Here is a 53774-nt window from a genome sequence, read left to right on the forward strand (position 1 = left end):
CCCCACAGGGCGAGCGCCCAGGCGACGGCCGCGAGCGAATACAGCTTCCTGGCCAGCACCTGAGAGGGAACGACTGTCTGCGACACGCCACACCTACGGCAGCGGTAGCGTCGCACGCGCAGCTCCACGAGGACGGGCGACGCGCCAACCTCCAGTGGCCCGCGTACCTGGCGGCTCCGGCTTCCGTGCCCATGAAGCCCCAGAGGCCCTCCCACAGGGCGGCTCGCCGCGCCGCACGCGGCGCAGCTCGCCGGACGTACCGCCGAGACGGACGGCAGCTGTGCAGCCCAGGACTTGACGCCGACGCGCGTCCGTACGACTTCTTGGGGGCCTCGCTTCTCTCTCACACGTTGAGCGGGGCGCTCGACCTGTGAGCGTGTTGCCGCACGCTCCAGGTCACCTTTCTCTCACGCGAGCTGGCGAACACCGCCGCGCCCCGTCCTCTCTGAGCCCCGTGGATTACCTCACGCAGCGTGGCGCGCCAGAATCCGGCTCGCTGCTGGACTCCGCACGGCCTGCAACATCCCTTCCCGGCAACCAACGCGCTCGTCGCGACCGCGCTCTCCATCAACCACTTCGCTCAGCAACAGCCGAGGAACGGTTGCAGCATGCGCTGGTAGCGAGCCGTGGTGCTGGGCGCGACCCCACGATGCCGCACCATCCAGTCCGCGAACCGCTCCGAGAGCGACGCGAGCTTCGGCGTGGCCGGTGTCGGTTTCGCTGGCGCGAGCACTTCGCACGCGCGCAGGTAGGCCAACAGCAGGCGAACTCCGACCAGGGCATTCTTGAAGATGCCCTGGTTACCCTTGGTGCACTTGCAGCGCGGGAGATGACGACCAAAGCGCACCCCAACATCGTCGTCCCAGGACGTGATGACGACGTCGCGGAGATCGGCCCATCGTCCGAAGTGGTCGGCAGCGCGGAGGTAGCCGCGAATTGTGAAGGGCGAGTAGCCTGCGTCGGTGAGTGCCATCGAGAAGCCGTCGATGTACGGCCCGACGCAGGTGGCGCGCATCCGCGCGAGCCGCCACGGCGCTTCGAAGTAATCGCTGAGCATGAGGTCTCCTTTGCATCCGCCGGAGTGGCGGGTGGCAGCAAAGGAAGCTCACGATTATGCGGAGTTGGCCAAGGGTCTCATGGCCTCGACACGCTAGGTCGGATCGACCGTGGGCGGCGCGGCATACCCCTCAACTCCGCATAACGCCGGACTCGGCATAATTGCGCTTATGCGGTGCGCCGCATAAGCGCAAGTCGATTGACGGCCTCATGGCGCTGGTGAAGTCCGCCTGGGGCGAGGACGTCTACTTCGGCCACCTCTTCGCCTTCGTCTCGAGGCGGGGCGACCGCATCAAGGTGCTGACGTGGAGCCGGGGAGGCTTCGTACTGCTGTACAAACGGCTGGAGACGGGCCGCTTCCGGTTGCCCAAGGTGGACGCCGACGCGAGCGCAGTGCAGTTGGACGCGACGCAGTTGGCGATGCTGCTGGACGGCATGGACGTCGCCGACGTCAAACGCTCGCCCGCCTGGACGCCACCTGGGCGCACGTCCTCGTAGCGTGACGACAGGCCGTGGCGCGGCGAGGTGTTGGCATCAGGTGCCACGCGAGCTGCCCCAAGACCACTTCTGTCCCTGGCGTGAGGAGGCCGAGGAGCTTCGCGAGCGGATGATGTCGCTGGAGGCGAAGATGGCGGCGCTGGAGCGGCGCGTCTTCGGCCGCAAGACGGAGAAGCTGCCTCCGGTGGCCAAGGAGTTGAAGCCGTCGTCCACCAGCCCGGAAGACGAGGCGGCCCGGGCCGCGAGCGCACTGCAGACGCGACGCGAGCGCGCGGCCCGTAAGGCCGCCGGGGCCGTGGAGCGCGAAGTCCTGCACGAGGTGCCCGCCGAGGGGCGGCGCTGCCCGGCGTGTGGCAGCGAGGCCCTCAAGTCCCTGGGAGAGGGGCGCCGGACGGTGGTGTACGAGTACGTGCCGGCCTTCTTCGAGAAGCAGGTGCACGTGCAAGAGGCCTTGGCGTGCGCCTGCGGCCGAGGCGTCGTCACCGCGCCCGCGCCGCCCAAGGTGGTGGACAAGGGCGAGTACGGGCCGGGCCTGCTGGCGCACGTCGTGGTCTCCAAGTGCGCGGACGCCATGCCCTTGCACCGGCTGGCCCAGCGGATGGAGCGCGGCGGCGTCCCCATGAGCCGCAGCACGCTGACGGACCTCTTCCACCAGTCCGCCGAGGTGCTGCTGCCGTTGTCCTCGCACCTGCTGCAGTGCATCGCCTCTGCGGAGGTGGTGTGGGCCGACGAGACGCCACTGCGCGTACTGGACGTGAAGAAGACGCGCCGGGGCTACCTGTGGACATTCCTCACCCAGACGCCCCAGGGCGAGTGGCTCATCGGCTACCGCTTCAGCCTGGGCCGCGCGGGCAAGACGCCCAAGGACGTGCTGGGAGGCACCACGGGCGCGCTCGTGGTGGACGGGTACACCGGCTACAACGCGGTGACGCTGCCGGAGGGCCGCACTCGCGTCGGCTGCTGGGCCCACCTGCGTCGTCGCTTCTTCGAGGCGCTGTCCACCGCGCCTGAGGCCCGGGAGGCGATGGACCTCATCCTCGAGCTCTACCGCATGGAAGCCCAGGCGCGGGACGCAGGCCTCGTGGGCACCGCCGCGCACCGAGCGCTGCGCCAGGAGTCCAGCACTCGCATTCTCGCGCGTCTGTCGACGTGGCTCGCAGTCCAGACGCCGCTCCACCCGCCGAAGAGTCCCATGGGGCAGGCCCTCTCCTACGCAGCGAAGCAATGGGACGCGCTGACGCGCTTCGTCGAGGACGCGCGACTGCCTTTGGACAACAACCGCTCGGAGGCGGCGCTGAGAAAAGCGGCCCTGGGCAGGAAGAACTTTCTCTTCGTCGGGCACGAGGCCGCGGGTGAGAACCTCGCGGGCCTCTACGCCCTGGTGGCCACCTGCGAGGCCAACGGCGTCAACCCCGAGACGTACCTGGCCGACGTCCTGCTCCGCGTCCAGACGCATCCCAACGCGCGCATCGCGGAGCTGTTGCCGCACGAGTGGAAGCGTCGGCAGACCACCGGTCCGCCCGAGTCACATCTCCAACCCTCGCGCTGAACAGCCCTCTGGTCCCGGCATCCGTCGGGCACGGACCTCGTCCATCTTCAACTGCTCACGCCACGTCGCTGACCGGACGGATACCTCTCATCCGCGGTACGACCCGGACACGACGAAGAACGACCTCGCCGTCCTCAAGCTGGAGCACCCCATCCGCATCGGGGGAACGTGTGGCGAGCCCGCCGTGCCCCAGCGTCCCAACCTCTCCGCCGTGGTGTCCCTCTCCGACGCGCTGAGCATCCAGGCCGTGTGTCTTCCGGCCGTGGGCGCGGAGCTCGCGGAGGGCACGATGGCGTCCATCGCGGGCTGGGGCCTGACGCGAGAGGGGGGCTATGACTCTTCCAGCATCCTGCTGCAGGTCGGTGTTCCCATCGTCGGTGACCGAGCCCTGGCGCAGAGCTATCGCACGCAAGGTATCGAGATCGACGGCCCCACGATGTTGGGCGCCGGGTACGCGCAGGGGGGCAAGGACGCGTGCCAGGGAGACAGCGGGGGACCACTGGTCGTGAAGTCCGGGACGAAGTACGTGCTCCACGGCATCACGAGCTTCGGCGTGGGCTGCGCGAGACCAGGGTTTCCTGGGGTCTACACGCAGGTCTCCAGCTTCCTGCCGTGGATCCAGGCGCGCGTCGCCGAGCTCAGCAGCGTCCGGTAGCTGTGCCCCCTTGTTTCGCGAAGATGTTTAGAGGGATGCGGCTTACACCACGTCACTGACCGGACGGATACGCGCGGCTGCGTGGCGCGCCGTCGGTGGTCCCCTCATTGGCCGGTTTGGCTCCCGAGGAGGGCTCGTCGCTCGCGTGGCGCGCCGTCGGTGGTCCCCTCGTTGGCTGGTTTTGTCTTGCCCCACCGGCGCGGCGGACGCACTCCCACTCCCGCGGCCTTCAGGTAGCCGCTGGCCGTCTCACGGCGGACCCCCGTCGCCTCCTCGATTCGTCTCAGGCTCCAGCCCAACCGACCCAGGGCGATGACCTGCTGCTGCTTCTTGTCCCTCAAGACTTGCCCATCCCCCAGGCGGACTCCACGTCCTACCCGGGCGCCAACGTCTCGGCCCTCCGCTTTGGCCGCTTTTCAGGGGACCTTCATTGGCCGGTTTTGGGTGACCACTGAGGTGGCGTACTCGCACGCCGGGCTTGTCGCAGCTTCTCAGGAGGCCTCACATATTTACAGAGAAGCGCATGCCTCGACGAATGCGCCCGACGAGCCCTGGTTTAGACTATGCTGCAGAGCGAAGAGTGGTCCCTGCGAACTTAATAAAGTCCTGGCTCTCGGCCATTGCCAAGTAGATGGCTGCCTTCCAGTAGTTTCGGCCAAAATCTCGGGCGTAGTCGGTCGCCCGTGCACGATACAGCTCCGACAAGTCGGATTCCGATAATGTGCCTCGATTCCCCCCGAGCGCGTCGGAAAATGCTTCAACAGACCGTGCCTTGTAGCGCTCAAGGAGATTTAGCTTGGCGTAGTGGCTGCGAATGAGGTTGAAGACATCTGGATTGAGCACGAGTGGGAGTTTGAGTGTGAATTCGACAGTGGGTTCGTTTTGTTGAAGGTCGACCTTGGCGAATAGCCATTTGGATTGATAGGGTAGATCATCAAAATAGTAGTGAATTATTTCGCGGCCGGTGGCATTCTTCCAAGTTGTGCCTTTTTGGGAGTTGCACTCTCCGCAAGCAGGGACGAGGTTGTACTGGCATACCGAGAATTCAGGGTGGTCTACTTGTGGTAGATAGTGCTCGAAAGTATTGGGGGAGTTAATTCCGCAATATGGACAAAATGCGCGTTGCAGTGCTGGTTGTGCGGACTTGATGTTTGTTTTGAGTCTATTGAGGCTTTGAGTGGGCACATCGTAGCAATGCAGTAAGTCCTGGGTATTCTCTGCGGAAGCCTGAATGGGTGTCAATGTATGGAAGTGCGGTGCTGCAGACATGTAGGCCGTGTAGCACCCGTCTATAATTGTGCGAAGGATTCGAAGTCGCCCTTTGCGGGGTTCATGTTTGTCGCTTGTTATTGAGTCGTAATTGCCAATGGCTGTGCTTGAGCAGATGTTGAGCTTGAGCATGGTGGTGATGGGTTAGGCGTTTTTCAGAAACATCCTGGCGTTAAGGCTGAGTCTCCCATCGAAGAGTTCGAGTATTTCCTCGTAGCTGTGTTGTGACTTTAGGTCGCGAAGGATGTTTTTGTAATTCTTGTCGTCTTCATTCATTGCGAAGACGACGTCGACTAGGTCGGTCAGGTTCTCCCCGAGTGATTCAATGGGCAATTGGGTTTGGAGTGGGTGCATGCCTTCGCGAGTAAAGACGCGGACAGAGCGGGCTGGGATCTCTTGGATTACAATTGGTGAATGTGTGGCGATGATTGCGTATGAGTCATGCTCGTCAAGTAGTGAGTGAAGAAGCCGGAGTAGAGTGGAAAGAAGTGTCGGGTGAAGATAGATTTCGGGCTCGTCAAGAAGGACGAGAGATTGCTTGGTAATATGCTCGAGCAGATCGGAGAGAATCGAGACCACAATGCGCTGGCCTGAACTGAGATATGTTAGCGCGGTTGTGATTTCGCTCAGGAGTGGGCTAGTGTTTTCGCCGAGACTGAAGGGCAGGTTTCCTGCGAAAATGTCCTCAAGTTGCATTAGATTTAGCCATTGCAGGCTTCTTCCTTGGGACCAGATGATCTGAATGGACTCCAGGGTTCTCATATTGAGACTGTTTGTATTTATTTGCCCGTGTCGATCCTTTAGGCCACAGTAACGATAGCTTGTGGAATTTTCCGTGGGGACGTCGAATGGCTGGAAAACACTGTAGGACAGACAGATGGTTCTGCTGAATTGTGGCCTTCCAGGAGTGAAACTTCCTGCATCTCGCTGTAGACCACTTAGCGCCCCGGCAAGTCGAGATAGTACTCCGCTTTTCCCTGTCCCATTTTTCCCGACGAACGCCGTAAGGCGGTGCGGATGCGCGTCCTTCTTGGTAAAGTCAAAAAGAATCTCGTGATCGGCGGTGAATCCATCCAGACGGCAGCGAAATGAGAAATCAAAACCCGAGTCCGTGAGTGGGATTCGTCCAAAATGTATGCCGGCTTCGCGGTATGCCTTGGCTGCCTCAGAAAATCTTAGCAGAGAGCTTTGAAAGCCCTCTCTGTGTTCATGTAGTTGTCCTATTTCGGGGTGTGCGACGACATCTCGAAGAGCACTGAGTGCCTGGGTTGCAGTCTCTATTCCTAGTGCGAACCAGTTCTCGTAGTACTCGAGTGATTGTCCGAGCGAGCAGTAGTGTTCAGGTAGGTTGTTGAAGGTTTCAGGGAGGACAGTATTGTTTTGGCCTGTAGTGTCGAGGATCTTGGTTGTTCCTAGATCGTAGCGCCTCCCGTGTGCGTCGAAGAAGTATGTGATGAATGATGTGGTGTAGTTGTAGTCATCCCAGCGATCCTTGAGCAAGTAGATGCAGGGGACTTGGCTGGGGGTGCCTGGGGTGTCGTATCGTCCATTCTGCGGCCTGACTCTGAAGTGCATTGGTGTGCTTTGGGGAAGGAGTGTTAGGGCTTGAACGGTATGCGCTGGTTCTGTCTTGGCGCAAGGCCGCCTTGAAGAATGGAGATTCCGAGTGGGTTGGTTGGGACTCGGGTGGGATGGCCTGAACCCAGTTGCGTTGTTGGGTAGAACGACTGGTGTGGTATTCGATATTTATGGGGGGCTGCGGTTGGCAATGACGAGCGTATGTTTCTGGTAGGCCTCCTGTGGTGTAGTGGCGGCTCCGATTGCACATGTCCCGGAGTGGAGTCGCTGGCGACGCCACCACCAGTCCGTAACTGTCCGACGAGCGATGTGCTGGGAGGCATTGCCGGGGAAGCCGTCGTGGTGGACCCTGGCCGGAATGTCGAAACAGGTTGAGAAGCAGGAGTGGCTCCAGGTCGCCGAAGCGTTCGATGCGAGCGGCCTGACGCAGAAGGAATTCTCCACGCAGCGAGGATTGAGGCTGAGCACGCTGCAGTCGTGGGTGTGCCGGCGCCGACGCCAGCGCGCCCAGTGGACCCCGGCAGTTCGCCTGCTGCCGGTGGAGGTCTCGGCCATCGCACCGCCGAGTCCGCGCTGCTCGAGGTGGTGCTGGCCAGCGGAGCACGGCTGCGGCTCCCTGCGGGCGCCGACGTCGCCTACGTGGCTCGACTCGTCGCCGCGCTGGGCAGGTGAGGCGTGTTCACGCTTCCCTCGTCGGTGCGCACCTCCTCGTGCGAGAGCGCGGCAAACTCGGTATCGTCCACTTCAGGGGACTCCTCGGCTCCCCTGCCAGGGGGAGACCGTCTCGGTTGGTTTCACCGAGGAGCTTCCCTCTTTCCCGCTCGTCCCTGCTCGCCGACTACACACTTATAGGGACACGACCCCGTCCCTCCATGGGGAGCGTCAGCGACGCGTGCGACACCGCGCTGTGCGAATCCCTCTTCGCGAGCCTTGAGTGCGAACTGCTCGACCGACGGACCTTCCGCACTCACTCAGAGGCCAGGATGGCCGTCTTCCAGTACATCGAGGGCTGGTACAACCTGCGCCGGAGGAATTCCGCCCTCGGCTACCAGTCTCCTGCCAACTATGAGGAGGTACCGAACTGCGGCTTGACCCACCAAGTCGCCAGGACTCAACAAGACCGGTGTAACTCCAACTCCAGTGCGGGACCTGACGCACTGCTACCCCATAGCATGGAAGAATCATCTCGTGCTGGACAACCTCACCAGCCTGTTACCGAGCGCGCTTGTTGATGGGCGGGTGCGCCGACTAGCTGATGGACGCCGGAATCCCGAGTCGGTTCAAAGCCCTACGGCCGCCTGGCGGCGGTGCCCTCCGGGCAGCCTTGAGCCGCCTCGTGCTCCGGCTCAGGCTGCAACCGTCGATTCCCTCAGGGGAATCGCCTCAAGACGCGCTCATCATCGGCGGTGACACCCGGTCGCGCACGCTCGTGATGGACTCCAGTGGTTCCGTACGCTTGCTGAAGGTGCCCATCAACGAGCCGGTCCGTGGAACGCCGTGAACCATCAAATAGCGTGCGCATTAACACCAGCCACACGCACTTCTCGCTGACACGTCGCTTCGAGTGAAAGAAGGGCTTGCGCCTTTGGAACCGCTTCTGCGTCCACTACACACCGGTGCACGGCAGCTGGCTCAACCAGGCTGAAATCGAGGTGAGCCTCGTCTTGCGTCAGCGCCTGGGACACTTGCGGGTCGCTTGAGTCGAAGCCTTGCGCCACAGGACTCGCGCCTGGGAACGCGATGCCAACCGCCACCGCGTTCCCATTCGCTGGGCCTTCACTACGGCCAGGGCTCGGCACACGTTCCACTACCAGCCGGAGGTCTTCATCCGGGATGCGAATCAGCTCACGGGAATCGACTGGGCGTGATGGAAGTAGTTGGTCGGGTCCCAGCGGCGCTTCACCTTGACCAGGTTGCGCGGCGCCTGGCGGAAGTTCTGGAGGAAGTACAGCCACAGGGCCTGGTCCACGTTGCCCTGGGCATGGGTGCCCAGCACCTCATCCGGGTAGTTGTAGTAGCAGCCGTCCACCGTGCCCGTGGAGTCCCGCGTGGGATTGGGTGTCCCGCCGTACGCCGCGTACACGTCCTTGTAGAAGCCGTTGATCCACCCCACATGGGCCTCGGCCTGCTCCCGGAAGGGCGACATCAGGCCCTCGCCGGGCTTGGAGGCGTTGTTCCAGTACGTCTGGTACTGGAGCTTCATCAGCGAGCTGCGCTGGGGCACCGGCGTCGAGTCCGCCGGGTAGCGGTTGATGGCCCCGCCATAACTGTCCACCTGCAGCAGGCTCTGAGCCATCTCCGCCTGGGGAATCCCCGTGGGGTAGCGGTGGAGCCACTCGTAGATGACCGTCACCTGCTCGGCCGGGAACGCCTTCTTCATGTACGCGGACTTGTACTTGCCGAACTGGTTGGGTCCGGAGCCGTTCAGCGTCTGGAGCGCCTCCAGGTAGGTGATGTGCTGTGCCTCATCGCTGGCCAGCAGGTGCGTCATCATCCCCGGGTGGCCTCCCAGCGGCCTCACCAGCGGTCTGGACCGGGCGACCTTCGCGAAGCGCTTCTGGACGCGCGCCACGCTGTCCTCCGCGTGCCTGCGGTGCTGGTCATGCTTCGTCCCGGCCGGGGACGTCACCTGCAACACCATGCCCACCTGGCTCGCCGCGACGTGGTTCAACTTGAGCAACGTGAAGTTGCTGTCGGGCAGCGTCGTCACCAGGTCCGCGTACTCCGCGAGCAGGTTCGTGAAGGCCGTCAGGTCCAGGCTGGACCAGTCCCACGCCAGCGTCCACAGCGTGGCGTGGTCCGGTGCGTCCGGGAGCTGCTGGAAGTAGTACCGCGCGATGACGCCGAAGTTGCCGCCGCCCGCGCCGCGCAGCGCCCAGAACAGGTCCTTCTCGTCCGGGTCCGCGCTGGACGCGGAGACATGGCTCAGCTTCCCCCGGCCCGCGGCCGCGTCCCAGGTGACGATGTCCACCGCGCTCAGGTGGTCCACCGTCAGGCCGTGCAGCCGGGACAGCAGCCCGTAGCCCCCACCGGTGATGTGCCCGCCCGCGCCCACCGAGTAGCAGGAGCCCGCGGGCAGCGTCTTCCCGAACGTGTTGAGCAGCGTGCGGTAGACGGTCCAGTTCTCACAGCCCGCGTCGACGAAGTACGCCTGCCTCGCGTTGTCGAAGCCGACCTGGTTCAGCGCGGACATGTCGATGACCGCGGCCGTCTCATCGTTGTAGACGAAGTTCTCGTAGCAATGGCGGCCAGAGGTGATCTTCACGTTGCGCCCATGGGTCGACAGCGCCTCGTTGACGATGGCGAGCACCTGTTCCGGGTGCGTGGGGACGTAGACAGCCTTCAGGTTCGGCGCGAACCAGCGGCGGTCGAAGCCCTGGCGGTCGCTGAGGATCAGCGGGCGCGTCGGACCTCGGCTCGCCAATGAGAGGTTTTCGACGACGGGGGCAGTGGTCATGGTCCATCCTCCGGGGTGGAGACAGCGTCAACGGCTTGCGACACGGGCCTGGTGCGAGGCGTTCCCAGCAGCTCCGGCGAGCAGACGCGCCATGTTGTCGTGGAGGACCAGGCGGGCCTCCAGCTCGGTGATGAGTGACAGCGGGCCCTCCTCGGCGGTGAGGACGTCCACGAAGGCACGCTGGTCCCCCTGCATGCGGAACACGGGCCAGTCCGTGCCGAAGAGGACCTTGTGGTTGATGCCGCGAGCCACCACGCGCCGCAGGGCCTCGTCCGACGAGGTCCTCAACTGGCTCTGATAGCCGCTGACATCCAGGTACACGTTGGGCCGGTACGCGCACAGCATGGCGCACTCGTCGGGGTAGCTCACCGAGCCGTGCGCGAGGATGAAGTTGACGGTGGGGAACGAGCGCGCCGCCAGGTCCAGCATCAGCGGCGTCGACGTGTCGAACGCCAGCACCGGTGACGTGGGCCCGATGTGCACCACCACCGGCACGCGGTGGTGCGCGCACAGCTCGTAGTAGGGGAACAGCTCCGGCGCGCTGGGGCTCATCCCGCACGGAGGATAGACCTTGAACCCGCTGAAGCCCCACTCCACCAGCGAGCGCTCGAACAGGTTCACTCCGTCCTTCCCCCACCGGGGGTCCACGCCGCCGAACACCACGAGCTTCCCGGGGTGGCGCTTCAGCACCTCGGCGTGCGCCAGGAGGGTCTCCTCGACGGTGAGCGGACAGTCCGTGAGCGCGTAGCTGTAGTCGGCCGCGAGCAGCACCGCGCGCTCGATGCCCGCGGCCTCCATCTCCGCCACCAACTGGTCGCAGAGCGGGTCCTGGAGCTTCTGGAGGTAGGCGTTCGCCAGCTTCTGGGGCGTGGCGCGCACGCCCTGCGCGGTGAGGGCCGCGACGCCGTTGGCCACGACGCCGTCGATGAAGGAGCGGGGGATGAACCGCTCCGAGGCGATGTGGCAGTGCGCGTCGATGATGCGCGGTGGAGGGCCTTGCGTCATGCCGACTCCGCCCGGCGGCCAGCCGCGCGAGCCTGTTCGACCAGACGCCGGCTCATGTCGATGGCATCCCGCACGGTGTGGAGCCGGCCCAGGTCCACGTCCGAGGCGAGCTCGTCCAGGGCCACGCCGAAGGTCTCCTCCAGCCGGAACAGCAGGCTCGCCACACCGAGCGAGTCGATGCCCAGGTCCTTGCGCAGGCTCAGCTCCGGTGTGATCGCCGCCTTGCGGAACCGGCGCGGCACGGCCTGCGCAATCATCGCGATGACCTTCTCCTCGAACGTCGGGTCGCCCGTCATGGTGCTCCTCGAAGTCCTGCGGGGTGCTCAGCTCGCGGCGCGGTCGAGCTGGGTCTGGAAGACGTCGCCGATGCGCTTGCGGTCCAACTTCAGATTCGGGCGCAGAAGCCCGTTCTCCCGCGTGAAGGCCTCCTGCGCGAACACCACGCGCCCCACGCGCAGCGACTGCCGCTGTCCTCCCACTTCCTCCACGTGGCGCTCGATGCGGCGCTTCGCCTCCACGTCGTCGGGGTTCTTGGGGAGCACCACCGCGACCAGGCACGTCAGGGTGCCGCCGCCGAACACCACGGACTTGGCCACCTCCGGGCAGCGGTCGATCTCCGCCTCCACCAGCTCCGGATGCACCTTCTCCCCGCCCGAGGTGATGATGATCTCCTTCTTGCGGCCCACCAGGTACAGGTAGCCCTCCGAGTCGAAGCGCCCCACGTCACCGGTGGCCACGCGGTTGCCGCCGATGAAGGTCTTCTCGTTCTCGCCCTCCGCGCACTCGAAGTAGCCGGTCGCGTACATGTGCTCGCGGTGGACGATGATCTCCCCATCCGGCGCCAGCTCCACCTTGGGACCTGGGAGCAGCCGGCCCACGCTCCCCAGCCGGTGGGCCTCGGCGGTGTTGAGGGAGACCGAGCCGCACTCGGTGACGCCGTAGGTCTCGAAGACCGGCAGGCGCATCAGCTCGAGCAGCTCCAGCGTGGAGCGCTTGGTGGGGGCCATCCCCGTCACCATGAAGCGCATGCGTCCACCGAGCGTCTCGTGGACCTCGCGGAAGATCCTCCGGGCCATGGCGTCGCGCGCGGACCGGGAGGGCAGACGCCGGGCGATTCCTCCGAGGACCCGGGCCAGCAGCTGCTTCGAGCGGGGCAGGTTGCCGAAGCGGGTCTCGATCGCTTCGTAGAGCGTGGGCGGGGCCACCAGCGCGGTGGGCCGCAGCTCCTTCATCGCGCGGAACAGGTGGACGGGCTCCGTGACGATGAGGTCGAACCCGTACCAGAACGCCGCATAGTACATCAGCCGCTGCTGGAAGTTGGAGATGGGCAGGAACAACAGCATCGAGTCATCGGAGCGGGTCCTCGCCGCGCGGACGAAGGCGTCCAGGCTCTCCTCGACCCCCCGCCGGTTGAGGACGAGCCCCTTCAGCCACCCCGAGGAGCCCGACGAGAAGACGAGCCAGGGCTGGTCGAAGCTCTCCGGGGGTGGCTCGGTGCCTCGCTCGATGGCGCGCACGCCGTCGTTGGGGCCATCGAGCGCGGCGAGGGCGGCGTTCGTGTGTCCCTCCCGTTGCCTTCCAGGGACCAGGAGCAAGGAGAGCTGGTAGCGCTCGAGCAGCTCGTCGGGAGGTCTCGCGGCGAAGTCGTCGGGGAACGCGACGGTGACGGCGCGAAGCTCGAGCAGCGCCAGGTCGTGGACCAGCCACTCGTAGCAGTTCGGTGCCCGGAGGCCCACGCGCATGCCCGGGCGGATGCCCCAGCGCTCCAGCGCGGCCCTCGTCGTCACGACGTCCTCGTGCACCTGCGCGTGGCTTCGGCGGACGACCTTGCCCTTCTCGAAGGTGATGACCTCGCGCGAGGGATGCTCCAGCAGGCGGGGCAGCATCCGCCGCACGTCGATGGGAGCCATCGGCGTCTCCTCGTTCCGGACCTGGCTCATGGGCCTTCCTCCTGGAGTGCCGCCCACTGTCGTTGGGCCTCCTCGGCGGGGAGCGCCTCCAGCTCCGCGAGCAGCAGGGCCACCTCGTCCTCACTCGCTGCATCCGCACGGGTCTGGACGATGACCACCGCGAGCCGCTCGACGGTGGGCGCCTCGAACACGCGTCGCAGGGGCAGCTCCGTCCCCAGCTCACCGCGGATGCGGGACACCAGTCGGGTCGCGAGCAGCGAGTGGCCTCCCAGCTCGAAGAAGTCGTCGTGGACGCCCACGCGCGCGACTCGCAGCAGCTCCGTCCAGAGCTTCGCCAGGGCTTCCTCCACGGGCGTCCTTGGCGCGACGAAGCGGTCCGCGGTCGCGGGCAGGACCTCGTCGGAGTCGGGCAGGGCGCGCCGGTTGAGTTTGCCGGTGGGCGTGAGGGGCAGGGTATCCATCCGCACGAACGCCGACGGCACCATGTGCTCGGGCAGCGAGGCCCCGAGCCATGTGCGCAGCTCGTTCGCCGCGAGGTCGCGAGCGTCCACCGTCTGGAAGAAGGCCACCAGCCTGGGGCGTCCTTCTCCGTCGGGCCGGGTCGTCACCGCGGCCTCCTTCACCGCCGGGTGTTGCCGCAGCCGTGCCTCGACCTCGCCGGGCTCGACCCGATGGCCGCGAATCTTCACCTGCTCGTCCACGCGCCCCAGGAACTGGACGGTGCCGTCGCGCAGATAGCGCGCTCGGTCGCCTGTACGGTACAGGCGCTCGCCGGGCCAGGATGGGTCGGGCGGGCCGGGGATGAACTTCTCCGCCGTCGCGTCGGGACGGCCCAGGTAGCCGCGCGCCAGCATCATCCCGCCGAGATGGAGCTCACCTGGGACTCCCACGGGGAGCTGTTGTCCCCAGCGGTCCAGGACGTGGAGCGTGGCGTTGGGGATGGGGCGACCGATGGCGGGGAGCGCGGGCCACGACGCGGGAGGCCCTTCCAGCGTCAGCTCGCTCACCACGTGGGTCTCCGATGGACCGTATTGGTTGTGCAGCGTGGCCTGGAGGCGCGAGAACAGGTGGGCGATGGACGGAGTGATCTGGAGCTGCTCTCCCGCGGTGATGACCTCGCGCAGGCTGGCGGGGGTGCCACCCAGCTCCCGGGCCCGGTCCGCGAGCTGCTGGAGCGCGACGTAGGGGAGGAAGACGCGGTGGATGTCCTCGGTCGCGAGCAGGCGCCACAGCACCCCCGGGTCCCTGCGCTGCTCCTCCGTGACGAGGACCAGCGTGCCGCCCGCGCACCACGTGGAGAACAGCTCCTGGAAGGACACGTCGAAGCTCAAGGACGCGAACTGCAAGGTCCTCGCGCCAAGGGGGAGCTGGGAGCGGGCCATCTGCCAGTGGAGCAGATTGACCAGCGGGCGGTGCGGCATCGCCACGCCCTTGGGGGTGCCCGTGGAGCCGGAGGTGAAGATGACGTACGCCAGCGTGTCCGGTGACGGGGGTGGCTGGGGCGCGATGGGGCGGAGCGGTGAGCTGTCCTCCTCTTCGCAGTCGACGAGCCGGGCGAGGTCGACGGGGAGCCGCTCGCGTGTGCCCCGGTGGGTGAGCACCACGGGCACCTTCGCGTCGGTGAGCATGAAGGCGAGTCGCTCCTTCGGGAACCGGGGGTCCAGCGGCAGGTACGCGGCCCCGGAGCGCAGGACGGCGAGCACCGCCACCACCATCTCCAGCGAGCGCTCCAGGCAGATTCCGACGACGACCCCAGGCCCGGCGCCGAGTCCACGCAGGCGTGTGGCCAGGGCCTCCGAGCGCTCATCGAGCTCGCGGTAGGTCAGGGCGCGGGGTCCGAAGAGGACGGCTCGCAGGTCTGGCGTGCGCTCGGCCTGCCGCGCGAACAGCTCGTGCACGCACAGGTCCGGCGCGGGCGTACGGGGCGGATTCCAGCGCGCCAGCGCGTCCTGTTCCGCCGGGTCCAGCATGGGGAGCCGCGCGACGGGGAGGTCCGGTGTGGCGAGCGCGGAGGCGAGGAGGTTGCGCAGGTGGGACGCCATCCCGGAGATGGTCTCCGGGTCGAACAGGTCCGAGTTGTACTCGAGGCTCGCCTGGAGGGACTCCGAGGTCTCCGCGACGAACAAGATGAGGTCGAACTTGGCGGTGCCCGTGCCCATCGCGGGAGCACCGGAGGCCAGTCTCGCGCCCTCCGCGGACAAGGGTCGCCCCGTGTTCTGCAGGGCGAGCATCACCTGGAACAGCGGGTTGTACGCGAGGTTGCGTCCGGGGTTCAGCTCCTCGACCAGCTTCTCGAAGGGCAGGTGCTGGTGCGCGTAGGCGCCGAGCGACACCTCGCGGACGCGTGCGAGCAGTTGCCGGAAGCTCTCCTCTCCGGTGACGCGGGTGCGCATGGGGAGCGTGTTGGCGAAGAAGCCGATCATCCCCTCCAGCTCGGGACGCACCCGGTTCGCGATGGGGGAGCCGACCACCAGGTCGTCCTGCCCCGAGTAGCGGTGGAGCAGCAGGTTGAACGCCGCGAGCAGCCCCATGAACAACGTGCAGCCCTCCGCCTGGCAGAAGCGCAGCAGGGCCGCGGAGGGCAGGGTGAAGGGATGGAGGCCGCCTCGGAAGACCTGGACGGGAGGACGCGCCCTGTCCGTGGGCAGCGACAACACGGGCGGCGCGCCGCGCAGGTGCTCCTTCCAATAGGCGAGCTGACGTTCGAGCACGGAGCCCGTCAGCCACTGCCGCTGCCAGGCCGCGAAGTCCGCGTACTGGAGCTCCAGCGGAGGCAGCGATGCGGGTGTGCCCGTCCGGCCCGCTTCGTAGAGGACGCTCAGCTCACGGAAGAGCACGTCGGCCGACCAGGCATCGGCCACGATGTGGTGCACGGTGAGGAGCAGGACGTAGTCGTTGTCCGCGAGGTGCAGGAGCCGGGCGCGCAGCAGCGGGCCGCGTGAGAGGTCGAAGGGATGCTGCGCTTCGAGGGCGGCGAGTCGTTGGGCCTCGTGTTCTCGCGTGGCCTCGGGCCAGGCGCGCAGGTCGACGACTGGCAGGGCGACACTGCCTGGGGGCGCGATGACCTGGACCGGTTGTTGGTCCATCACGGTGAACGTGGTGCGGAGCGACTCGTGCCGGAGCACGAGGGCGTTCAGGCTCCCCTGGAGCGCGGCCACGTCGAGGGGGGCCCGAATCCGGAAGGAGGTGGGGATGTTGTAGAAGGCGCTGTTGGGTTCGAACTGGTCGAGGAACCAGAGGCGCTGCTGCGCGAAGGAGAGCGGGAGCGGGCGGTCCCTGGGCGCGGGGCGGATGGGGGGAGGACGGCCGGAGTCGTGGCCGAGTCGCTCGATGGTTCGCGCGAGCTGCGCGATGGTGGGCGCCTCGAAGAGCTGACGCAGGGGCAGGTCCACGCCGAACGCATCGCATGCGCGCGCCACGACCTGGGTCGCGAGCAGGGAGTGTCCACCCAGGCGGAAGAAGTCGTCGTGGATGCCCACGCGCTCCAGGTTGAAGGCCTGGGCCCAGATGCGGGCGAGGGCCTCCTCCACGGGGTCTCGCGGTGCCGTGTAGGGGGCTGCCGCGGCACCGGCGTTGTCTCGACGTTCGAGCTCGGTCAGCAGGGCTCGGCGTGCGTGCTCCTCTGTGGGGGCACGTGGCAGTGCGTCCAGGAAGAGGAAGGAGTCGGGCAGGGCGGAGTCGGGGAGTCGGTCCTCGAGGTGTTGTCGGAGGGCTTCGCGTTCGGAGGACGGGGCGACCACGGCGGCCACCAACCGCGAGCCCGGCTGGATGACGACCGTGGCTTCCGTCACCTGGGGATGTGCACGCAGGGCCTGTTCGACTTCGCCCAGTTCGAGGCGTGTTCCGCGATGCAGGTGTCGCCCATCGCGTCGACCCACCCACTCGAGCCCTCCGTCGGGCAAGCGACGCGCGAGGTCTCCCGTTCGCACCAGGTTGTCGCTGTGGAAGGTGCGCTCGGGTGAGGAGAGATATCCGGAGGCGAGCTGCTCCCCGGAGACGTACAGGTCCCCGACGAAGCCCGAGGGAACGGGGGACAGGGCTTCGTCGAGCAGGTGCAGGGTGGTGCCCGCCACGGGTGTACCGATTCGGGTGACGGGGCGCTCGGAAGGAGAGGGCGCCGCCACGGGACGGAGCGCGGCGATTCCGCCGGCTTCTGTCCATCCGTACACGTGGAGGACGCGACTGAGGACGTCGGGAGGAAGCGAGCTCGTCAGCAGGGCCTCCTCGTCGGGGCCGCCGGTCCACAACACGAGTCGGAGGGAGCGGAGGGACCAGGGGAACTCACGGCCCAGCTTCACGAGCATGGGCGTGGTCAACGCGATGACGGAGACCGAGTGCTCGCGCAGATGCATGGCCAGCTTGCGCGGAGTCAGGCTTCGCCCGCCTGACAGAGTCGCGAGCCGGGCACCGGCGGCGAGCGCGCCCAACAGCAAGAAGGGCGCGGCTTCGTCCCACGCCCCTTCAGGGAAGGAGAGGCAATCGTCGGGGCTCAGCCTCAGGTCAGGCAGTCGACACGCCGCCGCGAGGGCCGCGTGGCTCATCACCACGCCCAGCGGCCGGCCCTCGGGACCTGGACGAGGCAGGACGCAGGCAAGCCCATCGAGTGTTGCCGCCGGTGGGGCCGCGGGGCCTGGACGTGGCAGGGAGCGAGCGAACCCGTCGCGAATCGCAGGGATGGGATCGTCTTCTTTCGCTGGTGCGAATCCAGCGGAGCGCGTCCCAGCCGCGAGAGGTGCCATGTCACCGGCGGGGGGCGCATCAGCGCTCAGGCAATGCTCCAGGAGGATGTGCTGTCCAGGGAGCCCCTGCAGCCGTGTGGCCTGATGTTGCTGGCAGAGGATGTGCGACGGGCGCAGCGCCTCCACGGTGGCGGCCAGTCGAGACGCGGGCTCGCTCGTGTCGAGCGGGATGAACGCTCCTCCTGTGCACAGCACACCGAGCTGGGCCACCACCAGCTCCGGCGATGGCTCCACGAAGAGCCCCACCAACATTCCCGGCGAGACTCCCTGCGTCCGCAGTGCTCGGGCCACCAGGTCCGCGCGGTGGACCAGCTCGCCATAGCTCAGCGCGTCCTCACCGGTCTGGACCGCGACGGCCTCCGGATGGCTCATCGCTCTCGCGGACACCTGCTCGTGCACACGTTCGACGATCGACCTGACCGGCACCTCCGGCAACGGCTGCGCTGCCTCGACTCGTCGCCGCGCCTCGGCGTCCAGCAGCGGCAGCGACGTCGTCGTCCTGTCGGGTTCCTCCGCGATGCCCCACAGCAGCGCGTGGAAGCAGCTCGCGAGGCGGGCGATCATCTCGCCCTCGAACAGGTCCAGGTTGTACTCGAAGAACGCGTGAGCCCCGGCCTCCGCCTCCTTCACACAGAGGGTCAGGTCGAACTTGGCCGTGCCGCTCGAATACAGCGCCGGCGTGTCGGACGCCGGTGCACGGCTCGCATCACGAGGCCCCGTGTTCTGCAAGACGAACATCACCTGGAACAACGGGTTGTGACCCAGGTTGCGCTCAGGGCGGAGCTCCTCGACGAGCTTCTCGAAGGGCAGGTCCTGATGCGCGAACGCTCCCAGCGTCATCTCCCGGACCCGCCCCAGGAGCTGCCGGAAGCTCGGCGTACCCGAGAGGTCGGCGCGCAGCACCAGCGTGTTGGCGAAGAAGCCGACCAGTCCCTCCAGCTCCGGACGCATCCGGTTCGCGATGGGCGTGCCGATGCACACGTCCGTCTCGCCACTGAGCCGATGGAGGAGGGTGGCGAAAGCGGACAGCAGCACCATGAAGCTCGTCGCCCCCTCCCTCCGACCCAGTCCCCCCAAACGCTCCATCAGCGCGGGCTCGAGCGAGAAGACGTGATGACCACCCCGCTGCCCCACCACCCGGGGGCGTGGCCCATGGGTGGGCAGCGCCAACAGACCAGGCACCGACGCGAGCTGCTTCCGCCAGTACGCCAGGTGTCCCTCCAGCACCTCTCCGCGCAGCGTCTTCCGCTGCCACGCCGCGAAGTCCACGTACTGGAGCGGCAGCGCCGGGAGCGGCGAGGGACGTCCCGCCGAGAAGGCCTCGTACAGCCGCGCCAGCTCGTCGAACAACACCCGCATCGACCAGCCATCCGCGATGATGTGATGCAGCACCAGCACGAGCAGGTGCTCGGTGTCGCTCGACGAATAGAGCGTCATCCGGAGCAGCGGCCCGCGCTCCAGGTCGAACGGTCGCCGACATTCCTCCATCGCCAGTCGCCGCGCCTCCGCCGCGCGCGTGGCCTCGTCCTCGCCAGAAGGGCGCACCGCGGACAGCTTCAGCTCAAGCGAAGTCAGGACCCGCTGCACCGGCTCGCCCCGCACCAGGGCGAAGAGGGTGCGCAGGGATTCATGGCGCTGCACGAGTGCATCCAGGCAGCGTTGCAACACCGCCAGGTCGATGGGCCCCGTCAGCCGGGTCACCGCCGGAAGGTTGTACGTCGGGTTCCCAGGCTGGAAACGATCCAGGAACCACAGCCGCGCCTGTGCATAGGAGAGCGGAGGCTCGGGGCGCGTGCCCTTGTCCCGCAGGGTCCGCGCCAACAGGGCTCTGCGCTCATCCGGCGAGAGCTGGGCGAGGGCGGGAGCGCTCATTTCGCCAGCTCCCCGCGCGCGGCCAGCTCCTCCAACATCGCCGACACCTCCGCGTCCGAGAGGTGGGCGACGTCCGCCAGCTCCGTGTCCCGCTCCAGCTTGGGAATGGCCGAGGCCACCGGCGTCGCCCCCTGTTCCTCCACCACCTTCGCGAGCGCCTCCACGGTGGGCGTCTCGAAGAGCCGGCGCAGCGGCACCTCCACCCCGTAGGCGTCATGGATGCGCGACACCACGCGCGTCGCCAGGAGGGAGTGTCCCCCCAGCTCGAAGAAGTTGTCATGGACCCCGACGCGCGCGCGGCCGAGCAGCTCCGCGAACACGTGCGCCAGCTTCTCCTCCACCGCGCCACGCGGCGCCACATAGGCCGTCCTCGTCGCTGTATCGAGCTCTCCAGGGAGCGGCAGCGCGCGTCGGTCCAGCTTGCCGTTGGGCAGCAGCGGCAAGGCCTCCAGCGCCACGAAGGCGGCGGGCACCATGTGCTCGGGCAAGGTGCGCGACAGGTGGCATCGCAGCTCGCCGAGCAGGTCCTCCCCGGGGTTGCCCACCACATAGGCCACCAGCCGCTTGTCGCCCGGCGTCACCTCGCGAGCCATCACCACCGCGTGGCGCACGCGCGGATGCGAGCGCAGCGCCGCCTCCACCTCGCCCAGCTCGATGCGGAACCCTCGAATCTTCTCCTGGTCATCCAGTCGCCCCAGGAAGTCGATGTTCCCATCCGCCCGGAAGCGCGCGCGGTCACCGGTGCGATACAGCCGCTGTCCGGGCTCGGTGCTGAACGGGTCCGGGATGAAGCGCTCCGCGGTCAGCTCGGGGTGCCCGAGGTAGCCGCGTCCCACGCCGATTCCGCCGATGAACAGCTCCCCCGGGAGACCGATGGGAACGGGCTCCAGCGTCGCGTCCAGGATGAACAACCGGGTGTTGTGGATGGGCTTGCCGATGGGCACCCGACCACCACTGCCACCCGGGGGGCACGTCCACGCGGACACCTCCACCGCCGCTTCGGTGGGGCCGTAGAGGTTGTGCAGCTCCGCCCGGAAGCGTGCGTGGAAGCGCGCCTCCAGGTCGGGCGTGACGGCCTCTCCGCTGATGATGACCTGTCGCAGGGCTTCGCAGCGCTCGACTCCCCGGTGCTCCAGCAGCACGCGCAGCATCGATGGGACGAAGTGCGCGGCGGTCACCCGTTCGGTGGCCATCAGGTCGATGAGGTAGCCCGGGTCGCGGTGCCCTCCGGGCTTCGCGATGACCACGGTGGCGCCCGTCATCAGCGGCCAGAACAGCTCGGTGATCGACACGTCGAAGCTGGTCGGCGTCTTGTGGAGCATCCTGTCGCGCGCGTCCAACCGGTACGCCTGCCGCATCCAGGCCAGGCGGTTGGCGATGCCCGCATGGCTGTTCATCGCGCCCTTGGGACGCCCGGTGGAGCCGGAGGTGTAGATGACATACGCGAGCTGCGCGGGGTGCACGGGCAGCGCCGGGTCGCTGTCCTGCTCGCGAGCCACCTCCGCCCACTCCGTGTCCAGGCGGAGCACGCGGGCACGCGTCCCGGGCAGCGTCGACGCGAGGCTCGCCTGGGTGATGAGCACCGCGGGCGCGGAGTCCTCCAGCATGAAGGCCAGTCGTTCCGAGGGATACTCCGGGTCCAGCGGCACATACGCGCCACCTGCCTGCAGGATGCCCAGCAGCGCGACGAGCAGCTCCGGCGAACGCTCCATGCACACGCCCACCCGGACCTCCGGCCCCACTCCGTGACGCCCGAGGAAGCGCGCGAGCTGGTTCGCGCGGGACACGAGCTCCCGGTACGTCACCCGCTCCAGCCCGGCCATGAGCGCCACCGCCTCCGGTGTCCGCGCGGCCTGCGCCACGATGACGCGGTGGAGGAACCCCGGCTCCTCCCGGGACACGGTGGTGTCGTTCCACTCCACCAACAGCCGCCGCCGCTCCTCGTCGCCCAGGAGTGGAAGCCTCGAGATGGGTTGCGCCGGCGCAAGGACGATGGCGTGGAGCAGGGCGAGGAAGTGCGAGCCCATCCGCGTCACCGTCTCCGGCTCGAACAGCTCCGTGTCGTACTCGAACAGCGCGAACGCCCCCCCGCGCGGCGCCTCCGCCACCGACAGCGTCAGGTCGAACTTGGAGGTCGTGGTCGGTACCCGAGGTGCTTCCGGTCCACCGGGAGATGCGCTGCCCTGGGGACGCTCCGCGCTCTGGAACGAGAACATCACCTGGAACAGCGGGTTGCTGCCCAGGTTGCGCTCGGGTTGCAGCTCCTCGACCAGCTTCTCGAAGGGAATGTCCTGGTGGGCGTAGGCGCCCAGCGTCACCTCGCGGACGCGCGCCAGGACGTCCTGGAAGCCGAGCGCGCCCGAGAGCTGGGTCCGCAGCACCAGCGTGTTGACGAAGAAGCCGATCAACCCGTCCAGCTCGGGTCGTCCCCGATTGGCGATGGGCGTGCCGACGACCAGGTCCTCCTGTCCGGTGGCGCGGTACAGGAGGACATCGAAGGCCGCGAGCATCACCATGAACGGCGTGGCCCCGGCGCGCTGGCCCAGGGCCCGGAGCCCGTCATGGAGGTCCGCGTCCAGCGTCACCAGGTGCCCCGCGCCGCGGTGGGCCTGCATCAACGGACGCACCCTGTCCGTCGGAAGCTCCAGCCGAGGCGGCGCCCCCGCGAGCTGCGTCCTCCAATACTCGAGGTGCCGGGTGTAGACGTCGCCGCGGAGCAGCTCCCGCTGCCAATGGGAGTAGTCCGCATACTGGAGCCGCGGCTCCGGCAGGGGCGAGGGCCAGCCCGCGCTGAACGCGTTGTAGAGCGCCCCCAGCTCCCGCAGGAAGACGCCCATGGACCAGCCGTCCGAGACGATGTGGTGCATCGTCACGAGCAGCACGTGGTCTGCCTCCGCCAGCGTCACCAGCGAGACGCGCAGCAGCGGACCCTCGGCGAGGGAGAACGGGCGCAGGGCATCGAGCGCCGCCAGGCGTTGCGCCTCCGCTTCGCGCTGCGCGGCGGGCATCGAGCGCAAGTCGGTGAGGTCCAGCGTCACCTGTCGCGAGGGCGCCACCACCTGCATGGGCTCGCCGTCGACGGCCGTGAAGGTGGTCCGCAGCGATTCGTGGCGGCGGACCAGCTCGTCGAGGCTCTTGCGCAAGGCCTCCACGTTCAGCGCGAAGCCCAGTCGGAGGGGCGAGGGGATGTTGTAGACGGGGCTCGCGGACTCGAACTGGTGGAGGAACCACAGGCGGCGCTGGGCGTATGAGGCGGGGAAGACGAAGGCCTCGCGAAACTCGGGGACCGCGGGTGATGATGAGGCCATGGGGGGGCGTCACGCGGCTCGTGGGTGCTCATACCCCCGAGGTGGGCGCGTCCTTTCCGACGACGGGGATGGGGATGCGTCGTGCCTGCCTGTCGAGCGGCAGGAGGGCCGGCTCGGTGGACTTCGCGCCGCTGTCTCGCGAGGTGTCGAGCGCCTGCGCCAGCGCGGCCACCGTGGGCCGCTCGAAGAGGGTGCGCAGCGGGAGCTCCACCCCGGCCGCGGCGGACAGTCGGGACACGATGCGGGTGGCCAGCAACGAGTGGCCCCCCAGGTCGAAGAAGTCATCGAGCACGCCGACGCGCTGAAGCTCCAGGACCTCGCCCCACACGCGCGCCACCAGGGCCTCGGTGGCGGTGCGGGGCGCGACCGGCTCCGCGCGTGCCCGGGCGAGCGCATCCCGACTCACTGCGGGAAGCGCTCGGCGGTCCAGCTTCCCGTGAGAGGTCCTGGGCAGTGACTCCAGCGGAATGAACGCGGCGGGGACCATGTACTCCGGCAGCGCTCGCCGGAGCGCTCCCCGCAGGTTCGCCGGGTCGACCGACTGCCCCTCCTTGGGGACGACATATGCGAGCAGGCGCGCGCCATCGGTGCCGGTGCGCTCGGCCACCACCGCGGCGGCCTGCACCTCGGGTCGGCTCAACAGGGCCGCTTCGACCTCCGCGGGCTCAATCCGGTAGCCGCGGACCTTCACCATCTCGTCCGCGCGTCCCACGAAGCACAGGTCGCCCTCGCGCTGACGGCGCACCACGTCGCCGGTGCGGTACATGCGCGCGCCGGGCTCGGTGGAGAAGGGGTCCGGCAGGAAGCGCTCCCCCGTGAGGTCCGGCCGTCGGTGATAGCCGCGCGAGACACACGCGCCCCCCAGATACAGCTCACCCGGAACCCCGGGCGGGACGGGCTCCAGGTTCGTGTCCAGGACATACGTGCGGACCCGAGGCAGTGACCTGCCGATGGGCGGTGTGACCTGGAGGTCCTCGGGGCACAGCGTGCAGGTGCTCCAGATGGAGCCCTCGGTGGGACCGTAGACGTTGAACAGTCGCCGTCCGCGTCCCCAGCGCGTCACCAGCTCCAGCGGACAGGCCTCTCCGCCCACCACCATCACCCGCAGCTCGGGAAGCTCCGCCCAGGGCAGCGCGGCCAGCGAGGAAGGGGGCAGCGTGACGGCGTGGATGCGCTGCTCCTTCAGCAGCTCCAACAGCGGGGCTCCAGGCAGCAGCGCCTTCGTCGGCGCCAGATAGAGCGTCCCACCCGAGCGCAGCGCCATCAGCAGCTCGAACAGCGAGACATCGAAGGTCCACGCGGAGAACTGGAGGATGCGGGCCGAGGGTGGCAGGTCGAAGAGGCGCTGCTCGGCCTCGGCCGCGTTGCACACGGTGCGGTGGGCCACCGCCACGCCCTTGGGGCGCCCCGTGGAGCCGGAGGTGTAGATGACATACGCCAGGTTGTCCGGTGTGGCCTGGGGACGCAGGTCGCTCGGGTCCTCCTCCTCCAGCGCGCCCCAGAGCGAGTCCACCGTGAGCCGTGTTCCCGAGAAGGGCGGCAACCGCTCGCATAGCGCCTCCTCCGTCACGAGGAGCCGCGCTCCCGAGTCCTCCAGCACATACGCCATGCGGTCCTGGGGATGCGCCGGGTCCATCGGGACGTAGACGCCCCCGGCCTTCCAGAGGGCCAGCACGACGACGACCAGGTACGGTGAGCGCTCCAGGCACACGCTGACAGGAACCTCCGGGCCGACGCCCAGAGCGCGCAGTCGTCGCGCCAGCTGGTTCGACCGGGCATTGAGCTGGCCATAGGTGAGCGTGCGTCCGGGTGACTCCAGCGCGAGCGCCTCCGGGCGGAGCCTCGCCTGTCGCTCACAGAGCTGATGGAGCAGGTCGAAGTCCGGCGCATCATCATCGACAGGCGGGACGTCGGGCGCCTCGACACGAGGGCTCATCGAGAGCCGCGAGATGCGCCGCTCCGGATGAGACGCCGCGCTCGCCAGGAGGGCCTGGAGGTTCTCCGCGAGGCTCACCACGGTGGGCGCGTCGAACAGGCTGGTGTTGTACTCCAGGGCCATGAGCAGCCCGCCGTCCGTCGTCTCCATGGCGCACACGGTGAGGTCGAACTTCGACGTCCCGGCGCTGAACTGCGGCGCGGCGAAGCGGGTGCTCATCTCCAGGTTCGCCTGCGCGTTCTGCAGGATGAACATCACCTGGAAGAGCGGGTTGTGGGACAGGTTGCGCTCGGGCTGGAGCTCCTCCACCAGACGGTCGAAGGGGAGCTCCTGGTGCGCGAAGGCCTCCAGCGTCACGTCCCTCACGCGGGCCACCAGCTCACGGAAGGTCGGGTCCCCGGACAGGTCCACGCGCAGGACCAGCGTGTTGACGAAGAAGCCGATCAACCCCTCCGTCTCCACCCGGGTCCGATTGGCGATGGGCGCGCCCACCACCACGTTCGTCTGTCGGCTGTAGCGCTGGAGCAGCACCTCCACCGCCGCCAGCAGCGACATGAAGAGCGTGGCGTTGAGCTCGCGGCCCACGGCGCGCAGCCCCTCCACCGTGGAGGCCTGAATCGGGAGGGTGTACGTGGCGCCTCGGAACACCTGCACCGGGGGGCGCGGCCGGTCCGTGGGCAGGTCCAGCAGCGTGGGCATCCCCGCCAGCCGCTGCTTCCAGTAGGAGAGGTGCCGTCGCAGCACGTCGCCGCGCAGCCAGTCGCGCTGCCACACCGCGAAGTCCGCGTACTGGATGGGCAGCTCCGGGAGCGGTGAGGGCTGGCCGGCGCTGAACGCGGCATACAGCGCGGAGACCTCGCGCGCGAGCACGCCCATCGACCAGCCATCCGAGACGATGTGGTGCATGCCCAGCACCAGCACGTGGTCGTCCTCGGCCAGTCGGAAGAGGGTGGCGCGCAGCGGCGGCTCCTCGGTGAGGCGGAACGGGCGGTGGGCCTCGAGGGCGGTGCGTCGCGCGGCCTCCGCTTCTCGTTGCTCGGGGGGAAGCTCGCTCAGGTCGACCACCGGCAACGTGAGCGCGCGGTGCGCCGCCACGTGCTGGGTCGGCTCTCCGTCCTGGAGGACGAACGTGGTCCGGAGCACCTCGTGACGGCGCACCACCTCGTTCAGCGCCTCCTCCAACCTGGAGGGCCAGAGCAGGCCCCGGAAGCGCGTGGCGAGCGGCAGGTTGTAGAACGGATTGCCCGGCTCCAACTGCTCCAGGAACCACAGTCGCTGCTGCGCGAAGGACAGCGGCGGTGGACCGGAGTCCGCGGGACGCCTCGGGATGCGGTCTGGCGCGGCGGTGGGCTTGAGCAGGCGACGCTCCAGCAGGGCGCGCTTCTCGGGTGAGAGGTTGGCGATGCGCTCGCCGACGCGCTGGCTCATGTCACGCGCTCCACTTCTCCGGACAGGCCATCCACCTGGCGCGGGTCCGCGAAGAACCGCTCCATCACCTCGGCGACGAGCGCGGGGCAGTCATAGAGGCAGTAGTGCGTGCCCGCGTGGACCTCCAGGTAGCGTCCGTCGGCGAAGCGCCGAGCCACGTCACGGGCCGCCGCGGACGAGGCCACCCGGTCCAGCGCTCCTCCCAACAGCAGCACGGGCACGCGGACCTCCCGGGCCCGGGCCCGGACGTCATAGGCCCAGAAGTCGATGAGCTGCCGGGCGTAGTCGAGCGTCGACGCCTCCGTCCGGAACGGCGCCAGCACCTCCGTCTCGAGATCCCGGTTCATCAGGGTGAGGACCTCGGTGGACTCGGGCGGGGGCGCGCTCGCGCGGGTCCGCAGGGAGTTCATCACCGAGGACACCATCGCGGGGCGCCGGTCGAGCATCCGGAACAGCGGCTCCAGCGTCTCCTCGTAGTCGGTGTCCAGCTCCTTCGGGCCGCCGTCGCACTTGAACGACGGGTTGAGGAACACCGACGAGACGACGGCGTCCGGGTGCCGGAGGCTGAACTCCACCGCCACCGAGGCGCCGGTGCACCAGCCCACCAGGTGGCAGCGCGAGACACCCTCCGCGTCGAGCACCGCCTCCAGGTCCTTCACCTGGTCCTCGAGGAGCAGAGGGCGCGCCGCTTCCCGTGGCTCCCAGAGCAGGACGCGGCGTCCCGTGGAGAGCAGTCGCTCCACCAGCCGCGCCCAGTAGCGCAGGCCCTGTCCCAACGCATTGAGGATGACCACCGGGGGCTCACCCGTGCCTCCGGAGAGGCACGTCAGCTCCGAGTCGCCACCGACGGCCACGGTCGAGCGTCGCAGCGAGGACCAGAGCGTGTCGACCCGCCGCCGCCGCTCCGCGTGGGCCGCGTCCTGGGCCGTCCTCACGGCGCGGAACATCGACCGCCAGGCCCTGGACTCCATCGTCAGCGCTCGCGGCTCCAAGCCCGGGAAGGCGTGGAGCGGCTCGGAGCCCCGAGGTGGTGACACGTGCAGGTGTCGCTCGAAGTCCCGGAGCCGCAGCTGGAACAGCCGGTCCACGGGCGCCAGGGATTCGTGCTGACCGACGGCGAGCAGGCTCAGCCCATACTCCAGGCCCAGGTGCTCGCAGAGCTCCGCGAAGGGAAGGGGCACGGGCGCGACGAGGTCGAGGACTCGGCCTCGGGTGTCGGGACGGCTCGCCAGTCCGCGCGACAGCTTCACGGCGTGGTGGACCGGCAGGATGCTCAGTTGCGCGTCGATGGGGGCGCGCACCCGCAGCGCGTGGTGGTCGAAGTACTCGGGGGCACGCTCCTCGACCTCGTGCTTCAGCGTGTGCAGGACCGAGAGCAGCGGCAGCAGTCCTTCACTCCAGCCCGTGCCTTCCTCGGAGGGCACGCCCAGCAGGAGCCCCGGGCGGAACAGCCGCCAGGGGATGTCCCGTGCCCCGCATGGTCCCGCGAGCTGGCGCTCCAGCTCCACCGTCGACACGGAGGGTTGGCTCACCAGGTTCAGCTCGCCGATGCGCGAGCGAGGCAACGCCTCCAGGGCCGCCGAAGACAGACACCACAGCTCGTCCACCGGCGCGTCCCACTCCCCTGGAACGACCCAGCGCAGGCGCGTGGCCAGCAGCTCCTCGCGGACGCCCTCCGACATCGTCGGCGCGAGGTGTCTCGCGGCGTGACGGATGGCCTCCAGGGGCCCCGTGCGGGCTCCCGGGAGCGGCGGGCTCGACACCCCACAATGGATGAGCTCTCCCGGCTCCCGGGGCGACAACAACGCGTCCGCCACCAGGTGGCTGCCCAGGAGGCTCTCCACTCCGAACATCAGCACCGTGCGGCTCACGGAGCGCGCTCGGGCTACTTCGGGGGAGCGGCGGGCGGCGTGGGCTTCCTGCTGGGATCCGGCTCGATGCGCTCAGCACCTCCCGAGGGAGTGTCGCCCTTCCCCAGCACCCCCGGGTCGTTCAGCCAATAGCCATACATGGCGATGTGATGAAAGGTCTGTGACCAGGCCATCAGCGCAATCGAGTCCAGGGCATGGACATCCGTGTTGGCCATGACCTTCTCGACCGCGGACTTGTAATCCTTCAATGCATTCAGATAACGCTGGGTGAGGTCGACGTCCTTCCAGGCGTCGTCGATCCGCTGGCGATGCTCCGCGTGGGCCGTGGCGTAATCCTTGCCACCGTCCCAGGGTTGCTGCGCCGCCATGAAGACCCGCCGCTGGGCCTCGTTCGAGGACCCTCCCAGTTCGAGCATGAATGCGTTGTAGGCGGACTCCAATTGCTTGTAGACGGAGTCCGCGGAAGCCCCAGGCCGCCCATTCGCCATGAGTCCCTCCCGGAAAGTTGGAGGATGCTATTGTAAAGGATTGTCACGGTCAATGCGTCGCCCGGGGCGGAGTGTCTTCTTTTGGAGAGAGCAGCCATGGAGTCATTGATTGCTCGGTTGCGGCAGTCCATCGGACCGGAGTCTGTCTTGACGGGGGGGGATGCCACCCGGCGGATGGCGCCGGGGAGCCGGTCATCCGTGCTGTTGCTGCCCCGTGACACCGAGGACGTGAGCCGGGTGCTCGCGCTGTGTCATCAGGCCCGTCGGCCCGTGGTCGCGCAGGGGGGGCTGACGGGGCTGGTGCACGGCGCCGTGTGCGGGGTGGACGAGGTGGCGCTCGCGTTCGACCGGATGCGGCGCATCGAGGAGGTGGATGTCCTCAATCGCTGCCTGACGGCGCAGGCCGGAGTGCCGTTGCAGGCGGCGCAGGAGGCGGCGGAGGAGGTGGGGTTGATGGTGCCCGTGGACCTGGGGGCTCGCGGCAGCGCCACCGTGGGAGGCACCGTGGCCACGAACGCGGGCGGCACGCGCGTCCTGCGCTTCGGGATGATGCGGGAGGCGGTGCTGGGCCTGGAGGCGGTGCTGGCCGACGGCACCGTGGTGGACTCGCGCGGGAAGATGCTCAAGAACAACGCGGGCTATGACCTGAAGCACCTGTTCATCGGCTCGGAGGGCACGCTGGGCCTGGTGACGCGGGTGGTGCTGCGGCTGCGGCCGCTGCCCCGGGGGCACCACACGGCGCTGGTGGCGGTGGACGGCTTCGAGCGCCTGGCCCGCTTCCTCGGGGTGATGGAGGCGAGCCTCCAGGGCGAGCTCACCTCGTTCGAGGTGATGTGGCGCTCGTTCTACGACTTGATGACCACGCCTCCCTCGCGTGGCCGGCCCATCCTCCCCGCGGGGTGTGAGTACTACGTGCTGGTGGAGACCATGGGGCCCCGGGCGGAGGAGGGCGGCGAGACGCTGCTGTCGGCCCTGGCCCAGGCACAGGCGCAGGGGCTCCTCGCCCACTCGGCGGTGGCCACCAGCGCCGCGCAGCGCCGCGAGATGTGGAGCCTGCGCGAGGAGCTGGACCCGCTCAAGCGCACCGGCCCCGTCTTCTCCTACGACGTCAGCCTGCCCCTCGACGCGATGGAGGACTATGTCGCGCGGGTGAAGGCGCGGCTCGCGGAGCGCTTCGGCGCCGCGCACCACTGCCATGTCTTCGGACACCTCGCGGATGGGAACCTGCACCTGTCCATCGGCGCGGGAGGCTCGGACGCGCACGGCGACGTCGACGACATCGTCTATGGGACGCTGGAGCGGCAGACGAGCTCGGTCTCCGCGGAGCACGGAATCGGGCTGCTCAAGAAGGGGCACCTGTGGCGCTCGCGGAGCGAGGCCGAGCTGGCCGTGATGCGCGTGCTCAAGCACGCCCTGGACCCGCATGGCATCCTCAATCCGGGCAAGGTGTTCGAGCTCCACCGCCCGGAGTGAGCGGGCGCGTCAGGGATTCGGGACGGAGGCGAGCGCCTCCGCCAGCAGCTCGCGGGCCGCCAGCGGCCCCACGGTGATTCGCACGAGCTGACCGAAGGGCTCCGAGGGATGGCGCACGAGGATGTCCTTCTCGTCCAGCCAGCGCGCGACCGCTCGGGCCCGCGTGGTTCCGCCGAAGTCGAAGCTCACGAAGTTGGCGGAGCTGGGGAGCGCCGTCGCGCCCACGCGCCGGGCCAGCTCGGCGTAGTGCTCCCGTCCCTCGCGCGTCGCGCCAATCACCTGGCCCAGGAAGTCGACGTCCCGCCAGGCCGCCAGCGCCAGCTCCTGGGAGAGCTGACTCACCGCGAAGTGCTGACGGATGCGGTCCAGCGTCGACACCTGCTCGGGGGACGCGAGCGCATAGCCCACGCGCGCGGCCGCCAGGCCATGGGCCTTGGAGAACGTGCGCAGCCGCACCAGGTTGGGGCGGCTGCGCGTGAAGGGGAGCACGCTGCCCGGGTCCGCGAACTCGACGTAGGCCTCGTCGAGCAGCAGCAGGCACTCCTCGGGGAGCTGGTCCAGCAGCCGCTCCAGCTCCGCGGGGCCATGGTGCGTGCCCGTGGGGTTGTCCGGATTGGCCAGATACAGCAGCTTCGCGCGCTGTCGTCGCGCGGCGTCGACCAGCGCGTCCAGGTCGTTCCATCCGGCGCGCGTGTACGGCACGTGGACCAGCCGCCCGCCACAGCCGCGCACGTAGTAGTCGAAGCTGGGGTAGCCGCCGAGCGAGGTCACCGCGGTGTCGCCCTGGTCCAGGTAGGCCCGCGAGAAGAGGCCGAGCAGCCCTTCGATTCCCTCCGCCACCACCACGTGCTCGTGCGTCAGGCCCCGGCCCTGGGCAATCGCCGTCCGCAGCTCGAGCTGCGCGGGGTCCGAGTAGTAGGGCAGCTCGCCGCCGCGCGTGGCCAGCACCCGCGAGACGGCGGGGGACACGCCGAACAGACACTCGTTGGCGCCCAGCCGGACCCGGTAGGGGCGCCCGCGCTTGCGCTCCAGCTCCCGCCGCCCCGGGAAGGGCTGCGACAGGTTCAGCGAGGCCACCAGATGGGAGAAGGAGGGAGGCATCGTCAGTCCTTGATCATCCCGACGAGGATGCGGCGCTGCCCCCGGTACTGGCGGCGGCCGTGCATGGCCAGGACGTTGTCGAGCAGCAGCACGTCACCGCGCTCCCAACGCAGGGGGACCTCCGACTGCTCGAGCACGTCCCAGACGTGCTCCGCGTCCTCGGCGGACACGCGGGTGCCGTCGCGGTGGAAGCAGTGGTCCATCAGCTCCGGCGTCTCGGCCATCTGTCGCCGCAGGTCCGCCGCGTCCGCGGAGCGGCCATCGCGCAGCGCCCAGCGCACCATGCACTCCGGCATGTGGTAGTGGACCTGGTTCGCCCAGACGCGCTCCCCGGTGCGCGGGTGGGCCTTGAAGGCGGGGAGCACCTGCTGCCACAGCAGCATGGACTCGTCCGGGCGCCACTCCACCTTCCATTCCTTCTCGCGCGCGATGCGCTCCACCTCGTCCCGGTCCGTGGTGAGGAACACCTGGTTCCAGGGACGGGGGATGCTGTTCTCCTCGCCGGTGGACGGGCTGCGCAGGGCGCGCCGCACGCCGACCCCCTGGGCGTCGAACCGCGCGCGCACGCCCGCGTCCAGCCGCTCGGTCACCTTCCGCGCGTCGGCCAGCGGCGTCTCGCCCATCTCGTCGGGGGGCACCTCGCAGAACAGCGCCAGCGCGTCGGGGCGGCTGGCCTGGTAGGCCATCTCCTGATGCAGCGCGAGCGAGTGCGTCCCCGGCAGTCCGGACGCCGTGGTGACGCGGCCGTGGACGACCTTGCGCGGCGCCGTGCCGCCCACGTACTCCATCAAGTCATTGGCGATGGCGCCCAGCACGTCCGCGAAGGCCGGCGCGGAGTCCAGCGCCTGGAAGCCGCGCACCAGCACCGCGCCATGTCTGTCCCGGGCGGCGTTGAGCGCGCCCTTGTGCTCGCGCAGCCAGTCCACCATCTGCTCGCGCGAGGCGTCCTGTCCCTGGGTGATGCGCCAGACCCGGGGCAGCGGCTCGTCACCCACGAAGGTCTCCTCGAAACGAATCACCGTGCGCCTCCTCGACTCGATGGAACCTTCTCCAGCAGGTGACGCAGCGCGGGCGGGTCCTCCTCCAGGAGGTCCTTCTGGATCCACGCCACGTTCTCGAAGTGGTCGCCGAAGGTCGCCACGCCCGGCAGCAGGGCCATGGGCCGGAAGCCCGCCTGCAGACAGCCGGAGATGCTGACCACGTTCTTCTCGAACGCCAGCGACACCAGCGAGCGCAGCCCGCGCTTGCGGGCCTCGGACACCAGGCACGCCAGGAGCAGGCCGCCGATGCCGCTCGCGCGATGCGTCTCGTCCACGTACGCGGAGATCTCCGCGATGCCCGGGTAGGACGGCCGGACGGCGAAGGGGATGAGCGAGCACCAGCCCTGCACGTCACCGGACGGTGTCTCGTAGACCCACGCGCCGAAGGGCGCCTGGAAGCGCTTGAGCCACGCGACGCGGTCCTCGGCGGTGACGGGCTTGTTCACCGGGACGGCGTAGATGCCCGGCTTCATCGCCTGATTGTAGATGCGCGCCAGCGCGGGCGCGTCTCGCTCCTCGGCGGGCCTCATCATGTCAGCGTCCTCTGGAAGACGAGGGTGTCACGCCACTCGGCGCCCACGGGCACCACGCCCTTGAGCCAGCCCACGTTGCGGAAGCCCTGGCGCACACACCACGCGATGAGGAACGCGGGCGTGGGCTGCGCGAGCACCACCAGCGCCCGCAGCTCCAGCGCGCGTGCCCGGGCCAGCGCGTGCTGCGCCAGCTCCCGGCCGATGCCATGGCGGCGCTTGGGCTCATCGACGAAGAGCGCCACCTCCGCGATGGTGTCGTAGATGTCGCGTTGCGTGTGGCTGGTCAGCGCGCCCCAGCCCGCCAGCTCGCCCGGCGTGTCCTCCCACACCCAGGACTCCAGCGGCCGGGGCCCGCCGGAGAGCCGCGCCCCCAGCTGGTCGGCGGTCAGCTCCACCGGTCCCCAGGTGGAGCCCCCTCGCGCAATCTCCGCGTTGCAGATGCGGACCGCGGCGGGCAGGTCGGTGGGCTCCAGTCGTCGAATCGCTCCCATGCCATCCTCCTCCCGCTAGCTCTGACCGACGAGGGGCAGCTGCTCCTTCTGCCAGAGCTCACGGGTGGCCTTGCGTCGTATCTTCCCGCTGGTGGTGCGCGGTATTGCCCCGGAGGTCGTGAGCAGCACTTTGTAGGTGGTGAGCTCATGCTCGTGGACCACCGCGCGTCGCACCGCGCCGACGACGTCCGCCACGTCCAGGCCGGCGATCTGGTCCTCGCGCACCTCACACGCGATGACCAGCTGCTCCTGCTCCTGGGAGCCCTCCAGCGTGAAGGCGGCCGAGTGTCCGCGGCGGATCGCGGGGTGGCTCTTCTCCGCCGTCAGCTCCAGGTCCTGCGGGTAGAAGTTGGAGCCCCGGATGATGAGGATGTCCTTGAGACGACCGGTGATGAACAGCTCGCCGGTGTCGTCCATGCAACCCAGGTCCCCGGTGCGCAGCCACGTGGCGCCGTCCTCGCCGACGATGCGGGCCTCGAAGATCTCCCGCGTGGCGTCCGCTTTCTGCCAGTACCCGTGCGCGACGTTGGGGCCGTGCACCCAGATCTCCCCCACGTGCCCGGGGGGAAGCCGCTGGTGCGAGTCGGGCGCGACGATGGCCAGCTTCTCGCCGGTGAGGGCCCTGCCGCAGCCGACCAGGTCCTGCGAGCGCTCACCGGGCGCGGGCGCCAGCGCGCGATCCTTCTGCAGTGACTCGCGCCCCACGTTCCACAGCCGGGGCGGACTGCCGCGCTTGCCCACGGAGATTTGAAGGGTGGCCTCTGCCATGCCGTAGGTGGGGCGCGGCGAGAAGCGGGGGAGGCCGTGGGCGGCGAAGACCTCCGCGAAGCGGGTGATGGTGCTGGCGCGCACGGGCTCGGCGCCGTTGAGCGCCAGCTCCCAGCACGACAGGTCCGTGCCCTTCATCCGCTCCGCGTCGTACTTCTCCAGGCACAGGTCGTAGGCGAAGTTCGGCGCGATGGCCATCTCCGCCCGGTACGTGCTGATGGCGCGAGGCCACGACAGCGGATGCGCGACGAAGGCCTGGGGCGACATCAGCACGCACTGCGCGCCGACGTACGCGCCCTGGAGGGCGTTAAAGATGAGCCCCATGTCGTGGTACATCGGAATCCACCCGACGCGCGTCGCGTGGCGCCACAGGTCGCCGCCCTGGCTGATCATCTCCACGTTCGCGCACAGGTTGCCGTGGCTGACCATCACCCCCTTGGGCGCCGACGTGGACCCGGACGTGTATTGCAGGAGTGTGATGGCGTTCGGGTCCGGCTCCCTCACCGCGAGCGGCGGCCCGCTGTCGTCGGTGGCGTTCGCCTCCACGCCCAGCCACTCCATGCTCCGGGCGGCGGGCACCTGCGCGTAGGCGGCGCTCACGGCCTCGCGGGCCGCGGCGGTGGTGAGGCCGAGCCTGGGCGCGCAGTCCTCGACGATGGAGATGCTGGAGTCGCGCAGGCGCATCTGGCGCGGGAGGATGGTGGGCACCGCCACGATGCCCGCGTACTGGCAGGCGAAGAAGGCGACGAGGAACTCCAGGCCCGGAGGGAAGGCCAGGAGCGCGCGCTCACCGGGGCCCGCCTTCGTGGCCATCACCCTGGCGAGCGCGGTGGCGCGTCGGTCCAGCTCCGCGTACGTCAGGACGGCGGCCTCCTCCCCGCGCTCGCCGAGGAAGACGTAGGCGCGGTCCTCGGGGTGGTCGGAGGCATGGGTGCGCAGCGCGGTGACGAGGGAGGGGTAGCGGGTCTGCATGGAAGCCTCGCGCAAGCAAAGCGTGGGGAAGAGGGGACTCAGCCCGGCATCCGGGCGCCAGCGGTGGGCTCGGCGGCGGGCTCGTCGAGCGCCTCCAGGCGCTGGATGCGGCCGGCGATGCGCTCGGCGTCCGGACGCTTCACGTCCCAGACGAGCCCCACCGCCTCCATGACGCGGATGATCCAATAGCCCGGGTCCAGCTGGTACCAGCGGAACCCGAAGTTGGCCGAGTCCGGGAACGCGTGGTGGTTGTTGTGCCAGCCCTCGCCCCAGGTGATGAGGCCGAAGAGCGCGTTGTTGTGGCTGTGGTTGTCCTTCATCTTGAACATCCGCGTGCCGAACATGTGCGTCAGCGAGTTGAGCGCGGACACCTGCTGGGCCACCACGAACTGGCGCACCACGCCGCCCCACAAGAAGCCGGTGAGCGCACCCAGCCAGCTCTGCGTCAGCGCGCCGGCGATGACGCCGGGCAGGACGAGCCCCAGCACCGCCCAGCGCAGGTAGCCCCGGTCCGCCTTCATGATGGCCTTGTCGGCCAGCAGGTCCGGCACGTAGTGCACCACGTTGGGGTACTCGTGCTTGAGCATCCAGCTGAAGTGCGAGTACCAGAGGCCCTTGAGGCGCAGGCGCCACGTCTGGCCGAACAGGTTGGGCGAGTGCACGTCGCCCTCGTGGTCCGCCAGCTCGTGGTGGCGCCGGTGCTGCGACGTCCAGGTGATCATGGAGCTGCGCGCCGCCATGCAGCCGAAGACGGTGAGCAGCACGCGCACGGGCGTGCTCGTCTTGAAGGCGCGATGGGTGAACAGCCGGTGGAAGCCGATGCTGACCGAGAAGCCCGTCAGCGCCCACATCACCGCGAACAGGGTGAGGTCCAGAGCCGTGGGCGGCCGGACGGTGAAGGCCAGCCACAGCGCGCCCACGGTGCCCAGCGTGGGGAGGATGTCGAAGAGGATGAAGTGGCGGCGCTGCAGCTTGTGCAGATACGGGCTGCTCACCGCCTTCTTGTCCCGCTTGCCTGCGACCTGCTCGACGTGGGCCATGGGGCTCCTCCGCGTGCTACGTCATCCTCAACACCAGGCGTCCCTGGACCTGCCGCTGGCGCAGCGCGGTGATGGCGCCGTTGACGTCGTCCAGCGTCCTGCTCTCCACCAGCGGCCGCACCTTGCCGGCGGCCACCAGCGCCAGCGCCTCGCGCACGTCCTGCCGGGTGCCGATGAGCGTCCCGCGCACCGACAGGCCCTTGATGACCAGGTCGAACACGGACAGGGGCAGGGGCTCCGGCGCCACGCCGACCACCATCAGCGTCCCGGCCCGCCGGAGCATCCGCGCGCCTTGCTCCATCGCCTTCGCCGCGCCCGTGGTGACCACCACGCCATGCGCGCCGCCCCCGGTGCGGTGGACGATGCGGTTGACGGGGAACTCCTTCTCCGCGTTGACGGTGAAGCTCGCCCCGAGCGACTCGGCCAGCGCCGCCTTCTCCGCGCTCACGTCCACGGCGGCGACCTTCAACCCCAGCGCCGTCGCGTACTGGATGGCCAGGTGCCCCGCGCCGCCCACGCCGGAGACGACGACCCACGAGTCCGGCCGCGCGCCGAGCGTCTTCAGCGCCTTGTAGCTCGTCACGCCCGCGCACAGGATGGGCGCCAGCTCCTCCAGGGAGGGCCCGTCCGGCAGCGGCACGGCGAAGGACTCGGACACCACGCAGTAGTCCGCGTAGGTGCCGTTCACGTTGTAGCCGGTGCCCACCTGGCGCACGCACAAGGGCTCGTGGTCGGTGGCGCAGTCCTCGCACGCGCCGCAGGCGGAGTTCAGCCAGAACACGCCGACGCGGTCTCCCTCCTTGTGCGAGCGCACGCCCTCGCCCAGGCCCGCGACGTAGCCGGTGGCCTCGTGGCCCAGCACCACCGGGAAGCGGGGCTTCTTCATCGGCCACTCGCCGTCGAGGATGCTCACGTCCGTGTGGCACACGCCGCTGGCGGCGACTCGCACCAGCACCTCGCCGGGGCCGGGCTCGGGGATGGGGACCTCGCGCAGCTTCAGGGGCTCGCCGATGGCCTCCGCGAAGGCGGCGCGCATGAGCTTCATGATGCGGACCTCAGAGGCGTGGGAGTGGACGCGGACAGCGTCGCGCGGACGCCCTCCACGATGGAGGTGATGAGCACGGCCTGGCCCTCCTTGCCGAAGAAGTGGCCGCCCGGGAGCACCCGCCGGGTGAAGGTGCCGCCCGCCAGCTCGGACCAGGCCTCCCAGTCCTCGCGGACCACCAGGTTGTCGTGCTCGCCGATGAACGTGTGCAGCGGGAACGGCAACGGAGGCTCGCGCCGGTACGCGTACTCGTCCGACAGGGCGAGGTCCGCGCGGATGGTGGGCAGGTAGTACTCGCGGCGCTTCGCGGTGCCGAGCAGCCCCGGGGGGATGCCGCCCAGCGCGTGGAGCCGGTCCACCAGCGCCAGCTCCGGCAGCGTGTGCAGCTCGTGCGCGGGCCGCAGGGGCTTGTGCGGCGCGCGGCGGCCGGAGATGAAGAGCGCCAGCGGCGGGGGCTCCTGCTGGCGACGCAGCTCGCTCGCCAGCTCGAAGGCGATGAGCGCGCCCATGCTGTGCCCGTAGATGACCAGGGGCAGGTCCAGCAGCGCGCGCACCTGGGCGAACAACGGAGGCAGGACCTCTTCCACCCGCTCACACGGCGGCGTGTCCCTGCGGTCCTCGCGGCCTGGGAGCTGGACCTTCACCAGCTCCAGCCAGTCGGGCAGGACGGCGCGCCAGCCATTGAAGCTGGAGGCGCCGCCGCCCGCGTGGCCCAGGCACAGCAGGCGCGCCGAGGGCGGAGCCGTGCCCTCCGCGTGGCGCAGCCAGGGTGAGTGGATGGACATGGCTCAGGCGCCCCGGGGTCCCCAGTGGTCGGTGCCGTTGACGGACCAGTGGGGCGAGATGGGCCGCAGCATGAAGCGCAGCAGGTGCTGCTTGCCCAGGCGGAAGCCCATGGAGGTGAGCTTGAAGTAGCGCTCCGTGCGCGCCACCGTCTCCTCGCCGACGAGCTTCACCGCCTCCGCGCGGTGGCGGCGCAGGTTGGTGGCCCACCGATCATACGTGCGCGCGTAGTGGAGCCGGTCGTTGCGGAAGGCGACGATCTCGAACAGCCCCTCGGCCGCGGCGACAATCTCTCCGAGGAAGGGCAGGTCCGAGTCCGGGAAGATCTCCCGGTTCATGAAGTCGCTGGCGTCCTCGCGCCGCATGTCCCCGAAGGCGATGGTCTGCAGGGACAGGCGCCCGGACGGCGTGAGCCACTTGTGGCAGCGCGCGAAGAAGTCCGCGTAGACGGCGACCTTCTCCTCGGGCGTCTCCTCGCGCTTGGCGAAGTGCTCCAGCGCGCCCACGGAGATGATGGAGTCGTAGGGGCGGGCGGGCTCGTGCGTGGCCCAGTTCTCCACCCGGACCTCCACCCGGGGCAGGTTCAGCGAGCGCAGGTAGTCGGCCTGCAGCGGGCTGAGCGTGAGGCCCACCGTGCGCTCCACGGAGGGACGCGCGGAGGTGTGCCGCAGCACCGAGCCCCAGCCGCACCCCACGTCGAGCACCGTGCGCGCGTTGGCCACGTTGGCGCTCGCCAGGTGCCAGTCGATCTTCCGGATCTGCGCCCGCTCCAGCGGCTCGTCCGGGTCCTCGAAGAGCGCGCAGGAGTAGGTCATCGTCGGACCGAGGACCAGCTCCCAGAAGCGCGCGTCGTGGTCGTAGTGCGCCTGGATGCCCTCCTGTGAGCCGCCGTACTTGTCGCCCTCGCGCTCCCGGAGCGCCGCGGCGGTGCCGGTGGGCGCCTCGTCCACCCGAGCCGGGCTGCCCATCACGCGCCTCCCGCCGCCGAGGGCAGCTTCGTGGCCAGGTGCTTGGAGATGGACGCGAGGGTGGGGTACTCGAAGAGCAGCTCCGGCATCAGCTCGATGCCCAGGTGCTCCTCCAGGGACATGATCAACGCCACGGCCGTGGACGAGTCCAGGCCCAGCCGCTCCACCTCCACGTTGGGGTCGATGCGGGATGGAGGCGTGTCGAGGATCCTCGCCACGTAGTTGATGCACCACGACTGAATCGACGCCGCGTCATGAGCCTTGGCTTCCATGGGTCGCTTCGTTCCTCTGTAGGTGGGCGTTGCTGTCCTTGATGGCCGCGCGGGCGCGGCGTGCTTCCTTCTGCTCCGGCGTGGGGACGATGACGTGCGTGGCCAGCCCGAGCTTCTCGAGCAGGCGGATGAACCAGTAGGAGAGGTCCACCCGGTACCAGGCGAGGGCGAACGAGGCGGACCGGGGGAAGGCGTGGTGGTTGTGGTGCCAGCCCTCGCCCCAGATGAGCATCCCCAACAACGGGTTGTTGCGGCTGTTGTCCTTCAGCTGGAAGGGCCGGGAGCCCAGCGTGTGGAGAATGGAGTTCAGCGCGGAGATGGACTGCGCCACCACGAACATCCGCACCACGCCACCCCACAGGAAGCCCGCGAGCGCGCCCTCCCAGGTCCGCGTCACCAGGGCGCCGATGGCCGTCGGCACGACGAGCCCCAGCACCACCCACGTCTGGTAGTGGCGCGAGGCGCGGACGATGGCCCGGTCCTCCAGGAGGTCGGGCACGTAGTGCACGATGTTCGGATACTCGTGCTGGAGCATCCACGTGAAGTGCGCGTGGACCAGCCCGCGCACCCGGCCCCCGAAGTCCGCGCCGTGCAGGTTGGGCGAGTGCATGTCCCCCGGGCGGTCCGCCAGCCGGTGGTGACGCCGGTGCATGGCCGCCCAGGAGATGACGGGCCCCAGCGCCGCCATGCTCCCCATGATGGCGAGCGCCACGCGAACGGGCGTGGGCGCCTTGAAGGAGCGGTGCGTGAAGAAGCGGTGGTAGCCCGCCGACACACCCAGCCCGGTGATGAGCCACATCACCCCGAACAACCCCAGCTCCAGCGCGCCGATGGGCCGCACGAAGGCCCAGCCCACCGCCGCGAGCGTCCCGAGCAACGGGCCCACGTTGAACAGGAAGAAGTGTCTGCGCTGCATCCGACGGAGGAAGGGGCTCTCAATCGCCAGGCGTCTGGCTTTGCCCTCCCGAGCGTCGCCCTCCAGGCCGTCCACGTCGAGTGCGTTGGACATAGCGGAACGAAGCCCCTTTCCGAAAGCCGGTATATAAAGACAACCGCGTTATTGGTCAAGGAGCCAAGAGAGACATGTCGAAGCTCATCGTCGGCCTCATCCAGGTGAATGCGCGCAATGAAATGGCGCCAAATATTTCGTTCATCGAGGAGCAGGCGCGCAAGGTATTGGCGGCCGGCGCGAACTTTGTGATGACGCCGGAGAACTCCACGCTCCTAGGGGCAAACCACGAGGATACATTGTCGAAGGTGGTGGCAGAGGAGCACCACCCCGGGCTGATGTCGGCGAAGGGCCTGGCGCGGGAACACGGTGTCTGGTTTTTGATTGGCTCCCTCCACGTCAAGGTGGAGGGCGAGCGGTGCGCCAACCGCTCCTATGTCATCGACCCGGAGGGCCGGGTGGTGGCCTGGTATGACAAGATTCACATGTTCGACGCGGAGTTACCCAACGGTGAGCGCTACCGCGAGTCCTCTGTCTTCAGGCCGGGCGAGCGCGCGGTGGTGGCCCGCACGCCCTGGGGTGGGCTGGGAATGGGCATCTGCTACGACATGCGCTTCGGACACCTGCAGCGCGCGCTGGCGCGTGCGGGCGCGACGCTGTTGACGCTGCCGTCCTCCTTCACCGTGCCCACGGGCCGCGCGCACTGGCACGTGCTGCTGCGGGCTCGCGCCATCGAGACCGGCTGCTTCGTGTTCGCGCCCGCGCAGGTGGGGCTCCACGCGGGAGGTCGGCGCACGTACGGGCACTCGCTGGTGGTGAGCCCCTGGGGCGAGGTGCTGGCGGACGCGGGCGGGGACTCGGCGGGCTTCGTGACGGCGGAGATCGACCTGGCGCGCGTGGAGGAGGCGCGCCGGGCGCTCCCGTCGCTGGGGCATGACCGGGACTTCCGGGGGCCGGAGGTCCTGGAGTCATAGCGTGCGTCGGCTTCAGGGCCGGGGGGGCTGCGCGCGGAACACGCGAGGGCCGGGGCGCCTTCCCAGCAGGAAGGTGACGGCCACGTACTTGGTGCCGGAGGTGACGTCCGCCGGGTAATGACAGTAGTGCGAGGGGAAGACGGCGACCTTCCCCGCGCGCGGCTCGATGCGCAGGGCGAGGTCCGGGAACACGGTGGCGCCGCCCTGGTAGTCGTCGTTGAGGTACCCGATGACGGTGAAGAAGCGCTCCGGGGTGCCCAGGTGGTCGAAGTGTGGCGGGTACATCTGCCCGGGCTCGTAGCGGACCAGGTGCGCCTGGGGCAGGTGCTCGCGCAACGACAGACTCCAGCGCGCGTTCGCCGCGTCGAGCAGCGCGCCCTCCACCAGCGCGCGGAAGGGCGCGAGCGCCGGGAGCGTCATCTCCAGGGTGCGCATGTTCGCGTGCTTGTCCGTGACGGACGCGTTCGCCGTGGGCTGCCAGCCGTCGGGCTCGCGCGCCAGCTCCAGCAGGGCCTTCGTGTCCGTCAGCGCGTCAGGGAACTCGAGGATGCCGCCCGCACCCTCCACGGGGGTGAGCGCGCCCATCAGCGTCCCGGGGTCAGGTAGTAGGAGGCGTAGGGATAGGCGTACCAGGTCGGCATCCAGCCCCAATAGGACGGGTACGCGCCGGCGTAGGCGTTCATCGCGTAGGGCGCGGCATGGGGCTGGGCGCTCGGGGTGGGGGAGGCCGCCGCCAGCGAGCGCGCCATCAGCTCCTCCTCGGTGGCCAGCGTGGCGGAGTCGAGGAGCCGCTCGTCGAGCGGGACCCCCTGCTCCTTGAAGAACCGTGACAGGGCGGCGTGGAACTCCAGCCGCATCCGGCCATTCAAGGCCAGATGGGTCCGCAACGAGTGGATGTCATTCATGACCGGAAAGCCTCGCGGACAGCCGGCATGGATTGCACACGACCCCGGCGTCACTCAGGGGCCGACTGTCAATGATCGAGCAATCCACGCAGGGGGCCGCGTCGGGAATGGTGGGGAAGCAGGCAGGCTGTCGGCTCCCGTGAGCCCGGCCCATGCCTCCTGGGTTGGGCGGCGCCGAGGCATACTCTGCGTATGTGTTCTTACGGGAAATTTCCTTCCCAACCTCGTTGATCTCTGCGATGGGTCGGATCCGCTCCGAGTCTGGGGCGGGGTGAACCCAGATCGCCTGATTTCCGCGAAAAATGCAGTCGGGTTGCGATATTGCGGGGAGGCTGGATATAGTTGCCCGCAGAGCGACGAATATGCAGAGCAGTACACTTGGTGCGTCCCGGACCCACTCCATGGAACCAGCATCCCGAACGGTGACCCAGGTTTCACGTCCTGTGCTGCGCACCGTGCTTCATGAGGCCCTGGAGAGCCACCAGGGAGGTGAGGTGGTGGTGAAGTCCGCCAGCATCTCCGGGCGGATCTTCATCGTCGGACAGAAGGTGGCCTGGGCGGTCCTGAACGGGCCCGGGGTGCAGAACTTCTCGTCCGTGTTGATCCACCAGCAGCTCGTCACGCGCGACGACGTCGAGCAGGTCATGGCGGAGTGTCGCAAGAGTGGCGGCAACTTCTGCGAGGTGTTGGTGTCGTGGGGGCTGGTACCGCGCGAGACGTTGCGCGACCTGCTGCGCGAGCACATGGCCGGTCACGTCCAGGCGCTGCTGGCGGTGCCGGATGCGCAGGCGCTCTTCGTTCCCCAACCTCGCACCTACTCCAGCCAGCTGACGTTCACGCTGGAGGAGCTGGTGCACCCTGTCGAGCAGCACCCCACCCACCCCCCAGTCGAAAGAGAAGTCATGGCGAACGTGAAGCAGACCCTGGAAGAGACACTGAAGATCGAAGGCGCGTTCGCTGCGTGCCTGGTGGATGCGAAGAGCGGCATGTGTCTGGGTTCCCAGGGCGGCACCGCGGCCTTCAACATCGAGACGGCGGCCGCGGCGAACACCGAGGTGGTGCGCGCCAAGATGAAGGCGATGAGCGTCATCGGCATCAAGGACAAGATCGAGGACATCCTCATCACGCTCGGCGAGCAGTACCACATCATCCGGCCGCTCTCGACGCGTGACGGTCTGTTCTTCTACCTCGCGCTGAACCGCGCCAACGCGAACCTGGCGATGGCGCGCTTCAAGCTGGCGGACATCGAGAAGAGCCTGGCGCTCTGACTCACCACGCGTCGGCGCCCGGCTCCTCCACGAGCGGGCGCCGACCGGGTCCCCGGGCGCGCGAGCGCCGCCTAGCGCTTGATGAGCACGACACCGTCCTGGTGTGCGCCGTGGACCTTCTGGAGCAGCTCGCGGACGTCGAAGAAGCGCGCCCACTTCGTCCGGATGTAGTCCGACTTGTAGAAGGTGTGGATGTTGTGGAAGGGCGAGGGCATGTAGCGCAGCACCACCCGCTCGGACGGCATCTGCTGGTCGAACCACGCCGAGGGCACGGGCTGGGTGTCCGACTCCAGGCTCCGATACGGGTGGTCGAGGAGGTGCCGGCGGATGGGGTGCTCCGCGTCCCGGGCCATGGCGTCCCAGGTGCGCTCCGTGTGCAGGGAGATGAACGCGACGCCGCCCGGCCTGAGGACGCGGCGGAACTCCATCAGCCACGACTCCTCGAACTCATCCATGTGCGTGAAGACCGAGCCACAGAAGATGAGGTCGATGGACGCGTCGGGGATGGGCAGCGTCGGGACGATGGCGGTCTGGAAGAAGAAGCCCCTGGGTGACAGGTACCGGTTCATCCACCGGATGGCGTTCGAGTAGATGTCCGAACCGTAGATCTCCGCCTTCGGGGCGTGCGCGAGGAAGTGGCGCAGCACGCGGCCCGACGAGCAGGCGAAGTCGAGGAAGCGGAAGTGTCCGTCCGGGTCGATGCCCGCGGACTTCAGCAGGCCCTTCAGGAACAGGTAGTCGCTCAGGCCGTTGAGCCAGTAGCTGACGTGCTGCTCGCCGAAGTAGTGGGCGCGCTCCTGCATGGGAGGAAGCGGGGAGGTGTCCGCCGCGACGTAGGCCTGGAGCTGCTCCTCGGAGAGCGCCTGGAGCAGGCCGGTCTGGACGGTGCCGTCGTCGCCGAAGAGGCCCTTGGCGACCAGGGTGAGCGGCTCGCCACCGTGCTTCTCGCGGAGCAGCTCCGCGATGGGCGGGAGCGACACCGTCAGGGGCCTGTCCGGCAGCGTCCAGACGGCGCTGGTGAGGTCGGGAGCAGGGGCGGGAGCGGCTTGCACCGCCGCCGCGGCAGGCGGCGGCCCCAGCCAGGGCTCCAGGCGATGGATGAAGTTGCGGGCCGCGGACTTCACCAGGGGCTTGAGCTGCTGTGCCAGTGCTTTGTGGGTCTGATTGAACATGTCGGTTGCCGTCCGGCCCCTGGTTGGAAAGCGGCGCAGTTGACCGCCGGGCCTCGCAAAAAGCAACCGGGTCCACCCCACCGCGTGGGTCATCTCGGTGGGGCGGAGGGAAGGGGATTACGGCTGCAGCGCGAGGCGGTAGTTCTGTCCGTACAGGGAGTCCCAGCGGCGGCAGTAGCCGCGGTCCCAGTTCTCGAACCACAGCGTCACGGCGCGGGCGCCCGCGGGCGGGGTGAGCGTCACCGGGACGCCGTAGCGCGAGTAGCCGCTGACCTGCGTGACGCTCTGGCTCCCGGTGACGCCGTTGTCGAAGCGGTAGTGCACCCAGACCTCCCACGTGGGCGCGCCGTTGTAGAGCAGGCGGCACTCGGGCAGCCGGTCGATGTCGTAGTCCACCAGGAAGGGCTGTCCCGCCTTCACGGTGCCCACCGTGTACTCGAGCCAGCCCTCCTGGAACACCCACGTCGGCGTCGGCGCGGTGCCCGCCGCGCGCACGGCGAACTGGAAGTTGGAGCCGAAGTGGGAGTCGTAGTGCTCGCAGCCGGGGCTCGAGACGCGGAACCACAGCGCCAGCGAGCCCTCCGCGGGCAGCGACACCACGGGCGGGGCGCCGGCGGTGGGCTGGCCCGCGACGTCGAAGCTGCCCTCGGGGCCGCCGTTGACGCGGTAGTGGCCGGTGAGGCTCCAGCCCGGCGTGCCATCCGGAAGCGTGAGCCGGCACTGCGGCAGCCGGCTCGTGTCGTACGTCACCTGGACCGCGTCGCCCGCGACCAGCGTGCGGGACTGGGTGAGCGTCCAGTCGGCGTGGAAGGAGATGACCGGCGCGCCCTGGGCCGCGGCGGCGCTGGCGATGAACAGCAGGGGCAGGGTGAACAGGGGCAGGATGTGCTTCAAGGGTGTGGCTCCTGGGTGAATGGCGGGTCCGCGCCGGCGTCCACGCCGGCGACAAGCCCCCCTCCGTGGGGAGGCGCGCGCATCATGGCCCCTGGGGCCCACGCCCGGGGCGCCTCGTTGTCCCCCGTCATTTCGGGTAGGCTCGCTGGCGAACACCCTGGAGCGAGCACCGAATGACCCTGTTCAGGAGGCCGTCCCCCCCGACGGCGGGTGAGTCGAGCGACGATTCGAGTCGCAGCGCCACCCCCACGGAGACGCCCGCGCAGTCCGACATCCCCAGCCCGGTCCTCAGCTCACCCCCGCGCGCCCGAAGCCCGTTGGCCGGCGCGTCCCCCGGGCTCGGCGAGCGCAGGCCCGGTGCTCCCATGCGGCCCCAGCCGCCTCCCTCGGATGATCCGGAGTTCCCCACCGAGCGGCGCACCGCGCAGCCGGGCCAGGTCGTCGAGCGCCGTCCTCCCCCGCAGGCCGGCGCGCTGCCGTCCGTCATCGTGTCCAGCCAGGAGGGCGCCGTCCGCCGTCCTCCCTCGGCCGCCCCGGGGGCTCCGGAGCGCCGTCCCCAGGCCGCGACTCCGGGCGGTGGAGGAGCCTTCGGGGGCGCCGAGCGCAGGACGTTGCCTCCTCCGGCCTATTCAGGCCCAGAGCGCCGGTCCGCCGTCACCGGCTCCCGTCGCGCGCTCGAGTCGGGTGGCCCCGGGGCTCCGGACCGCTTCTGGCCCACCCAGCCCCGCGACCTGTCCGAGACGGGGCTCACGGCCACGTTCGTCGAGGAGCTGGTGCTCAAGGCGCTGTTCTTCGCCGGCGAGATGCGCGGCATGGACCTGGCCAGCCGGCTGCAATTGCCCACGTCCATCGTCGACGACATCATCGAGGGCCTGCGCCGCCAGAAGTACGTGGACATCCGCGGCGGCGGCGCGTCCGGCGTGGGCAAGTCGACGATGATCTACCAGCTCACGCCCTTCGTGACGGACGTGCTCCGGCAGATCACGGACCGCAATCGCTACAACGGCCCGGCGCCCGTGCCCTTCCAGGAGTACGTGGCGGCGGTGAAGAAGCAGACGGTGCGCGGCAATCGCATCACCCGCGCGCGGATGCAGGACAAGTTCGGCGACCTCATCATCCGCGACTACATCTACGACGGCATCGGTCCGGCGATGAACTCCGGGCGCGCCATCTTCTTCTACGGGCCGCCGGGCAATGGCAAGACAGCCATCTGCCAGGGCATGGTGAACTGCTTCGACGGGGACATCTTCATCCCCCACGCCATCCTCATCGACGACTTCGTGGTGCGCGTCTTCGACAGCAACCTCCACAAGCCCGTGGAGGAGGAGGGGGCCCCCTCGTACGACAGGCGCTGGGTGCGCTGCCGCCGGCCGCTCGTCGTCGTGGGCGGTGAGCTGACGCTGGAGATGCTCGACCTCGTGTACTCGCCGGAGGTGAAGTACTACGAGGCTCCGTTCCAGATGAAGGCCAGCAACGGGATGCTCCTCATCGACGACTTCGGCCGGCAGAAGGTTTCCCCCAAGGACCTGCTCAACCGGTGGATCGTCCCGCTGGAGAGCGACATCGACATGCTCACCCTGCACACCGGCAAGAAGCTGCAGGTGCCCTTCGATGTGTTCGCCGCCTTCTCCACCAACCTGGACCCCAGCGCGCTCGTGGACGACGCCTTCCTGCGCCGCGTCCGCTACAAACTGGAGGTGCAGCGCCCGGACGAGGAGCAGTTCCATCAGATCTTCGAGGTGATGTGTCGCAAGCGCGGCGTGGCCTACAACGCCAACGCGGTCGACTACCTCATCGAGCAGCACTACCGGCCCACCCAGCGGCCCTTCGCGGCCTGCCAGCCGCGCGACCTGCTGGACCAGGTCATCGACATGTCCCATTACATGGGGCAGGAGCCTCGCCTGGACCCGGCGCTGCTGGACGCCGCCGTGCGCAGCTACTTCGTGCGCTTCGACAAGCCCGCGGAGACCACCGCGGCCTCCGCGGGCTGAAGGCCCTTCAGCGCTCCTTAGGGGGGCGCCGGCGCGAAGGGGCCCCACGGCGAGGGCTCCAACCACCGGCGCACCTCGTCCACGGGGACGTTGGACAGCACGTCCACGATGGACATCCCCTGCACGAACCTCCCGTCGCGCCCCTGCTCGTAGGGCGGGTGGCGGAAGCGCTGCCACAGCACGCGCACGTCCGCGCTCCGGAACAGCCCCACCTGGAGGTACAGCGACGAGCCCAGCCCCGAGTAGTACGTGTGGGCCTTCAGCTGTCGGCAGTACTCCACCAGCCGCGCCGACTTCTCGTCGCCCTGCTTCTGCAGCGTGGAGGCCAGCAGGATGCGCGGCGACAGCCCCAGCGGCGCGTGGAAGAGGGCGGTGCTCGCGAGCAACACCCGCAGGAGCGAGCCGGGGCCCGCCTCCGTCGCGACGCCGTCATAGAAGGGCTCCAGCAGCGGAAGCACCTGGGTGGCGAAATGGGGCCGCCGCCGGTACAGCGTCACCAGCGTGTCCAGGTGCTTGCGCGCCCAGCGCTGACGCGAGTCCACCGCCAGGTCGGCGATGAGTGTGTCGCGATGTGGGTCCTCCAGCGGAATGGACAGCCATTGGAAGCCGGGCTCGGTGGGCGGAGGTGTGGGCACGTTGGCGGGCAGCGCCACGCGCGTCCTGCGCTGCCAGCCACGCCGGAGCCACTGCACGTTGTCGAGCACCAGCAACGTGTCCGCGCGCGCCGTCTGCTCGTAGAAGTCCACCCAGGGCAGGTAGTGGGGTTGCTCGGCGACGACGACTCCTGGACTGCCCGGCACGCACGGCCTCTTTTCCGCGGAGGGTTGCTGGGGTGGCGCGGCCCCTCACTGTCGGACCGGACGCGGTGGATTGCTCCTGCTGCTAGATTGTAACATTCCAAAGCCGGTCAGGGACCTTCGCCGAGGTGGAAACGAACGGATGAGGTACCTGTGCATCAGCGCGGATCCGCAGCATCCCGTCGCGGAGGAGCTCCGACGTCAGGGGCAGGACGTGCTCATCCGGGGCGAGGCGGCGGAGGCGGACGCGGAGCTGGTGCACGGCCACGTGGACGTGCTCATCGTGGAGGCCGCGTCGCTCGCGCCGGATGCCCGGTGGCTGGATGCGCTGCGTGGGCGCGCCAGGCCCGAGGATCCGCTGGTGCTGGGGCTGGCGGACGAGGCGACGGACGAGGCGCTCGCGCCGCTGTTGTCGGCGGGCGTGGAGGAGTTCCTCGTGGCGCCCTTCCACGCGGTGGAGGTGCGCGCGCGCCGGCTGCTGCTGGAGCGCCGGGCGGCGCGGCGTCGGCAGATGCAGAGCACCCAGGCCGCGGCGCGTGGGGAGATGGAGCGGCTGGCCGCCATCATCCAGACGCAGGCGGACGTGGCGCTGGCGGGGCTGGACCTGTCGGGGGTGATGAGCCTGTTGTGCGAGCGCGCGCGGGTGTTGTGCGGCGCGGACGGCGCGGCGGTGGCGCTGCTGGAGGATGGCTACGTGGAGTACCGGGTGGCCACCGGCAGCCTGCGGCGGCACATGGGCTTCCGGCTGAAGGTGGAGGGCAGCCTCACCGGCACCAGCCTCTTGCGCGGCGAGGTGATGCGCACCGACGACACCGAGGACGACGTGCGCGTCAACGTGGCGGCCACGCGGCAGGTGGGCGCGCGCTCCATGGTCTGCGTCCCGCTGTGGCGCGAGGCGCGGCCCGTGGGGGCGCTGAACCTGACCTCGCACCTGCCCAACGCGTTCGATGACCGGGACGTGCGCACGCTGGAGCTGATGGCGGGCCTGTTGGGCGCGGCCATGGGGAACGCGGCGGAGGCGGCGGCGAGGCAGGCGTTGATGGAGGAGCGCGCGGCGGCGCTCGCGGCGCTGCAGGAGTCCCAGGCGCTGTTCGCGGCCTTCATGAACCACAGCCCCGCGGTGGCGTACATGAAGGACTCGCAGGGGCGCCGTGTCTGGGTGAACGAACCCTATCGTCGCTTCTTCGGCCTGGCCGATGGCGCGGACGTGGAGGGGATGGACGACGCGCGGCTGATGCCCGCGGCCTCCGCGGAGCACGTGCGGCGCGAGGACCAGGCGGTGCTCGCGTCGGGGGAGCCCAGCGCGACGGAGGGCATGATTCCCGCGCCGGACGGCTCGGAGCGGCACTGGCTCACCTACCGCTTCATCGTGCGCGACCGCTCGGGGCGGAGGCTCCTGGGGGGCGTGTCGCTGGACGTCACGGACCGCAAGGCGATGCAGGCGCAGCTCGTCGTGTCGGACCGGCTGGCCGCGGTGGGCACGCTGGCGGCGGGCGTGGCGCATGAAATCAACAACCCGCTGGCCTTCGTGCTCTCCAACCTGTCGTTCCTCTCCGTGGAGCTGCGGAACGTGACGCGCGAGCTGCCCCCGGGGCGCACGTCCGAGATGGAGGAGGTGCTGCGCGAGGCGGTGGATGGCGCGCACCGGGTGCGGCAGATCGTCCGGGACCTGAGGACCTTCTCGCGCGGGGACGACGAGGTGGCCACCGCCGTCAACCTGCAGGCGGTGCTCGAGTCCGCCATCACCATGGCGCGCGGAGAGCTGAAGATGCGCGCGCAGATCATCCGCGAGTTCGGGGACGTGCCTCCGGTGGAGGGCAGCGAGGGGCGCTTCGGGCAGGTGTTCCTCAACCTGCTCATCAACGCCGCGCATGCGATTCCAGAGGGCAGGCCGGAGCACAACGAGGTGCGCGTGGTGCTGCGCGCCTCGGGGGACCGGGTCATCGTGGAGGTGAGCGACACCGGCGTGGGCATGACGCCGGAGGTGTGCGCGCGCATCTTCGACCCGTTCTTCACCACCAAGCCCGTGGGGGAGGGGACGGGCCTGGGCCTGTCCATCTGCCATGGCATCGTCACCGGCTTCGGCGGGGACATCTCCGTGGAGAGCGAGGTGGGGCTGGGCAGCACCTTCCGCGTCTCCCTGCCGGTGGGGCACCGCGCGCGCGCGCTGGGACGTCCCCCGCCGTTGCACCTGGTGGGCTGAAGGCCGCTTCAGTCGCGTCCGTGGCGGAACAGCGGATGGAACACGCGGGGCGCCTTCTTCTTGCGCACGCAGCGGGTGTCCGCGCTCATGTAGCAGGCGGAGAACGCGCGGCGCCTCAGGCCGGGGCGGCCTCGGCCGGAGCGGTGCCACAGGTGGTTGTGCACCAGGATGACCTCGCCCGCGAGCGCGGGGAGGGGCACCGCCCGGCGCTCCGCGTCCTCGGCGGCCACCTGGTCCGGAGGGATGACGCCGCCCAGCTCCGTCACCAGTCCTCGCCGGTGACTGCCGGGCACCACCTCCAGGCAGCCGCCGTCCTCGGGGGCGTCATCCAGCGCGGTCCACAGCTGGAGCTCCGGCTCCCGGGTGAGTCCCCAGAGCCGACCTCCGTCCTGGTGCCAGGGCAGGTTGCTGCCGCCGGCCTGGCCCTTGTGGAAGAGGATGGCGCGGTACAGGACGACGTCGCCGGGGATGCGCGCGCGGACGATGCGCTCGAACAGCGGATTCTCCAGCCACGCGAGGAAGCGCGCGTCCTTCTCCAGCTTCTCCAGCTTGCGGTAGTCCAGCGAGGGCCCCTGCCAGCCGAGGCCCAGGGGGGCGTCCTCGTAGCGTCCGGTGGTGGCGTCCGGCTGGAAGAACATGCCGGGGTAGACCACGCGGCCGAGCATCAGGTCGTCCGCCCGCTCGCGCAGGGCCACGAGGCCCTCCTCGTCCAGGACCCTGCCCAGCCGGGCATAGCCATGCTCGGCGTAGTGCGCGAGCACCGGGGTGAGGTCGAGCGCCTGCGCGTCTTCACGAAGCATGCGCCCTCATACCTCGGACGCCCGCGGTGGAGGAGTGTGACGACAAGGGCCTGGGGCACGCACGGCTTGCGCGCTCGCCGTCCTCGCTCCATGGTGAGGGCGGCATGCCCTACCGTCGCACCACGCGCTTCGTCGTCGCTCCGGATGGAACCCGGGTGGCCTGGCATACGCACCTGGGGGAGCTGCTCGAGGAGTCCTCGGACGAGGCGCTCAGGCCGCGCGCCACCGTGCTCCTGAGCAATGGCATCGGCTCCTCGGAGAACTTCTGGCGCCACGTCGTCGCCAGCCTGGAGCAGGACCACCGGGTGGTGCACTGGAACTATCGGGGCCACGGCGGCAGCGAGGAGTCGCGCGGAGGCGACTACGACTTCTCCGTGCACGTGGGGGACCTGGAGCGCGTCACGGAGGAGGTGATGGCGCTCGGCGACGGACGGCCCCCGCACCAGGTGGCCTACTCCATGGGCGTGCGCGTCCTCTTGGAGCTGTATCGCCGCCGTCCGGACCTGGTGCCGGCGATGACGCTCATCGCTGGGAGTCCGGGCGCGGCGGGCTCGGGGGACGCGGGGCTGGCGGCGAGGGCGCTGCTGGGCACGGCGCGCGAGGCCCTCCGCCTGGCGACGCCCGCGGTGCCTCTGGCGACACCCGTGGTGCGCGCATTCCTGGGCAGCCGGCTGGCGTATCCGCTGGCCCGCGCGGTGGGGGCGCTGAGACCCCGGGCTCCGCGTGACGACATCGACGAGTTCCTGCGCGCGCTGCGCACGATGAGCCCCCAGGCCTACTGGCACACGCTGCGTGGGTTCGCGGAGGGGCACGCCTGGGACGTGCTGCCCCAGGTGAAGGTGCCCACGCAGATCATCGCCGCGCGTCATGACACCCTCGTCCCGCTGCGGGAGATGGTGCGCATGCGTGACGCGCTGCCACATGCCCACTGGATGCTGGTGGAGGACGCCGGGCACGCGGGATTGCTGGAGGCCGGGGCGGAGATCGCCGACGCCGTGCGGGGTTTCCTCGTCGACCACGGGCTGCGGCCGGCTCAGGTCCCCCCGTCTTCGTCGTGACGGGAACGACGCTGGTCCGTTCCCTCGGAGCGTGAAAAGCTCTGGTGTGCGGGGGACGTGCACATGCGACTGTTGCTCGTCGAAGACGAAGTGAAGATGGTGGTGTTGCTCCAGCGGGGGCTGGAGGAGGAAGGCCACAGCCTGGCGGTCTGTACCAGCGGACGTGAGGCGCTGGAGCGGGGCCGGGAGGAGGGCTTCGACGTCATCGTCCTCGACTGGGCGCTGCCCGAGGTCGACGGTGTCACCTTGCTCAAGCACTGGCGCGGCGCGGGGGTGCGCACGCCGGTGCTGATGCTCACCGCGCGCGGCACCACGCCGGAGAAGGTCACCGGGCTGCGCTCGGGCGCGGACGACTACCTGGTGAAGCCCTTCGATTTCGAGGAGCTGCTGGCCCGGCTGGAGGCGCTGGCCCGCCGTGGGGAGTCCGAGGATGGACCGGTGCGGCTGGGCTCGGTGGTGTTGGATCCACGTCGGCGGGTGCTGGGGCGCTCCGGTCGCGAGGAGCCGCTGACGGCCCGTGAGTTCGCGCTGTTCTCCGCGCTGGCGAGGCACCCCGGAGAGGCGCAGGTGCGCGCGCGGCTGCTGGCGCAGGCGTGGGGGCGGGACTTCGAGGGCCATGGCAACGTGCTCGATGTGTATGTCGGCTACCTGCGCGCGAAGCTGGAGCGGCTCTCGGCCACGGATGTCGCCATCCGCGCGGTGCGGGGCGTGGGCTACAAGCTGACGGTGTCGGAGACCGTGCCCCCGTGACGCTGACCCGGCGGCTGTGGCTGCTGGGCGCGCTCGTTCCCGCGTTGGCGATGGTGGTCGCGCTGGGCAGCGCGGCGCGGCTGTTCCGCTACGACCTGGAGCGCTCGTTGGACAGAGCGCTGCTGGCGCAGGCGGCGGTGGAGAGCGCCAGCCTCTTCGACGGGCCCGAGCGCAAGGCCCACCTCCACATGACGGTGTCCCCGTTGCTGGAGCAGGTACGCCCCTTCGCGCCGCACGGCTATCTCCATGGTCCGGATGGAGCCCTGGTGGCGCGCTATCCGCCCGGGCTCCAGGTGGAGGAGTCCGGGTCGAGACGGGTTCCTGGTACGCCCGGTGCGCCGCCCCAACTGGTCACGCGAATCGGAACGGATGGGGTGCGCTGGCGCGAGGTGCAGGTGGATGTCCGCTCTCCGCAGGGCGCGCCGTACGCGCTGCGACTGTCGGCGTCCCTGGGGCAGGTGGATGGCTCGGTGGGGACGTACCACCGGCTGGCGCTCTTCCTCGCGGTGTCGTTGGGGCTGGCCTTGCTGGTGGTGCAGACCTGGCAGGCGCGCAAGCTGGCGCGGAGGCTGGTGGCCATCACCCAGCACCTGCGGCGTCTGCGGGAAGGGGACTTCTCCCATGCCCCGGTGGAGGACCCGGCGCGTGATGAAATCGGACAGCTGCGCGCCGTGCTGGCGGAGGCGACGGAGCGTCTTCGGGGCGCGCGTGAGGCGCAGGAGCGGCTCATCGCGGGCGCGGCCCATGAGCTGCGGACACCCCTGACGCTGATGCGCACGAGCATGGACCTGGCGCTGCGACGGGAGCGGTCGCGTGAGGAGCTGCGGGTGGGGCTGGAAGAGGCGCGGCGCGAGGTGGACCGGCTGGCGGTGCTCGCGGGGAATCTGCTCGACCTCGCGGTGGCGGGG

The 53774-nt window shown here is 69.2% G+C and carries 41 protein-coding genes and 1 pseudogene; 12 read left to right on the plus strand and 30 right to left on the minus strand.

What is annotated here, in order from left to right:
• Both FL311_RS46245 and FL311_RS05795 read right to left on the minus strand, forming a co-directional pair.
• On the minus strand, positions 1-347 hold a 347-nt coding region (locus FL311_RS46245; RefSeq protein WP_194869071.1), incomplete at its 3' end, for a transposase family protein.
• Positions 348-580: 233 nt separating this feature from the next.
• Positions 581-1057 carry a hypothetical protein gene (locus tag FL311_RS05795; RefSeq protein ID WP_141323937.1) on the minus strand — a complete coding sequence of 159 codons (477 nt, stop codon included), beginning with the start codon at positions 1055-1057 and terminating at the stop codon, positions 581-583.
• 161 nt (positions 1058-1218) lie between these two features.
• On the opposite strand from FL311_RS05795, the gene tnpB reads away from it, so the two are divergent.
• From tnpB to FL311_RS05810, 3 genes are all read left to right on the plus strand, one after another.
• Entirely contained in the window at positions 1219-1554 is a 336-nt protein-coding gene (gene tnpB, locus FL311_RS05800; protein ID WP_228556690.1) for an IS66 family insertion sequence element accessory protein TnpB, read from the plus strand.
• 109 nt (positions 1555-1663) lie between these two features.
• Complete coding sequence (locus tag FL311_RS05805; RefSeq protein ID WP_141323972.1) at positions 1664-3103, plus strand: IS66 family transposase; 1440 nt, start codon at positions 1664-1666, stop codon at positions 3101-3103.
• Positions 3104-3146: 43 nt separating this feature from the next.
• Positions 3147-3758 carry a serine protease gene (locus tag FL311_RS05810; protein ID WP_228556694.1) on the plus strand — a complete coding sequence of 204 codons (612 nt, stop codon included), beginning with the start codon at positions 3147-3149 and terminating at the stop codon, positions 3756-3758.
• 561 nt (positions 3759-4319) lie between these two features.
• On the opposite strand, the gene FL311_RS05815 is transcribed toward FL311_RS05810, so the two are convergent.
• Together FL311_RS05815 and FL311_RS05820 are read right to left on the minus strand one after the other, a co-directional pair.
• Positions 4320-5027 (minus strand): HNH endonuclease, encoded by a 708-nt coding sequence (locus FL311_RS05815; protein ID WP_141323939.1) that lies wholly within the window; start codon positions 5025-5027, stop codon positions 4320-4322.
• Positions 5028-5171: 144 nt separating this feature from the next.
• Positions 5172-6527, minus strand: a complete 1356-nt coding sequence (locus FL311_RS05820; RefSeq protein WP_194869072.1) for an AAA family ATPase — start codon at positions 6525-6527, stop codon at positions 5172-5174.
• A 941-nt stretch (positions 6528-7468) separates the two neighbouring features.
• On the opposite strand from FL311_RS05820, the pseudogene FL311_RS05830 reads away from it, so the two are divergent.
• Positions 7469-7678, plus strand: a pseudogene (locus FL311_RS05830) (IS3 family transposase); the annotation flags it as partial.
• Positions 7679-8445: 767 nt separating this feature from the next.
• On the opposite strand, the gene FL311_RS05835 reads toward FL311_RS05830, so the two are convergent.
• The 9 genes from FL311_RS05835 to FL311_RS05875 are packed head-to-tail and all read right to left on the minus strand — an operon-like array spanning position 8446 to position 28619.
• On the minus strand, positions 8446-10062 hold the full coding sequence (locus FL311_RS05835) for an FAD-binding protein (protein ID WP_141323941.1): 1617 nt from the start codon (positions 10060-10062) through the stop codon (positions 8446-8448).
• A 27-nt stretch (positions 10063-10089) separates the two neighbouring features.
• Positions 10090-11067 carry an amidohydrolase family protein gene (locus FL311_RS05840; protein ID WP_141323942.1) on the minus strand — a complete coding sequence of 326 codons (978 nt, stop codon included), beginning with the start codon at positions 11065-11067 and terminating at the stop codon, positions 10090-10092.
• Positions 11064-11363, minus strand: coding sequence for an acyl carrier protein (locus FL311_RS05845; RefSeq protein WP_141323943.1), 300 nt, complete (start codon positions 11361-11363; stop codon positions 11064-11066). The genes FL311_RS05840 and FL311_RS05845 overlap by 4 nt, the downstream gene beginning before the upstream one ends.
• A 27-nt stretch (positions 11364-11390) precedes the next feature.
• Complete coding sequence (locus FL311_RS05850; protein ID WP_141323944.1) at positions 11391-13007, minus strand: AMP-binding protein; 1617 nt, start codon at positions 13005-13007, stop codon at positions 11391-11393.
• The gene (locus FL311_RS05855; protein WP_141323945.1) at positions 13004-19588 is read right to left on the minus strand and encodes a non-ribosomal peptide synthetase; all 6585 of its coding nucleotides are present in this window, start codon (positions 19586-19588) and stop codon (positions 13004-13006) included. Before FL311_RS05855 ends, FL311_RS05850 begins: the two co-directional genes overlap by 4 nt.
• Positions 19585-22896, minus strand: a complete 3312-nt coding sequence (locus FL311_RS05860; RefSeq protein WP_141323946.1) for a non-ribosomal peptide synthetase — start codon at positions 22894-22896, stop codon at positions 19585-19587. The genes FL311_RS05855 and FL311_RS05860 overlap by 4 nt, the downstream gene beginning before the upstream one ends.
• Positions 22897-22924: 28 nt before the next feature.
• Positions 22925-26260 (minus strand): non-ribosomal peptide synthetase, encoded by a 3336-nt coding sequence (locus FL311_RS05865; protein WP_141323947.1) that lies wholly within the window; start codon positions 26258-26260, stop codon positions 22925-22927.
• The gene (locus FL311_RS05870) at positions 26257-28131 is read right to left on the minus strand and encodes an alpha/beta fold hydrolase (protein ID WP_141323948.1); all 1875 of its coding nucleotides are present in this window, start codon (positions 28129-28131) and stop codon (positions 26257-26259) included. The genes FL311_RS05865 and FL311_RS05870 overlap by 4 nt, the downstream gene beginning before the upstream one ends.
• A 14-nt stretch (positions 28132-28145) precedes the next feature.
• Positions 28146-28619: a hypothetical protein gene (locus tag FL311_RS05875; protein ID WP_141323949.1), complete on the minus strand. Its 474-nt coding sequence runs from the start codon at positions 28617-28619 to the stop codon at positions 28146-28148.
• 198 nt (positions 28620-28817) lie between these two features.
• Between FL311_RS05875 and FL311_RS05880 the strand changes: the two genes are divergently transcribed.
• Positions 28818-30092: an FAD-binding oxidoreductase gene (locus tag FL311_RS05880; protein WP_228556691.1), complete on the plus strand. Its 1275-nt coding sequence runs from the start codon at positions 28818-28820 to the stop codon at positions 30090-30092.
• Positions 30093-30101: 9 nt separating this feature from the next.
• Here the strand turns inward: FL311_RS05880 and FL311_RS05885 are convergent, their stop codons facing one another.
• From FL311_RS05885 to FL311_RS05935, 11 genes are read right to left on the minus strand one after another with little or no spacing between them, the layout of a single operon-like run.
• The gene (locus tag FL311_RS05885; RefSeq protein ID WP_141323951.1) at positions 30102-31193 is read right to left on the minus strand and encodes an aminotransferase class I/II-fold pyridoxal phosphate-dependent enzyme; all 1092 of its coding nucleotides are present in this window, start codon (positions 31191-31193) and stop codon (positions 30102-30104) included.
• A gap of 2 nt (positions 31194-31195) precedes the next feature.
• Complete coding sequence (locus FL311_RS05890; protein WP_141323952.1) at positions 31196-32212, minus strand: TauD/TfdA family dioxygenase; 1017 nt, start codon at positions 32210-32212, stop codon at positions 31196-31198.
• Complete coding sequence (locus tag FL311_RS05895) at positions 32209-32766, minus strand: GNAT family N-acetyltransferase (RefSeq protein ID WP_141323953.1); 558 nt, start codon at positions 32764-32766, stop codon at positions 32209-32211. The genes FL311_RS05890 and FL311_RS05895 overlap by 4 nt, the downstream gene beginning before the upstream one ends.
• Complete coding sequence (locus FL311_RS05900) at positions 32763-33257, minus strand: GNAT family N-acetyltransferase (protein ID WP_141323954.1); 495 nt, start codon at positions 33255-33257, stop codon at positions 32763-32765. The genes FL311_RS05895 and FL311_RS05900 overlap by 4 nt, the downstream gene beginning before the upstream one ends.
• A gap of 15 nt (positions 33258-33272) precedes the next feature.
• Positions 33273-34997 carry a fatty acyl-AMP ligase gene (locus FL311_RS05905; RefSeq protein ID WP_141323955.1) on the minus strand — a complete coding sequence of 575 codons (1725 nt, stop codon included), beginning with the start codon at positions 34995-34997 and terminating at the stop codon, positions 33273-33275.
• A 38-nt stretch (positions 34998-35035) separates the two neighbouring features.
• Positions 35036-36037, minus strand: a complete 1002-nt coding sequence (locus tag FL311_RS05910; protein WP_141323956.1) for an acyl-CoA desaturase — start codon at positions 36035-36037, stop codon at positions 35036-35038.
• Between the two features lie 16 nt (positions 36038-36053).
• Positions 36054-37082 (minus strand): zinc-dependent alcohol dehydrogenase, encoded by a 1029-nt coding sequence (locus FL311_RS05915; protein WP_141323957.1) that lies wholly within the window; start codon positions 37080-37082, stop codon positions 36054-36056.
• Positions 37079-37867, minus strand: coding sequence for a thioesterase II family protein (locus FL311_RS05920; RefSeq protein WP_141323958.1), 789 nt, complete (start codon positions 37865-37867; stop codon positions 37079-37081). Before FL311_RS05920 ends, FL311_RS05915 begins: the two co-directional genes overlap by 4 nt.
• A gap of 3 nt (positions 37868-37870) precedes the next feature.
• Positions 37871-38833 carry a cyclopropane-fatty-acyl-phospholipid synthase family protein gene (locus FL311_RS05925; RefSeq protein ID WP_141323959.1) on the minus strand — a complete coding sequence of 321 codons (963 nt, stop codon included), beginning with the start codon at positions 38831-38833 and terminating at the stop codon, positions 37871-37873.
• A complete protein-coding gene (locus FL311_RS05930) occupies positions 38833-39105 on the minus strand; it encodes an acyl carrier protein (RefSeq protein WP_141323960.1) in 273 nt (90 codons plus the stop codon). Before FL311_RS05930 ends, FL311_RS05925 begins: the two co-directional genes overlap by 1 nt.
• Entirely contained in the window at positions 39086-40114 is a 1029-nt protein-coding gene (locus FL311_RS05935) for an acyl-CoA desaturase (RefSeq protein ID WP_223748731.1), read from the minus strand. The genes FL311_RS05930 and FL311_RS05935 overlap by 20 nt, the downstream gene beginning before the upstream one ends.
• 74 nt (positions 40115-40188) lie before the next feature.
• Between FL311_RS05935 and FL311_RS05940 the strand changes: the two genes are divergently transcribed.
• Complete coding sequence (locus FL311_RS05940) at positions 40189-41028, plus strand: carbon-nitrogen hydrolase family protein (protein WP_141323961.1); 840 nt, start codon at positions 40189-40191, stop codon at positions 41026-41028.
• 12 nt (positions 41029-41040) lie between these two features.
• Here the strand turns inward: FL311_RS05940 and FL311_RS05945 are convergent, their stop codons facing one another.
• Together FL311_RS05945 and FL311_RS05950 are read right to left on the minus strand one after the other, a co-directional pair.
• On the minus strand, positions 41041-41613 hold the full coding sequence (locus FL311_RS05945; RefSeq protein WP_141323962.1) for a 2OG-Fe(II) oxygenase: 573 nt from the start codon (positions 41611-41613) through the stop codon (positions 41041-41043).
• Positions 41613-41933: a hypothetical protein gene (locus tag FL311_RS05950; RefSeq protein ID WP_141323963.1), complete on the minus strand. Its 321-nt coding sequence runs from the start codon at positions 41931-41933 to the stop codon at positions 41613-41615. The genes FL311_RS05945 and FL311_RS05950 overlap by 1 nt, the downstream gene beginning before the upstream one ends.
• 443 nt (positions 41934-42376) lie before the next feature.
• On the opposite strand from FL311_RS05950, the gene FL311_RS44920 reads away from it, so the two are divergent.
• A complete protein-coding gene (locus tag FL311_RS44920) occupies positions 42377-43201 on the plus strand; it encodes a hypothetical protein (RefSeq protein WP_228556692.1) in 825 nt (274 codons plus the stop codon).
• A 71-nt stretch (positions 43202-43272) separates the two neighbouring features.
• Here the strand turns inward: FL311_RS44920 and FL311_RS05960 are convergent, their stop codons facing one another.
• Both FL311_RS05960 and FL311_RS05965 read right to left on the minus strand, forming a co-directional pair.
• Entirely contained in the window at positions 43273-44373 is a 1101-nt protein-coding gene (locus FL311_RS05960; RefSeq protein WP_194869073.1) for a class I SAM-dependent methyltransferase, read from the minus strand.
• Between the two features lie 117 nt (positions 44374-44490).
• Positions 44491-45267 carry a DUF6209 family protein gene (locus FL311_RS05965; RefSeq protein WP_228556693.1) on the minus strand — a complete coding sequence of 259 codons (777 nt, stop codon included), beginning with the start codon at positions 45265-45267 and terminating at the stop codon, positions 44491-44493.
• Between the two features lie 173 nt (positions 45268-45440).
• On the opposite strand from FL311_RS05965, the gene FL311_RS05970 reads away from it, so the two are divergent.
• Positions 45441-47258 (plus strand): ATPase, encoded by a 1818-nt coding sequence (locus FL311_RS05970; protein ID WP_141323965.1) that lies wholly within the window; start codon positions 45441-45443, stop codon positions 47256-47258.
• A gap of 17 nt (positions 47259-47275) precedes the next feature.
• Here the strand turns inward: FL311_RS05970 and FL311_RS05975 are convergent, their stop codons facing one another.
• Positions 47276-48058, minus strand: coding sequence for a WbqC family protein (locus tag FL311_RS05975; protein ID WP_141323966.1), 783 nt, complete (start codon positions 48056-48058; stop codon positions 47276-47278).
• 139 nt (positions 48059-48197) lie between these two features.
• Between FL311_RS05975 and FL311_RS05980 the strand changes: the two genes are divergently transcribed.
• Complete coding sequence (locus FL311_RS05980; RefSeq protein WP_141323967.1) at positions 48198-50258, plus strand: ATP-binding protein; 2061 nt, start codon at positions 48198-48200, stop codon at positions 50256-50258.
• Positions 50259-50266: 8 nt separating this feature from the next.
• On the opposite strand, the gene FL311_RS05985 is transcribed toward FL311_RS05980, so the two are convergent.
• Positions 50267-51058: a phytanoyl-CoA dioxygenase family protein gene (locus FL311_RS05985; protein ID WP_141323968.1), complete on the minus strand. Its 792-nt coding sequence runs from the start codon at positions 51056-51058 to the stop codon at positions 50267-50269.
• 104 nt (positions 51059-51162) lie between these two features.
• On the opposite strand from FL311_RS05985, the gene FL311_RS05990 reads away from it, so the two are divergent.
• From FL311_RS05990 to FL311_RS06000, 3 genes are all read left to right on the plus strand, one after another.
• Positions 51163-52116, plus strand: coding sequence for an alpha/beta fold hydrolase (locus FL311_RS05990; RefSeq protein WP_141323969.1), 954 nt, complete (start codon positions 51163-51165; stop codon positions 52114-52116).
• 63 nt (positions 52117-52179) lie between these two features.
• Positions 52180-52866: a response regulator transcription factor gene (locus FL311_RS05995; protein WP_141323970.1), complete on the plus strand. Its 687-nt coding sequence runs from the start codon at positions 52180-52182 to the stop codon at positions 52864-52866.
• Positions 52863-53774, plus strand: a 912-nt coding sequence (locus FL311_RS06000) for a histidine kinase dimerization/phospho-acceptor domain-containing protein (RefSeq protein WP_141323971.1), incomplete at its 3' end; no start/stop codon positions are given. The genes FL311_RS05995 and FL311_RS06000, both read left to right, overlap by 4 nt.

It is taken from the genome of Myxococcus sp. AB025B (genome assembly GCF_006518215.1).
Lineage (GTDB): Bacteria > Myxococcota > Myxococcia > Myxococcales > Myxococcaceae > Myxococcus > Myxococcus fulvus.

Excerpts from the sequence above, each read along its gene's own strand:
- FL311_RS05795 (WP_141323937.1), bottom strand. The coding sequence starts at position 1,057 with ATGCTCAGCGATTACTTCGAAGCGCCGTGGCGGCTCGCGCGGATGCGC.
- FL311_RS05805 (WP_141323972.1), top strand. The coding sequence starts at position 1,664 with ATGATGTCGCTGGAGGCGAAGATGGCGGCGCTGGAGCGGCGCGTCTTC.
- FL311_RS05815 (WP_141323939.1), bottom strand. The coding sequence starts at position 5,027 with ATGTCTGCAGCACCGCACTTCCATACATTGACACCCATTCAGGCTTCC.
- FL311_RS05835 (WP_141323941.1), bottom strand. The coding sequence starts at position 10,062 with ATGACCACTGCCCCCGTCGTCGAAAACCTCTCATTGGCGAGCCGAGGT.
- FL311_RS05840 (WP_141323942.1), bottom strand. The coding sequence starts at position 11,067 with ATGACGCAAGGCCCTCCACCGCGCATCATCGACGCGCACTGCCACATC.
- FL311_RS05845 (WP_141323943.1), bottom strand. The coding sequence starts at position 11,363 with ATGACGGGCGACCCGACGTTCGAGGAGAAGGTCATCGCGATGATTGCG.
- FL311_RS05850 (WP_141323944.1), bottom strand. The coding sequence starts at position 13,007 with ATGAGCCAGGTCCGGAACGAGGAGACGCCGATGGCTCCCATCGACGTG.
- FL311_RS05855 (WP_141323945.1), bottom strand. The coding sequence starts at position 19,588 with ATGAGCGCTCCCGCCCTCGCCCAGCTCTCGCCGGATGAGCGCAGAGCC.
- FL311_RS05860 (WP_141323946.1), bottom strand. The coding sequence starts at position 22,896 with ATGGCCTCATCATCACCCGCGGTCCCCGAGTTTCGCGAGGCCTTCGTC.
- FL311_RS05865 (WP_141323947.1), bottom strand. The coding sequence starts at position 26,260 with ATGAGCCAGCGCGTCGGCGAGCGCATCGCCAACCTCTCACCCGAGAAG.
- FL311_RS05875 (WP_141323949.1), bottom strand. The coding sequence starts at position 28,619 with ATGGCGAATGGGCGGCCTGGGGCTTCCGCGGACTCCGTCTACAAGCAA.
- FL311_RS05885 (WP_141323951.1), bottom strand. The coding sequence starts at position 31,193 with ATGCCTCCCTCCTTCTCCCATCTGGTGGCCTCGCTGAACCTGTCGCAG.
- FL311_RS05895 (WP_141323953.1), bottom strand. The coding sequence starts at position 32,766 with ATGATGAGGCCCGCCGAGGAGCGAGACGCGCCCGCGCTGGCGCGCATC.
- FL311_RS05900 (WP_141323954.1), bottom strand. The coding sequence starts at position 33,257 with ATGGGAGCGATTCGACGACTGGAGCCCACCGACCTGCCCGCCGCGGTC.
- FL311_RS05905 (WP_141323955.1), bottom strand. The coding sequence starts at position 34,997 with ATGCAGACCCGCTACCCCTCCCTCGTCACCGCGCTGCGCACCCATGCC.
- FL311_RS05910 (WP_141323956.1), bottom strand. The coding sequence starts at position 36,037 with ATGGCCCACGTCGAGCAGGTCGCAGGCAAGCGGGACAAGAAGGCGGTG.
- FL311_RS05915 (WP_141323957.1), bottom strand. The coding sequence starts at position 37,082 with ATGAAGCTCATGCGCGCCGCCTTCGCGGAGGCCATCGGCGAGCCCCTG.
- FL311_RS05920 (WP_141323958.1), bottom strand. The coding sequence starts at position 37,867 with ATGTCCATCCACTCACCCTGGCTGCGCCACGCGGAGGGCACGGCTCCG.
- FL311_RS05925 (WP_141323959.1), bottom strand. The coding sequence starts at position 38,833 with ATGGGCAGCCCGGCTCGGGTGGACGAGGCGCCCACCGGCACCGCCGCG.
- FL311_RS05930 (WP_141323960.1), bottom strand. The coding sequence starts at position 39,105 with ATGGAAGCCAAGGCTCATGACGCGGCGTCGATTCAGTCGTGGTGCATC.
- FL311_RS05935 (WP_223748731.1), bottom strand. The coding sequence starts at position 40,114 with ATGTCCAACGCACTCGACGTGGACGGCCTGGAGGGCGACGCTCGGGAG.
- FL311_RS05940 (WP_141323961.1), top strand. The coding sequence starts at position 40,189 with ATGTCGAAGCTCATCGTCGGCCTCATCCAGGTGAATGCGCGCAATGAA.
- FL311_RS05945 (WP_141323962.1), bottom strand. The coding sequence starts at position 41,613 with ATGGGCGCGCTCACCCCCGTGGAGGGTGCGGGCGGCATCCTCGAGTTC.
- FL311_RS05950 (WP_141323963.1), bottom strand. The coding sequence starts at position 41,933 with ATGAATGACATCCACTCGTTGCGGACCCATCTGGCCTTGAATGGCCGG.
- FL311_RS05960 (WP_194869073.1), bottom strand. The coding sequence starts at position 44,373 with ATGTTCAATCAGACCCACAAAGCACTGGCACAGCAGCTCAAGCCCCTG.
- FL311_RS05970 (WP_141323965.1), top strand. The coding sequence starts at position 45,441 with ATGACCCTGTTCAGGAGGCCGTCCCCCCCGACGGCGGGTGAGTCGAGC.
- FL311_RS05980 (WP_141323967.1), top strand. The coding sequence starts at position 48,198 with ATGAGGTACCTGTGCATCAGCGCGGATCCGCAGCATCCCGTCGCGGAG.
- FL311_RS05985 (WP_141323968.1), bottom strand. The coding sequence starts at position 51,058 with ATGCTTCGTGAAGACGCGCAGGCGCTCGACCTCACCCCGGTGCTCGCG.
- FL311_RS05990 (WP_141323969.1), top strand. The coding sequence starts at position 51,163 with ATGCCCTACCGTCGCACCACGCGCTTCGTCGTCGCTCCGGATGGAACC.
- FL311_RS05995 (WP_141323970.1), top strand. The coding sequence starts at position 52,180 with ATGCGACTGTTGCTCGTCGAAGACGAAGTGAAGATGGTGGTGTTGCTC.